At 72.3% G+C, this 42,276-nt stretch carries 42 protein-coding genes; 24 read left to right on the forward strand and 18 right to left on the reverse strand.

Annotated features, from left to right (window positions below; translation table 11 throughout):
- Positions 1 to 110: 110 nt before the first annotated feature.
- The 3 genes from ACIRVF_RS29545 to ACIRVF_RS29555 form a co-directional block, all read right to left on the reverse strand.
- Positions 111 to 491 carry a hypothetical protein gene (locus ACIRVF_RS29545; protein WP_402824289.1) on the reverse strand — a complete coding sequence of 127 codons (381 nt, stop codon included), beginning with the start codon at positions 489 to 491 and terminating at the stop codon, positions 111 to 113.
- Positions 492 to 639: 148 nt separating this feature from the next.
- Positions 640 to 909, reverse strand: a complete 270-nt coding sequence (locus tag ACIRVF_RS29550; protein ID WP_402824292.1) for a chaplin — start codon at positions 907 to 909, stop codon at positions 640 to 642.
- A gap of 110 nt (positions 910 to 1,019) precedes the next feature.
- Positions 1,020 to 1,262, reverse strand: a complete 243-nt coding sequence (locus ACIRVF_RS29555; RefSeq protein WP_402824295.1) for a chaplin — start codon at positions 1,260 to 1,262, stop codon at positions 1,020 to 1,022.
- Positions 1,263 to 1,829: 567 nt separating this feature from the next.
- Here ACIRVF_RS29555 and ACIRVF_RS29560 point away from each other — a divergent pair.
- Together ACIRVF_RS29560 and ACIRVF_RS29565 are read left to right on the forward strand one after the other, a co-directional pair.
- Positions 1,830 to 2,069 (forward strand): chaplin, encoded by a 240-nt coding sequence (locus ACIRVF_RS29560; protein WP_402824298.1) that lies wholly within the window; start codon positions 1,830 to 1,832, stop codon positions 2,067 to 2,069.
- Positions 2,070 to 2,311: 242 nt separating this feature from the next.
- The gene (locus ACIRVF_RS29565) at positions 2,312 to 3,982 is read left to right on the forward strand and encodes an RICIN domain-containing protein (RefSeq protein ID WP_402824301.1); all 1,671 of its coding nucleotides are present in this window, start codon (positions 2,312 to 2,314) and stop codon (positions 3,980 to 3,982) included.
- A 6-nt stretch (positions 3,983 to 3,988) separates the two neighbouring features.
- Here the strand turns inward: ACIRVF_RS29565 and ACIRVF_RS29570 are convergent, their stop codons facing one another.
- Positions 3,989 to 4,576 (reverse strand): DUF4291 domain-containing protein, encoded by a 588-nt coding sequence (locus ACIRVF_RS29570; protein ID WP_402824303.1) that lies wholly within the window; start codon positions 4,574 to 4,576, stop codon positions 3,989 to 3,991.
- Between the two features lie 156 nt (positions 4,577 to 4,732).
- On the opposite strand from ACIRVF_RS29570, the gene ACIRVF_RS29575 reads away from it, so the two are divergent.
- The 3 genes from ACIRVF_RS29575 (at position 4,733) to ACIRVF_RS29585 (ending at position 8,107) form a co-directional block, all read left to right on the forward strand.
- Positions 4,733 to 6,019: a glycosyltransferase family 39 protein gene (locus tag ACIRVF_RS29575; RefSeq protein ID WP_402824305.1), complete on the forward strand. Its 1,287-nt coding sequence runs from the start codon at positions 4,733 to 4,735 to the stop codon at positions 6,017 to 6,019.
- Between the two features lie 60 nt (positions 6,020 to 6,079).
- Positions 6,080 to 6,568 (forward strand): MarR family winged helix-turn-helix transcriptional regulator, encoded by a 489-nt coding sequence (locus ACIRVF_RS29580; RefSeq protein ID WP_402824308.1) that lies wholly within the window; start codon positions 6,080 to 6,082, stop codon positions 6,566 to 6,568.
- An 81-nt stretch (positions 6,569 to 6,649) separates the two neighbouring features.
- Positions 6,650 to 8,107, forward strand: coding sequence for an MFS transporter (locus ACIRVF_RS29585; RefSeq protein ID WP_402824311.1), 1,458 nt, complete (start codon positions 6,650 to 6,652; stop codon positions 8,105 to 8,107).
- 3 nt (positions 8,108 to 8,110) lie between these two features.
- Here ACIRVF_RS29585 and ACIRVF_RS29590 read toward each other — a convergent pair whose 3' ends face one another.
- A complete protein-coding gene (locus ACIRVF_RS29590) occupies positions 8,111 to 8,515 on the reverse strand; it encodes a hypothetical protein (protein WP_402824314.1) in 405 nt (134 codons plus the stop codon).
- Between the two features lie 25 nt (positions 8,516 to 8,540).
- Entirely contained in the window at positions 8,541 to 9,023 is a 483-nt protein-coding gene (locus ACIRVF_RS29595) for a hypothetical protein (RefSeq protein ID WP_072655062.1), read from the reverse strand.
- Between the two features lie 491 nt (positions 9,024 to 9,514).
- Between ACIRVF_RS29595 and hemL the strand changes: the two genes are divergently transcribed.
- The 7 genes from hemL to ACIRVF_RS29630 all read left to right on the forward strand — a co-directional run bounded on the left by hemL (position 9,515) and on the right by ACIRVF_RS29630 (position 16,550).
- The gene (gene hemL / locus ACIRVF_RS29600) at positions 9,515 to 10,843 is read left to right on the forward strand and encodes a glutamate-1-semialdehyde 2,1-aminomutase (protein ID WP_402824318.1); all 1,329 of its coding nucleotides are present in this window, start codon (positions 9,515 to 9,517) and stop codon (positions 10,841 to 10,843) included.
- A gap of 52 nt (positions 10,844 to 10,895) precedes the next feature.
- Positions 10,896 to 11,546, forward strand: a complete 651-nt coding sequence (locus tag ACIRVF_RS29605) for a histidine phosphatase family protein (protein WP_402824425.1) — start codon at positions 10,896 to 10,898, stop codon at positions 11,544 to 11,546.
- Positions 11,547 to 11,688: 142 nt separating this feature from the next.
- Positions 11,689 to 12,300 carry a TlpA family protein disulfide reductase gene (locus ACIRVF_RS29610; RefSeq protein WP_402824321.1) on the forward strand — a complete coding sequence of 204 codons (612 nt, stop codon included), beginning with the start codon at positions 11,689 to 11,691 and terminating at the stop codon, positions 12,298 to 12,300.
- Positions 12,297 to 13,085 carry a cytochrome c biogenesis CcdA family protein gene (locus ACIRVF_RS29615; protein ID WP_402824324.1) on the forward strand — a complete coding sequence of 263 codons (789 nt, stop codon included), beginning with the start codon at positions 12,297 to 12,299 and terminating at the stop codon, positions 13,083 to 13,085. The genes ACIRVF_RS29610 and ACIRVF_RS29615 overlap by 4 nt, the downstream gene beginning before the upstream one ends.
- 2 nt (positions 13,086 to 13,087) lie before the next feature.
- Positions 13,088 to 14,890, forward strand: a complete 1,803-nt coding sequence (locus ACIRVF_RS29620; RefSeq protein ID WP_402824327.1) for a cytochrome c biogenesis protein ResB — start codon at positions 13,088 to 13,090, stop codon at positions 14,888 to 14,890.
- 3 nt (positions 14,891 to 14,893) lie between these two features.
- On the forward strand, positions 14,894 to 16,024 hold the full coding sequence (ccsB, locus tag ACIRVF_RS29625) for a c-type cytochrome biogenesis protein CcsB (RefSeq protein WP_402824329.1): 1,131 nt from the start codon (positions 14,894 to 14,896) through the stop codon (positions 16,022 to 16,024).
- Between the two features lie 121 nt (positions 16,025 to 16,145).
- Positions 16,146 to 16,550 carry a hypothetical protein gene (locus ACIRVF_RS29630; protein ID WP_030284256.1) on the forward strand — a complete coding sequence of 135 codons (405 nt, stop codon included), beginning with the start codon at positions 16,146 to 16,148 and terminating at the stop codon, positions 16,548 to 16,550.
- 20 nt (positions 16,551 to 16,570) lie between these two features.
- Here the strand turns inward: ACIRVF_RS29630 and ACIRVF_RS29635 are convergent, their stop codons facing one another.
- Positions 16,571 to 17,635 (reverse strand): ScbA/BarX family gamma-butyrolactone biosynthesis protein, encoded by a 1,065-nt coding sequence (locus ACIRVF_RS29635; RefSeq protein WP_402824332.1) that lies wholly within the window; start codon positions 17,633 to 17,635, stop codon positions 16,571 to 16,573.
- Between the two features lie 348 nt (positions 17,636 to 17,983).
- Here ACIRVF_RS29635 and ACIRVF_RS29640 point away from each other — a divergent pair, with 348 nt between their 5' ends.
- Positions 17,984 to 18,601 (forward strand): ScbR family autoregulator-binding transcription factor, encoded by a 618-nt coding sequence (locus ACIRVF_RS29640; RefSeq protein ID WP_402824335.1) that lies wholly within the window; start codon positions 17,984 to 17,986, stop codon positions 18,599 to 18,601.
- Positions 18,602 to 18,614: 13 nt separating this feature from the next.
- Here the strand turns inward: ACIRVF_RS29640 and ACIRVF_RS29645 are convergent, their stop codons facing one another.
- From ACIRVF_RS29645 to ACIRVF_RS29660, 4 genes are all read right to left on the reverse strand, one after another.
- Positions 18,615 to 19,226 carry a ScbR family autoregulator-binding transcription factor gene (locus tag ACIRVF_RS29645; RefSeq protein ID WP_380412682.1) on the reverse strand — a complete coding sequence of 204 codons (612 nt, stop codon included), beginning with the start codon at positions 19,224 to 19,226 and terminating at the stop codon, positions 18,615 to 18,617.
- A gap of 226 nt (positions 19,227 to 19,452) precedes the next feature.
- On the reverse strand, positions 19,453 to 19,662 hold the full coding sequence (locus tag ACIRVF_RS29650; RefSeq protein WP_402824339.1) for an acyl-CoA carboxylase epsilon subunit: 210 nt from the start codon (positions 19,660 to 19,662) through the stop codon (positions 19,453 to 19,455).
- Between the two features lie 83 nt (positions 19,663 to 19,745).
- Positions 19,746 to 21,347, reverse strand: a complete 1,602-nt coding sequence (locus tag ACIRVF_RS29655; RefSeq protein ID WP_402824342.1) for an acyl-CoA carboxylase subunit beta — start codon at positions 21,345 to 21,347, stop codon at positions 19,746 to 19,748.
- A gap of 451 nt (positions 21,348 to 21,798) precedes the next feature.
- On the reverse strand, positions 21,799 to 22,239 hold the full coding sequence (locus tag ACIRVF_RS29660) for a PLD nuclease N-terminal domain-containing protein (RefSeq protein WP_402824345.1): 441 nt from the start codon (positions 22,237 to 22,239) through the stop codon (positions 21,799 to 21,801).
- 94 nt (positions 22,240 to 22,333) lie between these two features.
- Between ACIRVF_RS29660 and ACIRVF_RS29665 the strand changes: the two genes are divergently transcribed.
- On the forward strand, positions 22,334 to 23,791 hold the full coding sequence (locus ACIRVF_RS29665; RefSeq protein ID WP_402824348.1) for a menaquinone biosynthesis decarboxylase: 1,458 nt from the start codon (positions 22,334 to 22,336) through the stop codon (positions 23,789 to 23,791).
- The gene (mqnP, locus tag ACIRVF_RS29670) at positions 23,788 to 24,684 is read left to right on the forward strand and encodes a menaquinone biosynthesis prenyltransferase MqnP (protein WP_402824351.1); all 897 of its coding nucleotides are present in this window, start codon (positions 23,788 to 23,790) and stop codon (positions 24,682 to 24,684) included. The genes ACIRVF_RS29665 and mqnP overlap by 4 nt, the downstream gene beginning before the upstream one ends.
- Positions 24,685 to 24,738: 54 nt before the next feature.
- Here the strand turns inward: mqnP and gcvH are convergent, their stop codons facing one another.
- The 3 genes from gcvH to ACIRVF_RS29685 form a co-directional block, all read right to left on the reverse strand.
- Entirely contained in the window at positions 24,739 to 25,128 is a 390-nt protein-coding gene (gcvH, locus tag ACIRVF_RS29675; RefSeq protein WP_402824354.1) for a glycine cleavage system protein GcvH, read from the reverse strand.
- 102 nt (positions 25,129 to 25,230) lie between these two features.
- Positions 25,231 to 25,986, reverse strand: a complete 756-nt coding sequence (locus tag ACIRVF_RS29680; protein WP_402824357.1) for an alpha/beta fold hydrolase — start codon at positions 25,984 to 25,986, stop codon at positions 25,231 to 25,233.
- 65 nt (positions 25,987 to 26,051) lie between these two features.
- Entirely contained in the window at positions 26,052 to 27,278 is a 1,227-nt protein-coding gene (locus ACIRVF_RS29685; RefSeq protein ID WP_402824359.1) for an FAD-dependent oxidoreductase, read from the reverse strand.
- A 97-nt stretch (positions 27,279 to 27,375) separates the two neighbouring features.
- Between ACIRVF_RS29685 and ACIRVF_RS29690 the strand changes: the two genes are divergently transcribed.
- Together ACIRVF_RS29690 and ACIRVF_RS29695 are read left to right on the forward strand one after the other, a co-directional pair.
- Positions 27,376 to 28,182: a TetR/AcrR family transcriptional regulator gene (locus ACIRVF_RS29690; protein ID WP_402824362.1), complete on the forward strand. Its 807-nt coding sequence runs from the start codon at positions 27,376 to 27,378 to the stop codon at positions 28,180 to 28,182.
- The gene (locus tag ACIRVF_RS29695) at positions 28,179 to 28,547 is read left to right on the forward strand and encodes a VOC family protein (protein WP_402824365.1); all 369 of its coding nucleotides are present in this window, start codon (positions 28,179 to 28,181) and stop codon (positions 28,545 to 28,547) included. Before ACIRVF_RS29690 ends, ACIRVF_RS29695 begins: the two co-directional genes overlap by 4 nt.
- A 67-nt stretch (positions 28,548 to 28,614) precedes the next feature.
- On the opposite strand, the gene ACIRVF_RS29700 is transcribed toward ACIRVF_RS29695, so the two are convergent.
- From ACIRVF_RS29700 to ACIRVF_RS29710, 3 genes are all read right to left on the reverse strand, one after another.
- Positions 28,615 to 30,663 (reverse strand): LPXTG cell wall anchor domain-containing protein, encoded by a 2,049-nt coding sequence (locus ACIRVF_RS29700; RefSeq protein WP_402824368.1) that lies wholly within the window; start codon positions 30,661 to 30,663, stop codon positions 28,615 to 28,617.
- A gap of 256 nt (positions 30,664 to 30,919) precedes the next feature.
- Positions 30,920 to 31,636, reverse strand: coding sequence for an MOSC domain-containing protein (locus ACIRVF_RS29705; RefSeq protein WP_402824371.1), 717 nt, complete (start codon positions 31,634 to 31,636; stop codon positions 30,920 to 30,922).
- Between the two features lie 86 nt (positions 31,637 to 31,722).
- A complete protein-coding gene (locus ACIRVF_RS29710; RefSeq protein ID WP_402824374.1) occupies positions 31,723 to 32,472 on the reverse strand; it encodes a cyclase family protein in 750 nt (249 codons plus the stop codon).
- Between the two features lie 89 nt (positions 32,473 to 32,561).
- Here ACIRVF_RS29710 and ACIRVF_RS29715 point away from each other — a divergent pair, with 89 nt between their 5' ends.
- The 6 genes from ACIRVF_RS29715 (at position 32,562) to ACIRVF_RS29740 (ending at position 38,439) form a co-directional block, all read left to right on the forward strand.
- Positions 32,562 to 33,236, forward strand: coding sequence for a UbiX family flavin prenyltransferase (locus tag ACIRVF_RS29715; protein WP_402824377.1), 675 nt, complete (start codon positions 32,562 to 32,564; stop codon positions 33,234 to 33,236).
- 119 nt (positions 33,237 to 33,355) lie between these two features.
- Positions 33,356 to 33,814, forward strand: coding sequence for an Lrp/AsnC family transcriptional regulator (locus ACIRVF_RS29720; RefSeq protein ID WP_030055719.1), 459 nt, complete (start codon positions 33,356 to 33,358; stop codon positions 33,812 to 33,814).
- A 3-nt stretch (positions 33,815 to 33,817) separates the two neighbouring features.
- Positions 33,818 to 34,780: a threonine/serine dehydratase gene (locus ACIRVF_RS29725; protein ID WP_402824380.1), complete on the forward strand. Its 963-nt coding sequence runs from the start codon at positions 33,818 to 33,820 to the stop codon at positions 34,778 to 34,780.
- Positions 34,781 to 34,833: 53 nt separating this feature from the next.
- A complete protein-coding gene (gene mqnE, locus ACIRVF_RS29730; protein WP_402824382.1) occupies positions 34,834 to 35,997 on the forward strand; it encodes an aminofutalosine synthase MqnE in 1,164 nt (387 codons plus the stop codon).
- Between the two features lie 115 nt (positions 35,998 to 36,112).
- Positions 36,113 to 37,372, forward strand: a complete 1,260-nt coding sequence (locus tag ACIRVF_RS29735) for a L,D-transpeptidase family protein (protein WP_402824385.1) — start codon at positions 36,113 to 36,115, stop codon at positions 37,370 to 37,372.
- A 122-nt stretch (positions 37,373 to 37,494) separates the two neighbouring features.
- Positions 37,495 to 38,439 (forward strand): beta-ketoacyl-ACP synthase III, encoded by a 945-nt coding sequence (locus ACIRVF_RS29740; RefSeq protein ID WP_402824388.1) that lies wholly within the window; start codon positions 37,495 to 37,497, stop codon positions 38,437 to 38,439.
- A 235-nt stretch (positions 38,440 to 38,674) separates the two neighbouring features.
- Here ACIRVF_RS29740 and ACIRVF_RS29745 read toward each other — a convergent pair whose 3' ends face one another.
- Positions 38,675 to 39,322: a TetR family transcriptional regulator gene (locus ACIRVF_RS29745; RefSeq protein WP_030284205.1), complete on the reverse strand. Its 648-nt coding sequence runs from the start codon at positions 39,320 to 39,322 to the stop codon at positions 38,675 to 38,677.
- 416 nt (positions 39,323 to 39,738) lie between these two features.
- Between ACIRVF_RS29745 and ACIRVF_RS29750 the strand changes: the two genes are divergently transcribed.
- Positions 39,739 to 42,276 (forward strand): PQQ-binding-like beta-propeller repeat protein (locus ACIRVF_RS29750; protein WP_402824391.1); only part of this gene is annotated, 2,538 nt, incomplete at its 3' end.

A 42,276-nucleotide genomic window follows, 5' to 3' on the forward strand; every position in this document is an offset into this window, starting at 1 on the left:
CCCGGCCCGCGCCGCCCCCCGCCCCGCGCCCGGCCCCCGGCCGCGGCCGGGCGCCCCCCCCCCCCCCGGCCCCCCGGGGGGGGGGGCGGGCCCCCCCCGCGTCCGGGAGCTCAGCCCGGCAGGACGCCGGACAGCCCGCCGACCAGCGGGAGGTCCTTGACCCCGCCGCCCGCGCTCAGCGGACCGGTCAGCATGCCGGTGCCGACCGGTGCCAGTCCCTGGTCCGGCTGGATGGTCGCGCCGTTGTTGAGCACGTCGGCCGAGGAGTTGGCCCACGGGTCCAGACGCAGGCTCTTGAGCGGCGCGACGCCGTAGCCGAGCCCGGTCGTCGTGCCGTTCAGCGCCTGCCCGACGTCGGTCCTCGCCAGCGAGGCCGGGCCCGTCGCGGGCTGGTGGCCCGGGGCGGTGGCGGCCTGCGCCGAACCGGCGCCGAGCAGCACCACCGCGCCCGCGGCGGCGGCCAGTCCGGCCGCGCCCTTCTTCGAAACCATGCGGATCACCCTTCGGTGGAGTGGGGCCCGGTCCGGCCGAACCCGGAGGCGGGCCCTGAGGCCCCGGACGTCCGGTCCGGGGATGCCGAACTGCCCCCCGGCCGACTGGTCGGGGGGCAGGACGGCCGAGATGCGTGCCGATCGGGGATCAGCAGTCGTCCGCGGGCTTCGGGTGCGCCTCCACGTTGGCGCAGGTGTTGCCGAAGGCCGGGTTCAGCGCACCGATGATGTCGACGGTGTTGCCGCACAGGTTGACCGGGATGTGGATCGGCACCTGGATCTGGTTGCCGGAGACGACACCGGGGGAGCCGGCGGCCACGCCCTCGGCGCCCGCGCTCGCGGCGGCGGAGCCCGCCGCACCCAGCACCAGGCCGGCGGCGGCGGCGGAGAGGACGGCGACCTTCTTCACGTTCTGCATGGGGGTTGATCTCCTCGATCACACACGGGTGGAGCGTGCGGCGCCCCGACACTGCGGGGCGCCGCACGGGCTCGGGTGAATCAGCTGTCGCCGGTGCGGCGACAGCGGGTTCAGCCGGCGTTGACGCAGGTGTTGCCGAACGCCGGGTTCAGCAGGCCGATGATGTCGACGGTGTTGCCGCACAGGTTGATCGGGATGTGGATCGGGACCTGGAGCTGGTTGCCGGAGATGACACCGGGGGAGCCGGCGGCCACGCCCTCGGCGCCCGCGCTGGCGAACGCGCCGCCGGCGGCACCGAGCACCAGACCGGTGGCGGCCAGCGACAGGACTGCGGCCTTCTTGATGTTGCGCATGATTTCCTCCGATTTCTGCCCGACGGAATTGAGGTGTCGGGAGTCGGGCGAGCAGGAATGTTCACCCGAAGGGTTCAGGGATTGCCGTGAATGTCACTCCGACGGCGCACACCGGCGTGTCCGCCCATGGCTCGGGCGTCGACGCAGCCGTCGCGTTTTTCCGGCGCCCCGCGAAAGGCCCCCGCACGGCCGGGGACGGTTCGGTTGGAGGCGCGACCAGGAATTCCCGGTCAGGCGTTCAGGCGGTGCCGCCGAACGCCGGGTTCTGGGGGGCCCGCCACGTCGACCGACTTGCCGGTGGCCTCGGTGCCGACGAGGCCGTGGGCGAGCTGCGCATGGGCGGTACTCGATTCATGAGTAGGGCCGGGGTGGATCGTCTTCGTCAGGGAGAACGAGGCAGAGCGCGGGGGGAAACGGTCCGGCCGGCTGATCACCCGAATGCCGGTCACCCGGGCTGCGTTAGGCCGGACGAGTGACAGTGGAGGTGTCGTCGCAACCGGTCCGGACGGGTCTCGTTCTAGATGTCGCACTCCCCGTGCATCTCTGTTGAACAGTCAGGAGGCTCACATGAGCGTCAAGAAGACCGCCGCCGTCGGTGCGGCCGTGGTGGGCATCGTGGCCGCCGGCGCCGGCACCGCGATGGCCAGCGCCGGAGCCCAGGGTGTCGCCGCGGGTTCCCCCGGTGTCATCTCGGGCAACCAGATTCAGATCCCGGTGCACGTTCCGATCAACGCGTGCGGCAACTCGGTCAACGTCATCGGGCTGCTCAACCCGGCGTTCGGCAACCACTGCCTCAACGCGGGCTGATTCCCCACCCGGTTCGGCCGGTGAGAGCCGCCGTTCCGCGCTTCCCTCCTGGGGCGCGGAGCGGCGGCTTTTCCGCGCTCGCACGGTGGGCGCGGCGTCAGTTCCCGGTGTTGTCACGAGCCTTGTTGCACTACTTGTCAGTACCTAGAATGTGAGACCTGCTCACCTTTTGGCACCTCTCTTGCTCCGCACCGCCCGGCACCCCCGGCCCGGCGGTTCCCCGCCCCCGCAAGGAGTCGCGTGTGATCAGGTTCCGCACGTCCGCGGCGCGAAGGGCGCGAACGGGCTCGTCCCGGTCCGCCGCGCTGCTCGCCACCGGCGTCCTCGTCGCCACCCTCGGCCTGGCCGGTGCCCCCGCCGCCCTCGCCGACGGCGCCCCCGCACCGGCCGCCACCCGCCCGGCCGCGATCGTCGCCCTCGGCGACAGCGCCATCTCCGGGGAGGGCGCCGGCACCGACACCGGCGACGGCTACTTCCCCGAGACCGACACCCCCACCAACTACTGCCACCGGCACCCCAAGTCGGAGATCTTCGTCACCGACATCCCCGGGGTCACCCCGATCGACCTCGCCTGCTCCGGCGCCCAGACCGGCGACCTGGTCAGCGACCCCGAGCTGGCCAAGATCACCGGCCCCGGCAGCGGAGACTTCGGCGAACCCAAGCAGGACGTCAAACTCGCCGACACGGCGGGCAAGTACGACGTCAAGATGGTCGTCGTCACGATCGGCGCCAACGACGACTTCGACTTCAGCGGCATCATGATGCACTGCCTGGCGCAGTACTTCCCGATCCCGAAGGACCAGGGCTGCCGGGACACCATCGGCAGCGACGAGATCCGGCAGCGGGCCAAGCGGGTCCAGCCCAAGGTCGTCGCCGCGCTGCAGAACATCCGGCAGACCATGCGCAAGGCGGGCTACGCCGACTCCTCGTACCAGCTGGTCTACCAGTCGTACTTCAACCCGATCACCCCGGACATCCGGCGCAACGACTACCTCGGCAAGATCACCGACGGCTGCCCGGCCTTCCCCGAGGACCTCGCCTGGGGGCACAACTGGGTGGTCCCGACCTTCAGCGACGCGCTCCGCGGCGCGGCCGAACAGGTGCCCGGCGTGCGGTACCTGGACCAGCGGCGGGTCGCCTTCGGGCACGAGGTGTGCGCGGAGTGGACGACCTCCCCGTACGAGTACTCCAACGGGGACGTCATCAACCTCTCCGAGTGGGCCCGCAACGGCTGCGACTCCCAGATCGGCATCCCCGGGCTGTGCATGAACATGGTCCGCCAGTCGTACCACCTGCGGGTGGCCGGCTACCGCGGTGAGGGCGTCTGCCTCGGCCAGTTCTTCGCCAAGCCGGACCAGACCGAGGCGTACTGCACGCTCAACCAGCAGAACACCACGTCGATCCAGCCGCTCACGCCCGGCAAGCCCTTCGGGGACGTCCCCGAGGACGGCTCCTGGTACCAGCTCACCAACGCCGCCACCGGAAACGCGCTCGACCTCTCCGGCGGCGGCACCTACGGCGACTCCACCAACGGCCGGGCCGCCATCAGCTACCCGGCGGCCGGCGGGCTGAACCAGTCCTTCGTCCTGGAGGCCAAGTCCGGCGGCAGCTACGAGCTGGACTTCAGCGGCAACCGCGACATGTGCCTGGACGCCAACGCCGCCTCCACCGCCCCCGGCACCCGGATCCAGCAGTGGGGCTGCAACGGCGGCGCCAACCAGCACTGGGTGTTCAAGCCGGCCGGCAACGGCAACTACAAGATCGCCGACTCGGCGGACCCGACCAAGGTCCTGGCCACCGGCGCCACCCTCGACGCCAAGGGCAACCCCTACGTCGAACTCGCCACCGACACCGGCGCCCCCGCCCAGCTCTGGCAGCTCACCAAGCTCGGCATCGTCTACGTCCACGGCTGACGTGACTCAGGCCGTCGCCGCCCCCAACCGGGCGGCGACGGCCGCACTCATCGGGTACGGCGTCTCGACCGGCAGCAGCCCCGGATCCCGCTCCCGCCGGACCCGCTCGGCCAACCCGGTGACGTCCGTGATCCGCCGGATCCACTCGTCCGCGTAGCGCCGCACCGCCCCGCCGCGCAGCCCGACCTGGATCGCCCGCCACTCCAGCGCCCCGAGGTTCAGCCCGCGCTCCGGATCCCACTGCACCCGCACCGGGCTCTGCCGCAGCTCTCGCTTCCACGCCGCCTGCGACTCGTGCACCCGCCGGGTGTAGGCGCTCAGCACGGCCCGCTCCAGCGCCCAGTCGAAGCCCTCACGGCTGATCTCCAACGCGAGCACCCGCTCCTGTCCCGGGCTGCGGGCCCAGTCGCTGCGGTGCATCATCCAGAGGAACGAGGGCTTGATCCACGTCATCCGGTCCCGTTGGAACGCCTCCGGGAACCGCCCCTCGGCCGCGGCCGGTTCGGCGATCCGGGGCCCGAAGGCCTGGTAGACGGTGATGGTGTCGGCGGTGTGGAGCGCCCGGATCTGATGCTTCGGCGGGTGGAGCGGCATGGCCGCATCGTCGCTGCCGCCGGCTTCCGCCCGCCACGGGTTTTCCGGGCCGGGCGGGGGAGGGCGGGCCCGGAAGGGCCGTGCCGTAGGCTCTCGGGAACGTCGTTGCGCCGGAGCCGCGCGCACCATGAGCGGGGCGGGGAGTACCCAGAGCAGATGAGCACGGCATCGAGCACCGAGTCGTCCAGCACTGAGCCGTCCAGCACCGAGCCGGTGCCGGCGGACGGGGAGCGTCCCGAGGAGCGGACGGGCCGTGCGCCCGGGCGGTTCGGGGTGCTGGTGGACCGCTTCGCGCCCGCGCTCGGCGCGTACGCGGTGGTCAAGGCGATCGGGCTGACCGTCTTCCTGGTGCTGCTGGAGCACACCGGCGACTACCTGAAGAAGCAGGTCGGCCGCGGCGGCGGCGCCCACGCCTGGGACGTGCTGGGCACCTGGGACGGCATCTGGTACCAGCGGATCGCCGAGAACGGGTACGACCCGCAGCTGATCCCGCTGCACGGCTTCCCGCTCGCCACCTACTACGAGAACTCCGCCGCCTTCTTCCCGCTCTACCCCTGGCTGATGCGGCTGGTCGGCGCGGTGACCGGACTCGGTCCGTACGGCTCCGGGATCGTCGTCTCGGTGCTGGCCTCGCTGGTCGCCGCGGCCGGGATCTTCGCGATCGCCGAGCGGTTGGCCGGCTTCCGGGCGGGCGTGATCGCCGCGGTGGTCTGGGGCCTGTTCCCGGGCTCCGGTGTGGAGTGGGCGGTCTACTCGGACTCGCTGTTCGTCGCGCTGTCCGCCTGGGCCTGCTACTGCGTGATGACCCGCCGCTGGATCGCCGCGGGCCTGCTGGCGCTGGTCGCGGGCCTCAACCGGCCGACCGCCGCCGCGCTGATCGCCGCGGTCTCGATCGCCGCGCTGGTCGCGCTGGTCCGCCGCACCGACGGGGTGGCCCGCCCGCTGACCGCGATGCTGATCACCCCGTGGGGGCTGATCGGCTACGTGGCCTGGGTCGGCTGGCGGATGGGCGACTGGGGCGGCTACTTCAAGCTCCAGCGCGGTGCCTGGAACCGCTACTTCGACTTCGGCGCCTCCACGCTGCGCACGATCATGGACGTGATCACCGGCCACTGGGACTTCTGGCAGTCCAACCCCGTCCCGGACCTGATCGCCATCGCGCTGCTGATCGCCCTGCCCGGCCTGCTGGTGCTGCTCCGGCAGGCCGGCCCCCCGCTGGTGCTGTGGGTCTACACCGCACTGACCATCTTCACCGCGCTGAGCAGCAACCAGATCTTCGGCAACATCTCGCGCTACCTGCTGCCGGCCTTCCCGCTGTTCATCGGCCTGGCGGTGGCGCTGCGCCGGGTGCGGACCTCCTCGCTGGTCGGGATGTTCGCGATGCCGGTGATCGCGGCGGGCTGGTACGCCGGCTATGCGCTGTTCGAGCTGGGCATCCCCTAACCCGGTTGGTTGGGTACGGGATCATCCGGCAGCAGACGGGCCGTTGCTAACCTCGGACGCATGACGACGACCCCGCCCGTGCGCCAGATCTGCGACATCTCCGGCCTGCTGGACCACGCGAGCCACGTGCTGGCGACCCGGATGGCGGCGGCCTTCACCGAGCTCGGGATCACCCCGCGCGCCTACTGCGTGCTGTTCCACGCGCAGGAGGCCGAGCGCACCCAGATCCAGCTGGCCGAGCTGTCGGACCTGGACAAGACCACCATGGTGGTCACCGTCGACGAGCTGGAGAAGGCGGGTCTGGCCGAGCGCCGCCCGTCCGCCACCGACCGCCGGGCCCGGATCATCTCGGTCACCGAGGCGGGGGAGCGGGCCGTCGTGCAGGGCACCGCGATCGCCGACCGGGTCCACCGCGAACTGCTGGACTCGCTGCCGCAGCCGGAGCAGGAGGCCTTCGTCTCCGCCCTGACCCGCCTGGTGGACGGGCACCTGGCGGAGCCGGTCGAGAGCGAACGCACCGTCCGTCGTGCCCGACGTCCCCGGGCCTGACTTTTGTTCCCAGATAGATAGTCCCGAACAAAACAATCTGATAGCTTCCTTCCCGGTACTCGTCGAACCGGGAGAATCGCCATGACCACGCACGCCCCGGCCGCGCCGGACACAGCGCCCGCGGCCCCCGCCCGTCCCCGCGCCCTGGCCCTCGCGGTGCTCTGCGCCAGCATGCTGATGATCGTCCTGGACGGCTCGATCGTCACCGTGGCGCTGCCCGCCATCCAGGACGACCTGCACTTCTCGCCCGCCGACCTCACCTGGACGGTCAACGCCTACCTGATCGCCTTCGGCGGGCTGCTCCTGCTCGCCGGCCGGCTCGGCGACCTGATCGGCCGCAAGCGCGTCTTCGTCGCCGGACTCGCCCTCTTCACCGCCGCCTCGCTGCTCTGCGCCGTCGCCACCGAGCAGGGGATGCTGATCGCCGCCCGCTTCCTCCAGGGCGTCGGTGGTGCGATGGCCTCGGCGGTCAGCCTCGGCATGGTCGTCACGCTCTTCCCCGAGCCCGGCGAGCGCGGCCGCGCGATCGGCGCGTTCAGCTTCGTCGGCGCGGCCGGCGCCTCGATCGGGCAGGTCCTCGGCGGGGTCCTCACCCAGGCCCTCAGCTGGCACTGGATCTTCCTGATCAACCTGCCGCTCGGCCTCGCCGCCGTCCTGCTGGCCGTCCGGGTGCTGGCGCCCGACCACGGCCCGGGCCTGCGGGCCGGCGCCGACGCCCTGGGCGCCGCGCTGATCACCGCCGCCCTGATGCTCGGGATCTACACCATCGTCGGCACCGGCGCCCACGGCTGGACCTCGGCCCGCACCCTCGGTCTCGGCGCGCTCTCGCTCGGCCTGCTGGCCGCCTTCCTGCTCCGCCAGACCCGGGCCGCCCAACCCCTGCTGCCGCTGCGGATGTTCCGCTCCCGCAACGTCTCCGGCGCCAACGCCGTCCAGCTCCTGACCATCTCCGGGATGTTCGCCTTCCAGATCCTGGTCGCCCTCTACCTGCAGCAGGTCCTCGGCTACGGCGCCGCCGCCACCGGCCTGGCGATGCTGCCGGCCGCGGTCGCCATCGGCGCGGTGTCGCTGCTGCTCTCCGCCCGGCTGGGCGCCCGGTTCGGCGAGCGGGCGGTGCTGCTCGCGGGTCTCGCGATGCTGGTCGTCGCGCTCGGCCTGCTGGCCCGGTTGCCGGCCGACGCCGACTATCCCGTCCACCTGCTGCCGACCATGCTGCTGATCGGCGGCGGCGGGCTGGTGCTGTCCGCGCTCGCGGTGCTCGGGATGTCCGGCGCCGGGCCGGAGGACGCGGGCACCGCCTCGGGCCTGTTCAACACCACCCAGCAGGTCGGCGGCGCGCTCGGCGTCGCGGTGCTCACCACCCTCGCCGACGGCCGTACCGGAGCCCTGGCCGCCGCCGGGCACCCGGTGGCCGAGGCGCTCACCGGCGGCTTCCGGCTCGCCTTCACGGTGGCCGCCGGGCTGCTCGCGGTGGCGCTGGTGCTGGCGGCGGCGGTGCTCCGGCCGACCGTCAACTCAGCCGCAGACGGAGGTAATTGATCCTCAGCCGGAGCAGTAGTGGTGGCGGTGGCGGGTGTAGTCGCCGTCGTCCCGCGCGCTGACGGCCTGGAGCGCGACGGCGACCACCAGGACCGGCAGCAGGGCCACCAGCACACCGTGCAGGAAGCCCACGCGCAGCAACGACCGCCGCCGGAACGCGGCCACCACGATCCAGACGGCCCAACAGGTCGCGAGCGCGCCCAGTGCCACGCCCGTCCAGCCGAGCGGCAGGATGTACCCCGGGGCGCCGTCGCTGTCCTGGCACTTGCTCAACAACCGCTGGACGCCGCGGACTTCGTCGGCGGACCACCAGGTGCAGGCCAGCCCGACGCCCATGAGCAGCAGTGGACAGACGGCCTCGAACCGGCCGCGGGAGGGCGCTCCCGCGGCCGGTGCCGCGTACGTCATGAAGTTTCCCCCGTGGTGTGCCCTGTTACGGCCAGACGAGGCAGTACAGCTGGTGCCCGGCCTCGTGCAGCCGGTTCGCGAAGTCCTGCCATTCGTGCAGCATCGTATAGATCACGAAGGCGTCGCGCGGACCGCGGCGGTCGGGGACGGTGGACCAGATGAAGGCGGCGGCGCCGAGCTCGGTCTCGTCCGCCTTGCGGAGCGGCTCGACCACGTTGTGGGGGAGCTGGACGACGGCGTAGTCGGGGTGCAGCACGACGAGTTCCAGCGGCGGCACCTGGTGCAGCGGGACGCCCTGGATGCCGGTGAGGACCATGGCGCTCATGGTCTCCGGCTTGATCTTGGTGGAGAGGTGGCCGGTGGGGGAGCCGCTGGTCTCCATCAGGTCGCCGAGCCGCCCCAGCGCGCCGAGTTCGCCGGCGTCCAGGCCGAGCCCGCCCGGACCGAGGGCGGTGGGGACTCTGGCGGCGGTCGCGCGGTCCGGTGCGCCGAAGTACTTGTAAGTCACCCCCACGCGTCCCTCACCCCGCCTCTCACCGCCGCGACGACCACGACCCGTACCCGCTCCCGTACCCCCGCGTGCGGTTTCGGCGGGCCTGCGGGAGCCACCCGCCGCCTCGTCGAAGCCGTCCTGCGCCTCGGACACTCGGACCATCCTCACCGGAATTCGCCGGAATCGACAGACCCCCGCACGCCCGGCGCCCACCGGACGTGCTCCTTACCCGTCATGCGCCGCCGTGCCTACTCGCGGGCCGTACCCACTCGCGGCACACAGCAGTCCTCTCCACACCCCTGTACACAACCGGAGCGCTCGCGCACTCTGTGCACACAGTCTGACTGGTCCGTGCTGCGGAACAGTCAGCGGCCCCGCCGTGCACGACCGCCACGGACAACTGCCATGGACAAGCGTCACGGACAACCGTACAGACAACGGTGCCCGGATCATCGTTCCAGATGATCGGGCCGGACATGCAGAGCTCAAGGACACGATTTGAGACCATGTCTCCCGTGAGCTACCCCTACGAAGCCCCCCAGTCCCAGTCGCTGTTCGATCGCGCCTCCGTGGTCACGCCCGGCGGCGTCAACTCCCCGGTGCGCGCCTTCCGCGCGGTCGGCGGCACGCCGCGCTTCATGGTGTCCGGCACCGGCCCCTACCTCACCGACGCCGACGGCCGTGAGTACGTCGACCTGGTGTGCTCGTGGGGTCCGATGATCCTCGGCCACGCGAACCCCGCCGTGATCGACGCCGTCCAGCGGGCCGTCGCCCTCGGCACCTCCTTCGGCACGCCCGGCCAGGGCGAGGTCGAACTCGCCGAGGAGATCGTCGCCCGGGTCGCCCCGGTCGAGCAGGTCCGCCTGGTCTCCTCCGGCACCGAGGCCACCATGTCCGCGATCCGGCTCGCCCGCGGCTTCACCGGCCGGGCGAAGGTGGTCAAGTTCGCCGGCTGCTACCACGGTCACGTGGACGCGCTGCTGGCCGCCGCCGGTTCCGGCGTGGCCACCTTCGGCCTGCCGGACACCCCGGGCGTCACCGGCGCCCAGGCCGGCGACACCATCGTGCTGCCGTACAACGACCTGGCCGCCGTCGAGCAGGCCTTCGCCGCCCACCCGGGCGAGATCGCCTGCGTGATCACCGAGGCCTCGCCCGGCAACATGGGCGTCGTCCCGCCGCTGCCCGGCTTCAACGCGGGCCTGGCCCGGCTCTGCCGGGACAACGGCGCGCTGTTCATCTCCGACGAGGTGATGACCGGCTTCCGCGTCTCCAAGGCCGGCTGGTACGGCCTGGAGGCGGCGAACGAGGGCTGGGCGCCGGACCTGCTGACCTTCGGCAAGGTCATGGGCGGCGGCTTCCCGGCCGCGGCCTTCGGCGGCCGCGCCGACGTGATGGCCCACCTGGCCCCGGCCGGCCCGGTCTACCAGGCGGGCACCCTGTCCGGGAACCCGGTCGCCACCGCGGCCGGTCTGGCCCAGCTGCGCGGCTGCACCGACGAGGTGTACGCGACGGTGGACCGGGTCTCCGCCGAGATCTCCGGCCTGGTCTCCGAGGCGCTCACCAAGGAGGGCGTGGCGCACCGGCTGCAGACCGCCGGGAACATGTTCTCGGTGTTCTTCACCGAGGCCGCGGTCACCAACTACGACGAGGCCAGGACTCAGGAGGCGTACCGTTTCACCGCCTTCTTCCACGCGATGCTGGCCGAGGGCGTCTACCTGCCGCCGTCCGCCTTCGAGTCCTGGTTCGTCTCGGCGAGCCACGACGAGCGGGCGATCGAGCGGATCGCCGCCGCCCTGCCGGCCGCCGCCCGTGCCGCTGCCGCCGCAACGGCCTGAATCCAGGAGTAGTCGAGAAGTGAGCGCCAAAGAGATCACCGTCGTCCACGTGATGCGCCACGGTGAGGTGCACAACCCGGAGGGCGTCCTGTACGGGCGGCTGCCGGACTACCACCTGTCCGAACTGGGCCGGCAGATGGCGGACCGGGTCGCCGAGGACCTGGCCGACCGGGACATCACCCACGTGGTGGCCTCCCCGCTGGAGCGGGCCCAGGAGACCGCCGCGCCGATCGCCAAGGCGCACGGCCTGGACGTCGCGGTGGACGAGCGGCTGATCGAGGCGGAGAACGTCTTCGAGGGCAAGACCTTCGGCGTCGGCGACGGCTCGCTGCGGAACCCGGGTTACTGGAAGTACCTCACCAACCCGTTCAAGCCCTCCTGGGGGGAGCCGTACCTCGACCAGGCGGTGCGGATGATGGGCGCGCTCGGCGCCGCCCGGGACGCCGCCCGCGGGCACGAGGCGGTCTGCGTCAGCCACCAGCTGCCGATCTGGATCCTCCGCTCCTTCGTCGAGCGCCGCCGGCTCTGGCACGACCCGCGCAACCGGCAGTGCTCGCTGGCCTCGCTGACCAGCTTCACCTTCGAGGGCGACAAGATCGTCTCGGTCGGCTACCGCGAGCCGGCCCGCGACCTGCTGCCCGCGCACCTGATCGGCAAGGGCCGCAAGGGCGACAAGCCGGTGGGCAGGAGCTTCGGCGCCTGAGGTCCGTAAGCGGTGCGTAAGTATGACTTCGGGTCACCTGGCGAGCGCCGGGTGACCCGAAGTCTTCGCAGGTCAGAGCGGGTGTGCCGCGCAAGGGAGGACCCCCCCGAACCCGCCCGGAACTCCATGCGAAACTTTTCACATGTCTGCCATGACGCGCCCCCGTCCCCGTGTCGCCGCAGCCGCCGCCACAGTCGCCGCCGCTGCGCTCGTCCTCACCGGCTGTTCCTCCTCGGGCTCGTCGAGCAGCGAAGGCCAGGTCGGCTTCGTCACCGTCAAGGGGACCAACCTGTCCAAGGCCGAGGCGGGCAAGCGCGGGGACGCGCCGGACATCTCCGGGGAGACCCTGGAGGGCAACCAGGTCAAGCTCTCGGACTACCGGGGCAAGGTCGTGGTGCTGAACGTGTGGGGCTCCTGGTGCGGGCCGTGCCGGGCCGAGGCGAAGAACCTCCAGGCCGTCGCGGACGAGTACAAGGACAAGGGCGTCCAGTTCCTGGGCGTCAACACCCGGGACACCGACAAGACCAACGCCGTCCGCTTCGAGCAGGAGCAGGGCGTCGGCTTCCCGAGCATCTTCGACCCGGCGGGCACCCAGCTGCTCAAGTTCCCCAAGGGCAGCCTCAACCCGCAGTCCATCCCGACCACCCTGGTCATCGACCGCGACGGCAAGCTGGCCGCCCGAGCCGTCGGCGGGACGACCCAGGAGGCGCTGGAGTCGATCGTCCAGCCGGTGGTCACGGAGCAGCAGCAGTGAGTGCGCCGCTCCAGCCGGCCGGCCTCCCGCTGGCGGACACCTTCACCACCGTGCAGAGCGGTGCGCTGCTGGCCGCGGCGCCGATCGCGCTGGCGGCCGGGCTGGTCTCCTTCTTCTCGCCCTGCGTGCTGCCGCTGGTGCCCGGCTACCTGTCGTACGTGACCGGCTTCTCCGCCGCCGACCTCGCCGACGCCCGCGGTACCAGGCGCGGCCGGATGCTGCTCGGGGCGACGCTGTTCATCCTCGGCTTCACCGTGGTCTTCGTCTCCGGCGGGGCGCTGTTCGGCCAGTTCGGCAACACGCTCCAGGAGCACAAGCGGGTCATCTCGATCGTGCTCGGCTCCCTCACCGTCGTGATGGGCCTGGCCTTCATGGGCCTCGTCCCCGGCCTGAGCATGCGCGAGGTGCGCTCGCACCGCCGTCCGGCCGTCGGCCTGCTCGGCGCGCCGCTGCTGGGCATGGTGTTCGGCGTGGGCTGGACGCCCTGCATCGGCCCGACCCTGGCCGCCGTCCAGACCCTGTCCCTGAACCAGGCGGACGCGGCGCGCGGGGCCCTGCTGATGACCTTCTACTGCCTGGGCCTCGGCGTACCGTTCATCGTGGCCGCGCTGGCGTTCCGCCGGGCGCTGGGTGCCTTCGGGTGGGTCAAGCGGCACTACCCGCTCGTCATGCGGATCGGCGGCGGCATGCTCGTCGCGGTCGGTCTGCTGCTCGTCACCGGGATCTGGGATTCCTGGATGAGCGAACTGCAGTCCTGGACCGCCGACTCCCAGATCGGAATCTGACCGTGAGCAAGACCACGACCGATACCGAGCTGCCCCCGGCGCCCGACGACGACGGCGCCGCCGAGCGGCTCAGCACCGCGCCGGTCGAGTCCGAGGGGCCGACCGGCATAGGGCCGTTCGGCTGGGCGCGCTGGATGTGGCGCCAGCTGACCTCGATGCGCGTCGCCCTGATCCTGCTGTTCCTGCTGTCGCTGGCCGCCATCCCCGGCTCGCTGATCCCGCAGAACGGCCAGAACCAGTTCAAGGTGCAGACCTGGAAGGCGCAGCACACCGCGGTCGCGCCGATCTACGAGAAGCTCCAGCTGTTCGACGTCTACAGCTCGGTCTGGTTCTCCGCGATCTACATCCTGCTGTTCGTCTCGCTGGCCGGCTGCATCGTGCCGCGCACCTGGCAGTTCGTCGGCGTGCTGCGCTCCCAGCCGCCGACCGCGCCGCGCAACCTGACCCGGATGCCGGTGTACGCGGCCTGGCGCACCGGGGCGGACGCGGAGCAGGTGAACGCCGCCGCCCACCGGCTGCTGCGCAAGCGCGGCTTCCGCGCCAACCTGTCCGGCGGCTCGGTGGCCGCCGAGAAGGGCTACCTGCGCGAGGTCGGCAACCTGCTGTTCCACCTGTCGCTGTTCGCGCTGCTCGGCGGCTTCGCCTGGGCCAGCCTGGCCTCCGGCACCGGCGGCAAGCTGATGGTCGAGGGCCAGGGCTACTCCAACACCATCACCCAGCTCGACGACTTCACCGGCACCCGGTTCTACGGGAACCAGGACCTCGACCCCTTCTACCTGAAGCTCGACAACTTCACCTCGAAGTTCCAGAACACCGGTGACCAGATGGGCGCCGCCCGGCAGTTCACCGCGAACGTGGAGTACTACCAGGGCAGCGACGACTCGAAGCTGAAGAAGGGCACGATCGAGGTCAACCACCCGCTGGAGATCGGCGGCAGCAAGGTCTACCTGATCGGCCACGGCTACGCCCCGGTGATCACCGTGAAGAACGGCAAGGGCGACGTGGTCTACCACGACGTCGTGCCGTTCCTGCCGCAGGACGCCAACCTGACCTCGACCGGCGTGGTGAAGGTGTCCGACTACGGCGTCGGCCCGGACGGCAACAAGACCCAGCTGGGCTTCTCCGGCTTCTTCCTGCCGACCGCCCCGCTGAGCTTCGCCGGTACCGGCCCGATCTCGCTGTTCCCCGGCGACGCGGCCCCCGAGCTGGTGCTGAACGCCTTCTCCGGCGATCTCGGCACCGACTCCGGCCTGCCGCAGAACATCTACCAGCTGAACACCTCCAAGCTGACCCAGCTGCAGCAGGACGGCCAGCCGGCCAAGGCCCTGCTCAAGCCCGGCCAGGGCTGGGACCTGCCGAACGGCTACGGCAGCGTCACCTTCGAGGGCTACAAGCAGTGGGCGAGCTTCAACGTCTCGCACCGCCCCGGCAACGCGATCGCGCTGACCGGCGCCGTGCTGGCGATCCTCGGCCTGATCGGCTCGCTGTTCATCCAGCGCCGGCGGATCTGGGTGCGGGCGGTGGCCCTGCCGGGCGGCGGCACCCAGGTGGAGCTGGCCGGCCTGGCCCGCAGCGAGTCGGCGAAGATCGCCGAGGAGCTGGCCGAGCTCGCGGTGGACCTCCAGGACGACGCCCCGGCGTCGGAGGAGGACGAGGACGGAACCTCGGAAGCCGAAGCCGAAGCCGCAGCCGCAGCCGCAGCCGAAGCCGGGGCTGCGGCCGGGGCCGAGGAATCAGGACCCGACGACCCCGAGGCCGAGGCCTCAGACCCCGCAGTCCCCGCCGACCAGAACTCCAAGGAGTAGACGGTGCATCTCGCCTCGGGAGTCGACCCACAGCTGGCCGACCTCTCAAACAAGCTGATCTATTCGGCGATGGCGGTCTACACGATCGCCATGTTCGCCCACATGTTCGAGTGGACGTTCGGCAGCAAGGGCGCGGTCGCCGTCCGCTCCAAGGAGCAGTCGGGCAACCTGGCCGAGACCGTCGCCGCCGCCGAGATCAAGGCCGCCAAGAAGGTCACCGTCACGGTGGCCGGGGCGAAGGGCGGCACCACCACGCTCACCCGCACGGTCCTGGCGGGCGAGGGCGCGACCGTGGTCACCGGCGGCCGCGGCGAGGAGGACGTGGACGGTCCGGGCGCGGCCGGCACCAGTGAGAAGGCCGACCTGGCCGGTCGCATCGCGATCTCGCTCACCGTCCTGGCGCTGCTGCTGCACGGCGGCGGCATCGTCGCCCGCGGCCTCTCGGTCTCCCGCTGGCCGTGGGGCAACATGTACGAGTTCTCCTGCGCCTTCGCCTTCGCGATGACGGCCGCCTACGTGGCCCTGCTGGCCGCGCGCAAGAACGTCCGCTGGCTCGGCCTGCCGGTCACCGTCGCGGTGCTGCTCACGCTCGGCATCGCGACCCAGGTGCTGTACACCGACTCCGAGCAGCTCGTCCCCGCGCTGCACTCGTACTGGCTGGCGATCCACGTCTCCACCGCGATCTTCTGCGGCGGCGCCTTCTACGCGGCGTTCATCGCCACCCTGCTGTACCTCGGCAAGGACTCCTTCGACAAGCGGATGGCGGCCGGCCTGACCACCGGCCCGCTGGGCACCTCGCCGTCGATCTGGCGCCGGCTGCCCGCCGCGTCCACCTTCGACAAGCTGTCCTACCGGATCAACGCCCTGGTCTTCCCGCTGTGGACGTTCACCATCATCGCGGGCGCGATCTGGGCCGAGGCCGCCTGGGGCAAGTACTGGGAGTGGGACCCGAAGGAGACCTGGTCGTTCATCACCTGGGTCGCCTACGCCTGCTACCTGCACGCCCGCGCGACGGCCGGCTGGAAGGGCCGCAAGGCCGCGTACCTGGCGCTGGCGGCCTTCGCCTGCTGGCTCTTCAACTACTACGGCGTCAACATCTTCGTCACCGGCAAGCACTCCTACGCGGGGATCTGACCGGGGCGGCGCACCGACCGGCCCGGCTTTCCGCAGGAGGTGGCCGGGCCGAGGTGCAACAGGGGTAGTTCGTGCCGGCCGTCCGTGCCGGTACGGGGAGGAACGAGGAGGAAATCGCGCAATGGAGTGCGACGAGGTCATGCTGACCGTCCGAATCACCGCCGCCGAGCAGCTGCTGCTCCGACGGCTCGCCCAGGGACACCGGAGCGACGTGTCCGAAGTGGTGGCCGACGCTCTGCTGGACATCATCCCCACGCTCAGCGCACCGGGGGACGCCTACCGGCTGCTGAGCGCCCTCGCGACGCCGGCGCCGTGCGCGCTGACCGTCTGGCTGCCGACCGCGCTGGCCGACCTGCTGGTGCCCGGCGCGGCCCGGATCGCCCAGATCACCGACGTCCGGATCGAGTCGGCCAGCGCCGCCCTGGGCGCGGCGCTGCGGCTCTGGCTGGCCCAGGACCCGGTCCGGCTGGCGGCCAACCTCAGCGTGATGCACGCCGGCCGGCCGGCCACCCTGGTGGCCGCCTGACGGAGACCGTTCCGGTCGGCTCAGCTGGCCAGCGGCAGCAGGCCGGGAACGGCGGGGCGGCCCTCGAAGGCGTCCCGGCGGACCGGCACCCGCGGACCGTCGACCGGCTCGGTGAGCAGCCGGCACTCGGCCGCCGTCCGCCCGTCCTGGAGCAACCGCACCTGGACGGGGGTACGGCGGCCGTCCGGTGTCCGCTCGCGGACGGCCCGGACGAAGCAGGGCCGGTCCAGCTCGATGTAGCGGTCGAAGGAGGTGACCAGCTCGACCGGCACCACCGGCTCGGGGTGGTGCAGCCGCTGGGCGGCCTGCCGGGCGGCCTCCAGCACCAGCATCCCGGGCACGTGGTCCAGCTCGTGGTCGAACAGCACCGGGTGCCCGGCGTCGGCGCGCAGCAGCCAGGTGTCCGGCCGCAGGGTCGGGCCGAGCACCACGTCCGCGGGCTGCGCCCGGCCGACGAGTTCGGGCGCGGCGGGCTCCGGCGGCAGCGGCGGGGTGCCGACGCCCCGGCCGGGGCCGCGCAGCCGCTCGTACGAGGCGGGGGTGACCACCCGCAGCTGGCCGGAGCCGTGGCCGATGGGCAGGCCGTCCCGGGTGATCTCGGCGTGCACCCGCAGCGAGGCGAGCCGGCCGTGCCGCATCCGGACGTCCTGGCAGCCGACGGAGAGCATCAGCGAGGTCGGCCCGGTGGTGACGGCGAGCCCGGGCAGGCCCGCCTCGCCGAGCGCGTAGGCGAGGTCCTCCATGACGAAGTGGTGGTCGCGCGGCACCCCGAAGCCGGCGTGGCCGATCAGCAGCCCGGCCTGCCGGACGGTCTCGGCCATCAGCACCGGGTCGTGGTAGCGGTCGCCGGGCAGCCGGTAGAAGCCGTGCAGCCGGGGCCACTGGGCGCCGAGCAGGAAGTCGTACGGGCCGGTGGCCTGCCAGCCGGTGAGGAAGACCTCGGAGACCGAGGCGCGGTGCACCAGGTGCCGGGAGACGGTCCGGTCGTGGAAGTCGTAGCCGGTGCCCGGGGCCGCGTTCGGACGTACGCCGGAGCCGGGGTGGGCGTACGGGCCGTGAACGCCCGGCTCTACGATCAATGGCATGACTGGCCCCAGCTCCAGGGTCTCGGTCGAGCGGCCGCTACGGACGCCCCGCAGCAAAACATACATACCACCCGGTTTGTGTTCTGCGGCCGGGGTGGCTCCGCCGCAGTGCCCGGACCGGACACGCTACCGGGCCCCTGGTCTGCGAGGATGCCCGAAACGGTGAGGGCAGACCTTGGACGGGGGCCGGTCCCCGCTGGACGGCGGGGTCGACACAGGCGCTAGATTAGATACCAACCATGCGGTTTCGGCGGGTGCCGTCCGCATGCGAGGCGCCGCCACCGACCGAGGGCGCCGAGAGCAGCCGGGTGGGGCGGGGAGCGCGACCGGCGGAGTCCGGAGGGGTCAGTGGTCAAGCAGGAACGCGCGGGGCGGACCAGGCAGGCCGTGCTGCTCGCGGCCGCGGACACCTTCGCGCAGGTCGGGTTCGAGGCCGCCAGCCTGGTCGACATCAGTCGCCGGGCCGGGGTGAGCAAGGGCGCCCTCTACTTCCACTTCGTCTCCAAGCAGGCCCTGGCCGACGGAGTGCGGGCCGCCGCCGGGCGGGAGATCGGCGCGGCCGCGCTGCGCGCCCTGCGCGCCGAGGGCCGGGCCGTCCAGAGGCTGATCGACCTCACCCACGAGCTGGCCCGGCTGCTGCGCGAGGACGCGGTGGTGCGGGCGGGCGTCCGGCTCGGCCGCCAGGGGCCGCGACCGGACGGCGGCGGCCCCGGACCGGACACCACCTGGCGCGGCCTCACCGCCGTCGTCCACCGTCTGCTGGACCGCGCCGACCGGGCCGGCGAGCTGCGCCCGGGGGCGGACCGGCACGCCTGCGCCGAGCTGGTCACCACGGTGGTGGCGGGTCAGGTGCTGCTGGCCGCGGACCGGGCCGGGCACCCGGCCCCGGAGGCCGTCCGGCGGCTCTGGGCGGCCGCGCTGCCGGCCCTGGTGGGGCCGGAGGACCGCGCGCGTTACCGGGTCTGAGCGGTGGAGGCGGTCAGCGGCGCTCGGCGACGCTGAGCCGGGCGAGCGCATGGGGCTGGACCAGCCCCGGCAGCAGCAGGGTCCACAGGTCGGCCATCCGCTGGATCAGGTCCTGCCGGTCGGCCAGCACCTGGGAGCTCAGCTGGATCCCGGTCACCGCGCCGGTGATCACCCCGGAAGCCGCCACCAGGTCGACCCCCGGGTGGAGGTCCCCGGCCTCCCGGGCGCGCTCCAGCAGCTCGCGGACCAGGTCCATCCAGCCCTGGTAGGCGGCGATCTGCGGCTGGGTGAAGCTGCCGTGCTCGATCGTCAGCCGGATGCTGCCGCGCACCAGCGGGTCCTCCTGGAGCGCGCGGGCGAACGCGTAACCGAGGTCGATCAGGGTCTGCACCGGGCTGTCCGAGGACGGCACCCAGGAGGCGATCCAGGCGCCCTGGCCCTCGATCACGGCGAGCGCCAGCTCCTCCTTGGAGTGGAAGTGGAAGTACAGCGCGCCCTTGGTGACGCCGGCCCGGTCCAGGATCTCGGCCATCGTGGCGGCGGCGTAGCCCCGCTCGTCGAACACCTCGGCGGCCGCGAGGAGCACCGCCTGGCGGGTCGCCAGCGCGCGGGCCTGCCTGGCCATCGCAGCCTCCCTGGAAAGTTCTGTACCTCGGCAGCGGCCGATCCTATGGGGGCCGACGGGGCGACGGGAGCGAACCGTCCGGTAGGTATCCTACCGAGCCGCTCCGTGCCCGATCGGATGGGTGCGAACGGTGTGCGGCCGCCCGGGACCGGCGCCGGAGGCCGGAACGGCCCGACGGCCGGTCACCCGGATGGGGTGACCGGCCGTCGGGGGAGGCCCGCAACCGTCAGGCGGCCTGCTGCCAGCTGACCGGCGAGTAGTAGGCCGGGCGGCGCTCCAGCCGCTGCCAGTTGGCGATCGGCTCGATCTGCGTGGCGCCCGAGGTCTGCTGGGCGACGGCCGCGCGGGCCGCCAGAACGGCGGTCAGGGCGGCGAGTTCCTCGTCGGAGAGGCTGCCGCGGACGATGCGGACGAGGGGTTCGGCGGAAGCGGTCATGTCCTGGTTTCTCCCCCGGTTGGTGGTGCTGCGGTGTGTGGTGGTGCTCGGTACGGCCCGGCCTGCTGCTGCGAACCGCGCCGTTACATCGGCGGGTTGCCGTGCTTGCGGCTCGGCAGGTCGGCGTGCTTGGTGCGGAGCATGGCCAGCGCGGAGGCGATCACCTGGCGCGTCTCGGCCGGGTCGATGACGTCGTCCACGAGGCCGCGCTCGGCCGCGTAGTACGGGTGCATCAGCTCGTTCTTGTATTCCTTGATCTTCTGGGCCCGCATGGCGTCCGGGTCCTCGGCGGCGTTGATCTCGCGGCGGAAGATGACGTTGGCGGCGCCCTCGGCACCCATCACCGCGATCTCGTTGGTCGGCCAGGCGTAGGACAGGTCCGCGCCGATGGAGCGGGAGTCCATCACGATGTACGCGCCGCCGTAGGCCTTGCGCAGGATCAGCGAGATGCGCGGCACGGTGGCGTTGCAGTACGCGTACAGCAGCTTGGCGCCGTGGCGGATGATGCCGCCGTGCTCCTGGTCGACGCCGGGCAGGAAGCCGGGGACGTCCAGCAGGGTGACCAGCGGGATGTTGAAGGCGTCGCACATCTGGACGAAGCGCGCGGCCTTCTCGCTGGCGTTGATGTCCAGTACGCCGGCCAGCGACTGGGGCTGGTTGGCGATGATGCCGGTGACGTGGCCGTCGACCCGGGCCAGCACGCACAGCACGTTGGTCGCCCAGCGCTCGTGGACCTCCAGGTACTCGCCGTGGTCGACGATCTCCTCGATCACCTTGCGCATGTCGTACGGGCGGTTGCCGTCGGCGGGCACCAGGTCCAGCAGGCTGTCGTTGCGGCGCTCGACCGGGTCCTCGCTGACCACGGACGGCGGCATCTCGCGGTTGTTCTGCGGCAGCAGCGACAGGAGGTAGCGGACCTCCTCGATGCAGGACTGCTCGTCGTCGTAGACGAAGTGCGAGACGCCCGAGACGCCGGCGTGCACGTCGGCGCCGCCCAGGCCGTTCTGGCTGATCTTCTCGCCGGTCACCGCCTGGACCACGTCCGGGCCGGTGATGAACATCTGCGAGGTCTCGCGGACCATGAAGACGAAGTCGGTCAGCGCGGGGGAGTACGCGGCGCCGCCGGCACACGGGCCGAGCATCACCGAGATCTGCGGGATGACCCCGGAGGCCTTGGTGTTGCGCTGGAAGATGCCGCCGTAGCCGGCCAGGGCGGTGACGCCCTCCTGGATGCGGGCGCCGGCGCCGTCGTTCAGCGAGACCAGCGGGGCGCCGGCCGCGATGGCCATGTCCATGATCTTGTGGATCTTCTGCGCGTGGGCCTCGCCCAGGGCGCCGCCGAAGATCCGGAAGTCGTGCGCGTAGGTGAACACGGTGCGCCCGTGCACGGTGCCCCAGCCGACGATCACGCCGTCGGTGTGCGGCTTCTTGGCCTCCAGGCCGAAGCCCTGGGCGCGGTGCCGGCGCAGCGGCTCGACCTCGCGGAAGGAGCCCTCGTCCAGCAGCAGCTCGATGCGCTCGCGGGCGGTCAGCTTGCCCTTCGCGTGCTGGGCCTCCGTGGCCTTCTCGCTCGGGCCGCGACGCACCTTCTCGCGGAGCTCGTGGAGCTCGGCGACCCGCCCCTTGGCGTCGACCGGGACCTCGGGGACCTCGTCGCCGACCGGCGCCTCATGCACAACCGTCATCTCGAACCACTCCAAGGGTGAGGGAACTGTCCGACAGCCAACGTCTGCTCTGCCCCCAGCTGCGAATCAACTTCTTCACTTATGACTGTACGAGGGGCCGTGCGCTGGTTTCGGCGTCGATTCCGTACAAGGTCGAGTTCGTTTAGCTGTGAGGCCTGTACAGAAGCGGTCGGGTCGAGGTGGGCGCGCTCGGTGGTCGTTCGAATACTGCGAGTGGTCGGACGGATGATGGTCCGATGATCTGAGCATGAAGAAAAGCGCAGGTCAGGGCTGTCTCACCGCACTGTAGAACGGCAATCTGGAGTCCGGCTACAGTGCCGCTCGACCAGGACGCCGGGAACGGACCGATTCGTGCCGGAGGGTCCCCAGTCGTAGGGAAGCGCCAAAAACACCGCAGCCCACCCGCGGTCGGCCGGGTGGGTTGTCCGGGGGAGGGGGCCCACCGCTCCGATCAGCCCTTTCGCCCGTCCTCGGGCTCGTCCCCGCCGCGCAGCTCGCGCTCCCGGCGGCGCAGATCGGCCTCCCACTGCTTGAGCATGTCCTCGTGATCCTTGTCGTTCCCCTTCAACGACCCGTTCCCGAGGGACGCGAGGAACTCCGGATCGTCGTCCGGCGCGAGCGGACGGCCGCCCCGCGCGGCGCCGTACCCCGCCCGGCCCTCGGCGGCCGACTGCCCCGGCCGCCCGTCCGGCGCGCCGGACGGCAGGAAGCCGCGCCGCTTGCCGGCCACCAGCCAGGCGATCGGGCCGAGCGGCGGGAAGAGCAGCACCACGATCAGCCAGATCGGCTTCGGCAGGTGCTTCACCTCGGCCTCGGGCGTCACCAGGCAGTCGACGAACGCCCACACCCACAGCGCGAGAGGCAGGACGATGGTCAGAAGAATCCTCAGCACGGCTGCGATCTCCCCCCGTCGAGGGCGGTAGCGGCGGGCGCCTTCCCGGGCCCTTGACGCAAGCCAGGCTATCGGGTGGCGGATACTGACAGGCATGGCATACGACGATCTCCGCTCGTTTCTCCGGGCCCTCGACCGCGAGGGCGACCTCAAGCGCATCAAGGCGGAGGTGGACCCCCACCTGGAGATCGGCGAGATCGTCGATCGGGTGCAGAAGGCCAAGGGCCCGGCGCTGTTGTTCGAGAACGTCAAGGGCTCGTCGATGCCGCTCGCGATGAACGTCTTCGGCACCGAACGGCGCCTCGCCAAGTCGCTCGGCCTCAAGGGCCCGGAGGACATCTCCGAGAAGATCGCCGGCCTGCTCAAGCCGGAGCTGCCGCAGGGCTTCACCGGCTTCCGGGACGCCTTCGGCAAGCTCGCCTCGATGGCGCACGTCCCGCCCCGGCACGTGAAGTCCGGCGACGCCCCGGTCCAGGAGGTCGTGCTCACCGGCGACGACGTCAACCTGGACGAGCTGCCCGCCCTCTTCACCTGGCCGCTGGACGGCGGCTCCTTCTTCAACCTGGGCCTGACCCACACCAAGGACCCGGACACCGGCATCCGCAACCTCGGCCTCTACCGGCTCCAGCGGCACGACCGCCGCACCATCGGGATGCACTGGCAGATCCACAAGGACAGCCGCAACCACTACGCGGTCGCGGCGAAGCGCGGCGAGCGGCTCCCGGTCGCGATCGCCTTCGGCTGCCCGCCGGCCGTCACCTACGCGGCCACCGCGCCGCTGCCCGGCGACATCGACGAGTACCTGTTCGCCGGCTTCATCGCGGGCGAGCGGGTGCGGATGGTCGACTGCAAGACCGTCCCGCTGCAGGTCCCGGCCGACGCCGAGGTCGTCCTGGAGGGCTGGCTGGAGCCCGGCGAGATGCTCCCCGAGGGCCCGTTCGGCGACCACACCGGCTTCTACACCCCGCAGGAGCCCTTCCCTGCGCTGACGATCGACTGCGTGACGATGCGCCGCCGTCCGATCCTGCAGTCCATCGTGGTCGGCCGCCCGCCGACGGAGGACGGCCCGCTGGGCAAGTTCACCGAGCGGTTCTTCCTCCCGCTGCTGAAGATCATCATCCCGGACATCGTCGACTACGACCTGCCCGAGGCCGGCGGCTTCCACAACTGCGTGATCGTCTCGATCGACAAGAAGTACCCCAAGCACGCCCAGAAGACGATGCACGCGATCTGGGGCGCCCACATGATGTCGCTCACCAAGCTGATCATCGTGGTGGACTCCGACTGCGACGTCCACGACTACCAGGAGGTCGCCTGGCGGGCGTTCGGCAACGTCGACTACAGCCGCGACCTCACCGTGGTCGAGGGCCCGGTCGACCACCTCGACCACGCCTCCTACCAGCAGTTCTGGGGCGGCAAGGCGGGCATCGACGCGACCCGCAAGCTCCCCGAGGAGGGTTACACCCGGGACGGCGGCTGGCCGGAGATGGTGTCCTCGGACCCGGCCACGGCCGCCCTGGTCTCGCGTCGCTGGAAGGAGTACGGACTGTGAGCACGGCCGCGGTGGAAACCCCGGGGCGCACGAGGGCGTTCCTGCGCCTGGTGATGATCGAGCACTCGGTCTTCGCCCTGCCCTTCGCCTACATCGCCGCACTGACCGCCATGTTCCTGGCCGACCGGCGGGTGCACTGGGGCGAGCTGTTCATCGTCACCGTCTGCATGGTCGGCCTGCGCACCTTCGCGATGGCCGCCAACCGGATCATCGACCGCGAGCTCGACGCCCGGAACCCGCGTACGGCCGGGCGCGAACTGGTCACCGGCGCCGTGTCGTTGAAAACCGCGTACGTCGGGTCGGCGGTCGCCCTGGTCGTGTTCCTCGGCGCGGCGGCGATGCTCAACCCGCTCTGCCTGGCCCTCGCCCCGGTGGCAGTGGTGCCCATGGTCGTCTACCCGTACGGCAAGCGGTTCACCAACTTCCCGCAGGCCATCCTGGGCCTGGCCCAGGCCATGGGCCCGGTGGGCGCCTGGCTCGCGGTGACCGGCAGCTGGTCCTGGGAGGCCGTGGTGCTGGGCGTCGCGGTCGGCATCTGGATCGGCGGCTTCGACCTGATCTACGCCTGCCAGGACGTCGAGTCCGACCGGGAGACCGGTGTCGGCTCCCCGCCGGCCCGCTTCGGCGTCCCGGCCGCGATCCGGGGCGCCCGGGTCTGCCACGTCCTCACCACGCTGCTGCTCGGCTGGTTCGCGGTCCTCACCCACGCCGGCCCGGCGTTCTGGATCGGCCTGCTGGTCGTCGCCGGCGCCTTCGTCTACGAGCACACCATCGTCCGCCCCAACGACCTGTCCAGGCTCAACCGGGCCTTCTTCCAGACCAACAGCTTCGTCGGCATCTCGCTGTTCTTCTTCGCCCTGGTCGACCTGCTCGTCCGCGGTCTCGGCGTCTGACCCCGCGGCGCCCGCCGGAGGTCCGGCGGGCGCCGCGTCGCCTCCGGGGCCGGGTCACTCCTCCTTGAGGTAGGCCTCGTACTCGGCCGCGGTGAGCAGCTGCTTCGACTCGTCGGTGCCGGTGAGCGTCAGCTCGATCATCCACCCGTCGCCGTACGGGTCGCCGTTGACGTCCTCGGGTTCGTCGTTCAGGCCCTCGTTCACCTTGGCGACCGTTCCGGACAGCGGGGCGTAGAGCTCGCTCACCGACTTGACCGACTCCACCGAGCCGAACGGTCGGCCGAGTTCGAGCTTGTCCTTCTCCTTGGGGAGTTCGACGAAGACGATGTCGCCGAGCTGCCTCTGCGCGTAGTCGGTGATGCCCACGCGGGCGGTCTTGCCCTGCAGCAGGACCCACTCGTGGTCCCTGGTGTACTTGAGGTCCGTGGGGATGGCGGCGGACATGGCTTCCTCTTTCGCTCGGGCGGCTGACCGGTTACGGGGAGGAGCCTGCTACACATCCCCGCTCCCGAGCGTGAACTCACCCGAACGAGTGAAGCCTGCGCGTCAGTTGTGCAGGAAGGACTCCAGCGACGACGCCAGGGCGACCGGCGCCTCGTACATCGGATAGTGCCCGCTGCCGCCGAGCTCCTCCAGCTCCGCGTTGGGGTAGTGCTCCAGCCAGGTGCCCCGCATGACGTCGGCGGTCAGGGCGAGGTCGTGCTCGCCGACGATCACCTTGACCGGTACCGGGTTCCCGCTGATCCGGCGCTCCAGGTCGGCCGTGGCCCAGTCCCGGACGTACCCGCCGAAGGCCTCGGTGTTCGACAGCCGCAGCGACTGGTCGACCATCCGTTCCAGCCAGACCCGCCCGGCCCGCTGGCCGGTGACCAGGTCGAGGATCGCGTACCGCTTCTCCCGGTCCTCGGCGGCGCCGTAGAACAGCGCCTCCCCGGCCTCGTCCAGGGGGTAGGCCCCGGCCGGCACCGGAGCCAGGCCGACCAGCTTGCGCACCCGCAGCGGCGCCTCGGCGAGGACCTGCTGGGCCGCCTTGCCGCCCATCGAGTGGCCGACCAACGAGAAGCGGTCCCAGCCGAGCTGGTCGGCGAGGGCGAGGGCGTCGGCGGCGATCTCGGCGAGGGTGTACGCGCCGGCGACGTCCTTGCGCTCGCCGTAGCCGCGGTAGTCGAGGAAGGCGTAGCTGAAGGCCCTGCCGTCGAGGTAGTCGAGGAAGGGACCCCAGCCCGCGCTGGTGCCGAACCAGTCGTGCAGGACGAGGACGTGGTGGTCGCCGGTGCCGGTCACGCGGTGAGGGATCGTCATGCCGGTGGTCGTTCCCCGGAAACCGCCCGTCCGAACGGCCGGTCCGGGACGCGGCGTTCGCGGGTTCAGGCGGTGGGCCGCCGGGCGAAGGCCGGGGCGTGTTCGGGGCGCGGCCCGAGGGCGATGAGGCGGGAGAGGGCGAGCCGGACCGCGGGCACCCGGCGGGAGAGCACGGCGAAGCCGGTGGGCGGGCCGGAGCGGCGTCCGGACAGCACCGGGGCGAACATCACGCCGTGCAGGACCCGTTGGAGCCGCTGCATGACCACGGTGGGCCACCAGCGGCGCTGCTGGACCCGGGCCAGGGCGGCGACGGTCGGGCGGCCGCGCCGGAGCGGGTCGGCGAGCAGGGTGGCGGCGGCGACGGCGTCCTGGATGGCGAGGTTGATGCCGACGCCGCCGGCCGGGGACATCGCGTGGGCGGCGTCGCCGATCAGCAGCAGCCCGTCGACGTACCAGCGGTCCAGCCGGTTGAGCCTGACGTCGAGCAGGTGGACGTCGTCCAGGCTCGCCAACTGGTCGACCCGGTCGGCGTACTGGGGCAGGACGCGGGCGATCCGGGCGCGGAAGCGCTCGATGCCCTCGGCGCGCAGCCGGGCGTCGGAGCCCTTGGAGTTGAAGTACGCGATCTGGAAGAAGTCGGAGCGGGTGAGGCTGAGCGCCATCTCGCGGTCGCCGAAACCGGGGGCGAGGTTGGGCGGCGCGGCCTGCTCGTGGGCGTGCCGGGGGAGGCGGAACCACCAGACGTCGAAGGGCACCGGGTACTCCTCGGGGGCGAGGCCGGCCTCCCGGCGCAGGGCGGAGTGCCGACCGTCGGCGGCGACGGTGAGGTCGGCGCGGATCTCGCCCTCCTCGCCGTCCCGGGTGCGGTAGCGCACGCCGACCACCCGGCCGCCCTCCCGCAGCAGCCCGGTCGCCTCGGTGTTCATCCGCACGGTGAAGGTGGGCTCCTGCTTCGCCTCCTCGGCCAGGAAGTTGAGCAGGTCCCACTGCGGCATCATCGCGATGTAGTTGTACGGCGCGGGCAGCCTGTCGAAGGCGCTCAGCGCGACGGTGCCGACGCCGGGCAGCGGCAGCACCAGGTTGCCGAGCCGGCTCTGCGGCAGTGCGGCGAACTTCCGGCCGAGGCCGAGTTCGTCCATCAGCCGCACGGTGGAGGCGTGGACGGTGTCGCCGCGGAAGTCGCGCAGGAAGTCGGCGTGCTTCTCCAGCACGGTCACCTCGACGCCCGCCCGGGCGAGCATCAGGCCCAGCATCATTCCGGCCGGTCCGCCCCCGGAGACGACGACGCTCATGGCTTTCTCCCCTCGGTCCCCTTACCGGTTCCGCTTGGAACTCGTATATAGAGCATCTGTGGAACCGTCTCAGGTGTCAAGTAGTACGATGCTCCACATGGAGGATCTGGTGGCGGCCGCCCTCAGGGCGGCGAAGGAGCGGGGCCAGGACGTCGCGGACGTCCCGCTGACCGCGATCGCGACGGCGGCCGGCGTCTCGCGCAGCACGCTGCTGCGCCGGCTCGGCGGCTCCCGGGCCGCGCTGGACGAAGCGGTCCGGCGGGCCGGCGTCGACCCGGGCGGGCGACGGCCGGTGCGGGAGCGCGCGATCGAGGCGGCGGCCCACCTGGTGGCCGAACGCGGCCTCGGCGCGATCACCCTGGACGCGGTCGCCGATCGCGCGGAGTGCTCGCTGCCCAGCCTGCACACCGTCTTCGAGGGCCGGGACGGCCTGCTCGCCGCCGTCTTCCTGCAGTACGGCCCGCTGCCGGACCTGGAGGTGCTGGCGGCCGATCCGCCCGAGCACCTGGAGGACGCCGTCCGGGCGCTGCACCACACCTTCCTCGCCAGCCTCGCCGACGAGCCGCGGATCATCCCGGCGGTCTTCGCCGACCTGCTCAGCCGCCCCGACGGGCCCGCCGCCCGGATGATGGCGGTCCACATGCCGCGGATCGTCGACGGCCTCGGCAGGGTGCTGCTGCCCCACGTCGAGGCCGGCCGGGTGCGACCGCTGCCGCTCCCGGTGCTGGTGCAGCTGCTGCTGGGCCCGCTGCTCAGCCGGGTCCTGATGCGGCCGGTGCTCGAAGCCACCCTCGGCACCGGCCTGCCGTCGCTGGAGGAGACCATCGACCTCTTCACCGAGGCCTACCTGAGGGCGGTCGCCCCGTCCGGATCCGACGAGAGCGCCCCCGGAGGAGAGCTGTGATCGGCACACTGCAGTGCCTGGTGCTGGACTGCCCGGACCCGGCCGTGCTCGCCCGCTTCTACGCCGCCGTACTCGGCGGCGAGGTCGACCGCCCGGACCGGCGCTGGTCCCTCGGGCCCGGCTGGTCCACCCTGCACCTCGACGACGGCACGGTCTTCTGCTTCCAGGCCGTCGCCGACCACAGCCCGCCCAGCTGGCCCGGCCCGGAGCACCCCCAGCAGGCGCACCTGGACATCGACGTGGCGGACCTCGACGCCGCCGAGCCCGAAGTCCTCGCCCTCGGCGCCGTACGGCTCCACGACGCCGGCGGCTGGCGGGTCTACGCCGACCCGGCCGGGCATCCCTTCTGCCTCGTCCGGGGCTGAGACGCGCCGAGCCCCGGCCCCCGGACAGTGCCGGGGAGCCGGGGCTCGGCGCTCTTCGGAGCGGGGATCAGGCGTTGCGGCGGCGACGCGCGAAGAAGATCGCGCCGATGCCGCTGGCGAGCAGGCCGGCCGCGGCAGCGGCGGCCGCCAGCATGCCGTCCGAGCCGGTGTGGGCGAGCGAGCCGCCCGCCAGCTGGGTGTCGGTGGTGGTGTCGGTGGTGCCGGTGGTGGCTCCGGTGGCATCGGCGCCGTCACCGGAGGTGCTGGTGAGGCCGGTCTTGACGGCGTTGGTGCCGCCGTCGGCGGCGCCCTTGTCGGTGCCGGTGGCCGGGGTGGTGTTGAGGTCGACGGCGAAGCCCTGGGGGCCGACGGAGGCGGGGTGGTCGGTGCCCTCGCCGAGGACGGCCACGGCGTTGACGTACGTCCGGCCGAGCGGCACGCCGTCGGTGAAGCCGAGGCGGACGTGCTTGGTGACGGTGGTGTCGGCGGGCAGGTTCTTGTCCGCGGTGAGGTGGTAGACGACCTGGTCGGCGCCCGGCTGAGGGGTCGGGACGCCCGTGATGTTCTCCCAGCTGCCGTCGGCCTTCTGCACCTGGAGGGTGCTGCGCCGGTCGGTCTGGACGATGGGCGACACGTTGTCGTAGGCCGAGGCGCTGGCGTTGGTGAAGCTGATGTCGAACTCGGCCGGGGCCCCGCCGGGAACGGCGGTGGTGGGCGCGCCCTTGGTCCGCACGTCGAGGGCCTTGAGCGCGATGTCCTTGGTGCTGTCGGCGAGGACGTTCTGCCCGGCCTGGTCGAGAACGGCCGAGGAGAGCTTGACGGTGCCGCTCTGGCCGGCCCAGTCGTTGTTGAGCGGCGCGGCGATGCGCAGCTGAAGGGTCTTGGTGCCGTGGGCCGGGACGGTCACGCCGACGAGCGAGCCGACGAAGTGGAAGCCGTCGGGCTGCTGCTTGAAGGTGAGCCCGACCGGCTTCCAGGTGCCGTCGGCGTCGCGGGACTCCAGGGTGATGCGGCCGTCGCTGCGGGCGGCCGGGTTGCTCGCGTCGAGGTTCAGGTTGAACGGCGCGTCGGCGCCGCCCGAGTTGGTGACGGTCTCGGTGAACTCGACGGGCTTGCCGCCGTTGCCGATCGACGCCGGCTCCTGCACCGACAGGCCCAGCGGGGAGCCGGTGAGGTTGATCGCGATGTACTGGGGGCCGACCGCGACGGGCGAGTAGTTGCTGCCCTGGTCGAGCAGCGCCCGCGGGTGGACGTACGTCGTGCCGACCTTGGCGTCGCCGGTGAAGCCGAGGCGCAGGTGCCGGGTGAAGGTCTCGCCGGGCGCCAGGTTCTGGTCGTCCGCGAGCTGGTAGAGGAGGTCTCCGTCGGCGTGGAGGGAGGTGCCGGTGAGGGTCTGCCAGCTGCCGTCCGTCTTCTGCATCTGGAGCGTGCTGGACTTGTCGGCCTGCAGGACCTTGGAGACGTTGGTGAACCGGGAGGCGCTGGGGTTCTTGATGGTGACGTCGAACTCGACCGGCGCGCCGCCGATGACGGCGGTGGTCGGGGCGTTCCCGACCTCCAGGGTCACGTACTCGGCGGAGACGTTCTTGGTGCTCTCGGCGAGGACGGTGGTGCCGGCCGCGTCGAGGACGGCGGAGCTGAGCTTCACGGTGGACACCTGGTCGGTCCAGTAGGAGTTGAGCCCGGTGGTGAGGCGGAGCTGGACGGTCCTGGTGGCGCCGGCGGCGACGGTCAGGCCGGGCACCGTGTCGGTGACGGGCTTCCAGGTGCCGTCCGTGTCGCGGTAGTCGACCTTGATGGCCTGGTACGCGACGGGGCTGGCCTCGGTCGTGGCCTTGACCCGCAGCTTGAACGAGGCGTCGGCGGTGCCGGAGTTGGTGACGGTCTCGGTGAACTCGACCGGCTGCCCGCCGCGGCCGACCGACGCGGGCGCGTCGACCTGCAGCGACAGCTTGTCGGCCGTGGCCTTGGCGGTCGGCTCCGCGGTGGCGGTGGCGGTGGCGGCCGGGGCGTCGGCGGCGTAGGCGGCCGGGGAGGCCACGACGGCGCCGGTCGCCAGCAGGACGCCCAGGGTGGCGGCGGTGAGGACGGTGGAGCGGGAACGGCGTGCGCGCACGACGGACATTCTGAATACCCCCCAGGGTGTTGCACCGGCGGCATGCTGCCGCCGGTCGATCAGCGCGGTCATGGTCGGACCCGAGGTCCGGGGTGGTGCCCCGGTGTCGCCTGCGGGCCGCTCCGGCGGGTTCCCCCGCCGCTCACTGACATAGACGTGCGAGGGGCACGCGGGTTGCAGGTGGGTTCAAAGTTTTTTCGGAGAATCTCAGAAGCTGCTCTGACCTGCGGATTCGTACCGAAACTCACTCGGAGGCTCAGTCCAGCACCAGCCGGTCGCCCAGCCGCAGCCGCCCCGGAGCGGCGACCTCGGCGAGGGCGTCGAGCCGGCCGTCGTGGGCGTGCACGATCGCCTTGAGGATCTCGGGGGCGTGCGGCAGCCCGGGTTGCGCGGCGCCGGACATCGCGCAGCGCTCGCTGGAGGCGACGAAGGCGAAGCGGGCGCTGTCCCGGGCCTCGCCGCCGGCCCGGCGGCCGAACCAGGTGTCCTCGACGAAGGGCGGGGTGCCCGGCGGGGTGCGCAGCACGATGTTGGGGCGGAAGCGGCGTTCGTCCACCACGGCGAACGGGACGGCCTCGCGGACCCAGTCCAGGGTGGCGGTGGTGAGCAGGCTGACCGGCAGCCGGTCGAAGTGCGAGACGGCGTCCTCGCGGGCGAGTTCGACGTCCTCGCGCTGGAGGTAGGCGCGCAGGAAGGCGGTCGGCTGGTCGACGGGGCGGCCGAGCGGGTCGAACAGTTCTGGGCCGTCGATCCGGTGGCCGAGGCGGGCGGAGAGCCGGAGCAGACCGTCCATCCGGCGGAGGCGGCGGGTGTTCTTGCCCGAGCCGAGTCTGCCGGAGGCGCCGCGGACGGCGTAGAGGCGGTCGCCGGCCAGGCCGCGCAGGTCGACGTCCACGGCGTCCAGCCGTTCACCGCCGGTGGACTTCACGGGGTAGCGCCAGAGCCGCTCGACCACTCCGATGATCTCAGCCATGGCCGGACAGCCTAGTGGCGCCACCGGGGGATGGTCTAGACCAAGTCCCTTGCCGGGCGGGCTCCCGAGCGGGTCCGGACCCGCCCTCAGCCCAGCCGCGCCACCGCCCGTACCGGCGCCCCGTCCGCCGCCACCAGCCGCAACGGGAACAGCGACACCTCGACCGGCCGGCCGGCCTCCTGCGCCTCCAGCAGCGCCCGCAGGTCGGTCAGGTTCTCGGCGATCACCCCGCCGCCCTCCGCCCCCAGCAGCACCCGGTGGGCCGCCAGCGTCGGCTCCTCCAGGGCCGGGTCGGGCCCGTCGTGCTCGTCGGTGAGGTCGGCGAGCAGCGCGGCCACCGCCCGGTCGTCCGGCCCCGGGTCGGGGGTGGGATCCACGCTCAGCGCGTCCACGCCGACCGTCCGCACCCCGGCGGCCACGATCGCCTCGGCGGCGGCCGGGGTCAGGCTGGGGTGGGCCAGGTAGGCGTCGGTGCCCCAGTGCCGGACCCAGCCGGTGGCCAGCAGCAGGACGGAGCCCTCGCCGCAGCGCTCCAGCGCGGGCGCCAGCAGTTCGGGGGTGACGGCCGCACGGGGCTCCAGTCCGCGCAGGTCGGCCACCACGGCCGGGCCGGTGAACCGCTCCAGCGGCAGCCCGTCCAGGGTCGGCCAGGTGACGTCCACGTGGTACGGCGCGTCCACGTGCGTCCCGGACTGCGAGCCGAGGTGCAGGGCCAGCACGTTCACCCCGGCGGTGGCGGTGGTGAGCGCGGGCTCCAGCAGGACGGCCGGATCGCCGGGATAGACCGGCATCGCGGTGGTCACCTGATGGGTGAGGTCGACGAGGGTCGCTGCCATGCGCCCATCCTCCCAGGGGGCGCGCCGCCGCGGGGCCGCTCGGCCGTCCCCGCGCCGAAGTCGCAGGTGGGGCGGGACAGAATTGCCCCATGGGAACTGCGAAGCGTCAGCCGTGGGTGGTCGGGGTCTCTGGAGCGTCGGGGACGCCGTACGCGGCCTCGGTGATCCGGGCGCTGCTCGCCGCCGGTGAGGCGGTGGACCTGATCGTCAGCCGGGCCGCCCGGCTCACCATCCTGGACGAGACCGGCATCTCCTTCCGGGACGCCCACTGGCGCGCCGACCTCGCGCGCTGGCTCGGGACGGAGGACGGCCTGGACGACGTCCGCTACTGGCCGGCCGGGGACTTCGCGGCCGGCCCGTCCAGCGGCTCGTACCCCGCCAAGGGCATGCTGGTGGTCCCCGCGACCACCGGCGCGGTGGCCGGGATCGCGCTCGGCCTGAGCAAGGACCTGCTGCAGCGGGTGGCCAGCGTCACCCTCAAGGAGCGCCGTCCGCTGGTCGTGTGCGTGCGCGAGACACCACTCAACGGGGTGACGTTGAAGCACTTGGTGGAACTGGACGCGCAGGGCGCGGTCGTGCTGCCCGCGTCACCCGGTTTCTACGCCGGCGGCTCCACCGTGCGCGAACTCGTGGATTTCGTGGCCGGGCGGGTGCTGGACGCCGTCGACGTGCCGCATTCCCTGTACCTGCGCTGGGAGGGCGAGTTGGGCGCGGCCGCCCGCAAGCAGGACGGCGGGGGCGGCGATCGGGCTGAGGGGGAGTAAGGAGACCGAGGGCGGGAGAGTATCTTCTCTGCGATATCCGGGTCGGTCAGCGCACGGCGCCTTTGAATCCGGATAATGATCTGTGGGTCTGGTGAGGTTCGGAAGGACGCGGACGGTATATGGACACGGTGGACAGACAGCTCATCCAGGCGCTCCGGGAGAACGGCCGTGCGTCCTACGCCGAGCTGGGCCGACTGGTCGGACTCTCCGGCCCGAGCGTCACGGACCGCATCAACCGCCTGGAGCAGGCCGGTGTGATCACCGGCTACCGCGCGACGGTCAATCCGGCCTCGCTCGGCTTCGGCGTCACGGCCCTGATCGGCCTTCAGCTCACCGACGCGGCCGACCACGAGGACGTCGCGTTCCGGCTGAAGGACCTCAACGAGGTCGAGGACTGCTGGTTCATCGCGGGTGACGACTCCTACATGCTCAAGGTCCGGGTGGCCGACGTGGCCGGCCTGGAGTCGGTGGTGAAGCGGATCTCGGGCACGAAGGGCGTGGCCAGAACGCGCACCACCGTCGTACTCTCCACGAAGTGGGAGAACCGGGTGAGTGAGCTTCCTCCTGTAGGAGAGTGACGCATGGCACTGGTCGGTCTGGAGGAGCTGCGCGCTGCCCGGCAGCGGATCGCGGGGGTGGCGGTACGCACCCCGCTGGTTCCCGCGCCCTGGGCGTCCGAGGGCGAGCGGCGGCTCTGGCTCAAGCCCGAGAACCTCCAGCCGACCGGGGCCTTCAAGACCCGCGGCGCCTACAACCGGCTGGCCGCGCTGACCGCGGACGAGCGTTCCCGCGGCGTGGTCGCCCAGTCCAGCGGCAACCACGCGCAGGCGGTCGCGTACGCGGCTCAGCTGCTCGGCATCAAGGCCGTGATCGTGATGCCGGACACCTCGCCCGCGGTGAAGGTGGAGGCCACCCGCTCGTACGGTGCCGAGGTGATCCTGGTGCCGCCCGCGGAGCGGGACGACCTGCCCGGCGAGCTGGCCGACCGGCACGGCTACGTCTGGGTGCCGCCGTACGACGACCCGTTCATCGTCGCGGGCCAGGGCACCGTCGGTCTGGAGATCGCCGAGGACGCCCCGGCCGAGCTGGACACCGTCCTGGTGCCGGTCAGCGGCGGCGGACTGATCGGCGGAACGGCGGCCGCGCTCAAGCTCACCCGCCCGGGCGTCCGGGTGATCGGTGTGGAGCCGGAGCTGGCCGCCGACGCCCGGGCGAGCCTGCGCGCCGGGCGCCGGGTGGAGTGGCCGGTCGCGGACACCTACCGGACCATCGCGGACGGGCTGCGCACCCCCTCGGTCGGCGTCCTGCCGTACGAGCACATCACTGCCTACGTGGACGACATCGTCACGGTCACCGAGGACGAGATCCGCGCCACCGTCGCCCTGCTGGCCCGCCGCGGCCGGCTGGTCGCCGAGCCGTCCGGTGCGGTCGCCCCGGCCGCCTACTTCCACCGGGCCGCCGAGACCGGGGGCCAGACCGTGGCGGCCGTGGTCAGCGGCGGCAACATCGACCCGGGTCTGCTCGCGGAGCTGCTCTCCGCATAGGCGTAACCTCGTCTCCGGCAAGGAATCGAATGTCGGAGGAGGCGGGTCACCGCATGGACGCAGGGCTCAAGCGCGAGCTGGAGGCGAAGGTCTACGCGGGTGAGCGACTGACCCGCGAGGACGGGATCGCGCTCTACGAGAGCGACGACCTGGCCTGGCTGGGCGGACTGGCCCACCACGTGCGGACGCGGAAGAACGGCGACGTCGTCCACTTCAACGTCAACCGCCACCTCAACATGACCAACGTGTGCAGCGCGTCCTGCGCGTACTGCTCGTTCCAGCGCAAGCCGGGCGAGAAGGACGCCTACACGATGCGCATCGAGGAGGCCGTCCGCCTCGCCAAGGCGATGGAGAGCGAGTCCCTCACCGAGCTGCACATCGTCAACGGGCTGCACCCGACCCTGCCGTGGCGCTACTACCCGCGCTCGCTGCGGGAGCTGAAGGCGGCTCTGCCGAACGTCTCGCTGAAGGCCTTCACCGCCACCGAGATCCACTGGTTCGAGAAGATCAGCGGCCTGTCCGCGGACGAGATCCTCGACGAGCTGATCGACGCCGGCCTGGAGTCGCTGACCGGCGGCGGCGCGGAGATCTTCGACTGGGAGGTCCGCCGGCACATCGTCGACCACGACACCCACTGGGAGGACTGGTCGCGGATCCACCGCCTCGCCCACAGCAAGGGCCTCAAGACGCCCTGCACCATGCTGTACGGCCACATCGAGGAGCCCCGCCACCGGGTCGACCACGTCCTGCGGCTGCGCGAACTGCAGGACGAGACCGGCGGCTTCCAGGTCTTCATCCCGCTGCGCTACCAGCACGACTTCCACGACTCCAAGGACGGCGTCGTGCGCAACAAGCTGATGGCCCGTACCGAGATGGCGACCGGCGCCGAGGCGCTGAAGACCTTCGCGGTCTCCCGGCTGCTCTTCGACAACGTCCCGCACGTCAAGGTCTTCTGGGTGATGCACGGCGTGACCACCGCGCAGCTGGCGCTCAGCCACGGCGCGGACGACATGGACGGCTCGGTGGTCGAGTACAAGATCACCCACGACGCGGACAACTTCGGCACCCCGAACAAGCTCGGCCGCGAGGACCTGCTCGGCCTGATCCGGGACGCCGGCTTCCGCCCGGTGGAGCGCAACACCCGCTACGAGGTCATCCGCGAGTACGACGGCCCGGACCTGACGCGTCGCGAGACCCCGCAGGCGATGCGCCTCTGACCTGCGCACTCCCCGCCGCCCGGACCGCAGCCGCGGCCCGGGCGGCGGCGTCTTCACGGGCCCCGCACGCGACCCGGGTTTACCAACGGGTACGGCGTTTGGCAGGATCGACGGCATGTCCGGTTCTCATCGCGCCACCGAGTACCCGCCGTACGAGCCGATGCAGGAGCCGGTGTACGGGGTGCCGCAGCAGTCGAACGAGGCGCCGTACAGCGCGTACGAGCCGTACCAGCAGGGCTACCCCGGCGAGTACGGGCGGACCGCTGACGGGTACTTCGAGGCGTACGACGAGCCGTTCCAGGGGTACGCCGCCGAGCCCCAGCCGGCGTACCAGGCGTACCGGGAGCCGGTCCACGAGCCGTACCAGGAGTTCCGGGAGCCGGTCCACGAGCCGTACCAGGAGTTCCAGGAGCCGGTCCACGAGGAGTTCGCGCCCGTGGTACCGCCCGCCCCGGTGCCCCTCGCCTCGGTGACCCCTGCCGCGACCCCCGCGCCGGGTGGCCGGGCCGCCGCCCGGGGCCGGCGGCGCAAGGCCAAGCAGAAACGTCACGGCAAGGCGGTGATGGCCGGCACCGCTCTGCTGGTCGCGGCCGCCGCCGGCTGGTACACCGTCGGCCAGGACGGCGCCAAGTCCGTCGCCACCGCGGCCGACGGCCCCGGGCCGGAGGGCGTCAGCAAGCCCGACCACCCCGCACCGCCCGCCCCCGCCGCCGTCCAGGCCGCCACCGACCGGCAGTCCGCGGCCCCGGCCGCCGGCCGGGGCGAGACCCGCCCGGACGGCTCGCTGACCGCGATACCCGGCCTCGGTGCCGCCTTCACCGCGAAGATCCCCGCCGCCACCACCCAGGTCGTGGTCGCCAGCGGCCAGGGCAAGGACACCGACAAGAACAGCGTCACGCTGTGGACCCGCACCCCCGAGGGCCGCTGGCTCGCCGGGGAGACCTGGCAGGGCCACAACGGCAAGAACGGCTGGACCACCGACCACAACGAGGGCGACCTGCGAAGCCCGATCGGCGTCTTCGACCTCACCGACGCCGGCGGCCGCAACGACAACCCCGGCAGCAAGCTCCCGTACGACAAGGACCCGAGCTTCGTGGTCTCCGGGACGGGCTTCTTCGGCGACCAGCTGGCCGGCTCCTTCGACTACGTGGTCGCGATCAACTACAACCGGGTCGCCGGCAGCTCCCCGCTCGACATGCGCCGCCCGATGGGTGCCAAGAAGGGCGGCGGCATCTGGCTGCACGTCGACCACGACGGCCCCACCCACGGCTGCGTGTCGATACCCGAGGACAAGATGGCCCAGCTGATCCGTACCCTGGACCCGGCCGCCCACCCGGTGATCGTGATGGGCGACGCGGCCTCGCTGGCCGCCTGACCTCGGCGGACGCCTGACCCCAGGCGCCGCAAGGCCCTTGTGGAGCCCCTACAGATCGGCGGTGCGGATCCTGTAGCCGGTCATGCCCGGCTGACCAGCGGGTAACCCGGTTCCATGGCAGCATGAGCGGTTCGCGCATTGTGGCACTCGGCCACTACCAGCCCCCCAAGGTCCTCTCCAACGACGACCTGGCGGCACTCGTCGACACCGACGACGAGTGGATCCGCACCCGTGTCGGCATCCGCACCCGGCACATCGCCGAGAGCGAGACCCTGGTCGACCTCGCCACCGAAGCCGCCCAGAAGGCCCTGGCCAGGAGCGGCCGGACCGCGGCGGAGATCGACCTGGTCGTCGTCGCCACCTGCACCGCGATCGAGCGCAGCCCCAACACCGCCGCCGCGGTGGCCGCCCGGCTGGGAGTCCGCTCGCCCGCCGCGTACGACATCAACACGGTCTGCTCCGGCTTCTCCTACGCGCTCGCCACCGCCGACCACGCGATCCGGGCCGGCGCGGCCCGGCGCGCCCTCGTGATCGGCGCCGAGCGGATGTCCGACACGCTCGACTGGACCGACCGCTCCACCTGTGTGATCTTCGGCGACGGCGCGGGCGCCGCGGTGGTCGAGGCCCAGGAGGAGGGCGCCGAACCGGGCATCGGGCCGGTGGTCTGGGGCTCCGAGCCGGAACGGGGCGACGCCGTGGTGATCACCGGCTGGGACCCGGTGATCAGCCAGCAGGGCCAGTCGGTGTTCCGCTGGGCCACCACCCAGCTCGCCCCGCTGGCCCGTGAGGCCTGCGCGCGGGCCGGGCTGGACCCGTCGGAGCTGAAGGGCTTCGTCCCGCACCAGGCCAACCTGCGGATCATCGACGCGATCGCCGCCAAGCTGGGCCTCGGCGACGCGGTGGTGGCCCGGGACGTGGTCGACTCCGGCAACACCTCGGCCGCCTCCATCCCGCTCGCCTTCTCCAAGCTGGTCGAGCGCGGCGAGCTCTCCCCGGGCGACCCGGTCCTGCTCTTCGGCTTCGGCGGCGGCCTCGCCTACGCCGGCCAGGTCGTCCGCTGCCCGTGATTCGTCCGCTCGCCTCCGGGGAGCTCTGACCCGGCGGTTCGGGTCGGGTCCGCCCGCTGGGGCCGGACATGCCGGTGGGCGGGCACCCTGTGTGAGGGGGGCCCGCCCACCGGCATGTCTGGCGCGCGTGCGGTACGTCGGCGGACCTCCCCCGAGGACACGGCCGCCGTCCGTCGTTCCCCGGACAGGAGGCCGGGGCTGCGCGCGGAGCGGATGGTGGATCGAACGGACGGTGCTACTTGGGCGCCTTCTTGCCGGTGACGCCCAGGTACACCAGGGGAGCGAGGTTGGGCTTGAGGTCCTTGACCTTGACGCCCCACGAGGTGAAGGCCTTCTGGTGCTCGGCCGCCGAGGCGAGCAGCGAGACCAGGGCCCCGGAGACGGCGTTCGGGTCGAGCGACTTGTCGGCCTGACCCTTCGCCTGGAGTTCCTTGACGGCCTCGGCGAGCGGCTTGGCGACCGAGTTGAGGACGGTCATGCGGATCTTGAAGAACCGCTTGTCCCCTTCCGCGGCACCGAGCGTGACCACTCGGAGAATGGCGTCGTTCTTGCGCCAGAAGGCGAGGAATCCGTCGACCAGTTCTTCCGAAGTGGTCGGTCCGGACTTCCCTGCCCAGGACTTTCCGGCCACCAGCTCTTTGAGGGTGTCGGAGTCCTTGGCCATTTCCTCGGCGATTTCGAGGACTGCGCCCTCGACATCCGGGAAGTACTGGTAGAAGGTCGCGGGGGAGGTACCCGCCATACGGGCGACGTCGATGACCTTGACGTCCCGATAGGGCGACGTGCTGAGCATCTCGCGGAGGCAGTCGAGCAGCTTCTGCCGCGTCTCCTGTCCGCGTCGCCCGGCGACGCGACCGTCGACGGTGCGAACTTGTCCTGTCATGCCGTCAGCTTACCGTGGCAAGATCTTGGCGCGATTCGGTGATGCGACTATTACTCCGCACGGGGGGCTGCTATAGGGCTCCGAAGCACTTCGGACGGATATTCACCGGGCCTCGAAGCCGCTCTTGAAGCCCCCCCGTGTGCTTTTGACCCCATAGCGTGACGGCGAGTCCGCTGAGGGATGATCGGGTGACAGAGCGTGACCGGCTGCACGGGGTGACGAGTCGACGGTCCGGGCCCGGGCGCGCAAGCCGCGGCCGGAACGGGCGTCAGAATTTGGCCGTTCCGTCATCGCTGACCAGCGGGCCGTCCGGCGTCCGTCTCCCGGTGGGGGAGGTTGGAGTTGCGCCGGGCGGCATTGGAGAATCGGGTCCGGCACCACGCGGCGGGTGCGGACAACGGGGAGGTGGCTGCGGAGTGGACCAGCTGACGGCGCACGATCCGAGGCGGATCGGGCCCTTCGAGGTGCTGGGGCGGCTCGGCGCGGGTGGGATGGGGCTGGTCTACCTGGCGCGCTCCGCCTCCGGGCGCCGGGTGGCCATCAAGACCGTCCGGGGGGAGCTGGCCGAGGACGAGCTGTTCCGGGTCCGCTTCGCGCGCGAGATCGCGGCGGCCAAGACGGTCGGCGGCTTCTACACCGCGGCCGTGGTGGACGCCGACGCGGACGCCCGGGTGCCCTGGCTGGCCACCGCGTACATCCCGGCGCCCTCGCTGGAGGACCTGGTCGAGGAGTGCGGCCCGCTGCCGGTGGAGGCCACCCGCTGGCTGGTCGCCGGCATCGCCGAGGCGCTGCAGTCCATCCACGCGGCCGGGCTGATCCACCGCGACCTCAAGCCCTCCAACGTCCTGGTGGTCGAGGACGGCCCCAAGGTGATCGACTTCGGCATCGCGTCCGGGGTCTCCAGCACCCGGCTGACCATGACCAACGTCGCGGTCGGCACCCCCGCCTACATGTCCCCCGAGCAGGCCCGGGACAGCCGGACGGTCCGGGGCGCCAGCGACGTCTTCTCGCTCGGCTCGCTGATGGTCTTCTGCGCCACCGGGCACCCGCCGTACCGGGGCTCCAACCCGGTCGAGACGGTGTTCCAGCTGCTGCGGGAGGAGCCGGATCTGACCGGCATGGCGCCCGAGCTGATGGACCTGGTCCGCGCCTGCATGCAGCAGGCGCCCGAGCGCCGGCCCACCCCGGCGCAGATCCAGGCCGAACTGGCCCCGCACCTGTTCTCCCGGGACGACGCCTCCGGCGAGGCCGGCGACTGGCTGCCCGCCCACGCGCTGGAGCTGATCGAGCGCAAGCGCGGCCGCCGCCCGAGCGCGCCGGCGCCCCGCCCGTACTCCGGACCGGCCGAGCCGCCGCGGCAGCCGCCGCTCCAGGCCCCGCCGCAGCAGCCGCCCGCGCCGCCGCAGCCCGTCGGCGCGGACGATCCCCGCACCTACCCGGGCGCCGGTCACGCGCCGCCGGCCGGGCCGGTGCACGCCGGGTCGCACCCCGGAGCCGGGGACGGCGAGATCCCCACCGCGAAGATCCCCTCCAAGAACAAGCACCGGGCGCCCACCGGCGGCGTGGCCGTCGAGGTGCAGCTGTCCGGTGCCTCGGTGCGGATAGGCCCGGGGCCGCGGGCCGAGCACGAGCAGCCCGGTCCGAGCACCGCCCCGGCCGCGACCGACTGGGTCCGCCGGGCGGCGCCGACCCCGCCGCCGGCGCCCCCGCTGGCCCCGGCCCCGCAGCCCTCCCCGGCTCCGGCCGCCCGCTGGCGCCCGTGGCGGTTCCGGATGTCCAACGACGTCTGGGGCACGCCGGTGGTCGCCGACGGCACGCTCTTCGTCTCCAGCTTCGAGGTGCACGCGCTGGACATCGGCTCCGGCGAGCGCCGCTACAAGACCCGGGACGTCGCCTGGGCGCTCGCGGTGGACGCCGGCCGGGTGCACGCCGCCGACGGCCCGCACCTGTACACCGTGGACGTCGCGGACGGCACCGAGCGCTGGCGCACCTCGCTGGACGGCTGGGTCTACTCGCTGGCCGCCGCCGACGGCGTGCTCTGCTGCGGCGTGCGCGGCGGCGGCGTCCAGCTGCGCGCGGCCGCCACCGGCGCGGAGCTGTGGCGCGCGGACGACGCCCAGCAGGACTACGAGAACCCGCAGTCCGGCCCGGTCCTGGTGGGCGGCTCCGCCTACTACTACGGCGCCGGGCGGCTGCGCTGCGTGGACCCGCGCGGCACGGGCCTGCGCTGGTCCTTCCAGGTCGGCGAGGACGTGCCCTCGCACCCGGTCGAGCGCGGCGGCGTGCTGTACGTGACGGCGGGCACCCGGGTGTACGCGCTGGACGCGGCCAGCGGCGCCGAGCGCTGGCGCTTCGACGCGCCGGTGGTGCTGTTCACCCCGCCGGCGCTGGACGGCGACGCGGTCTACGTGGCCGACTACCTGGGCACCGTCTACGCGCTGGACGCGGCCACCGGTCTGGACCGCTGGCGCGGGGTCACCGGCAGCCGCCAGGGCGCCGAGCCTGTGGTGGTCGGGGACGGCATGGTGCTGGTGGGCAGCGGCGAGGTGCTGTACGCCTTCGAGGCGGCGACCGGCCGGGAGCGCTGGCGCTACACCGCGCGCGGCGAGATCGTGGGCTCCCCGGCGGTGGCCGACGGACTGGTGCACCTGGGCAGCCGGGACCACTCCCTGCACACCCTGGACCTGGCGACCGGTCAGCTGCGCTGGGAGCTCGGCACCAAGGGCGAGCTCACCGGCTCCCCGGTGGCGGTCGGCGGCCGGGTCTTCGTCGGCTCCAAGGACCGCTGCGTGTACGCGCTGGACGCCTACTACGGCACGGCGGTGCCCGCCCGCGGAGCGGGGCGGGCCCCGCCGTGGCGGTGGTGGTGGGGGGTCCGGCCGTGCGGGCCCCGGGGTGGCGGCGGCACCCGCCCGCCCCCGCGGAGGAGGCCCAGTAGGCGACCTCGGGGGGCG

The organism is Kitasatospora sp. NPDC101157 (genome assembly GCF_044768255.1).
Taxonomy (GTDB): domain Bacteria; phylum Actinomycetota; class Actinomycetes; order Streptomycetales; family Streptomycetaceae; genus Kitasatospora.

Excerpts from the sequence above, each read along its gene's own strand:
- ACIRVF_RS29545 (WP_402824289.1), bottom strand. The coding sequence starts at position 491 with ATGGTTTCGAAGAAGGGCGCGGCCGGACTGGCCGCCGCCGCGGGCGCG.
- ACIRVF_RS29550 (WP_402824292.1), bottom strand. The coding sequence starts at position 909 with ATGCAGAACGTGAAGAAGGTCGCCGTCCTCTCCGCCGCCGCCGCCGGC.
- ACIRVF_RS29555 (WP_402824295.1), bottom strand. The coding sequence starts at position 1,262 with ATGCGCAACATCAAGAAGGCCGCAGTCCTGTCGCTGGCCGCCACCGGT.
- ACIRVF_RS29560 (WP_402824298.1), top strand. The coding sequence starts at position 1,830 with ATGAGCGTCAAGAAGACCGCCGCCGTCGGTGCGGCCGTGGTGGGCATC.
- ACIRVF_RS29570 (WP_402824303.1), bottom strand. The coding sequence starts at position 4,576 with ATGCCGCTCCACCCGCCGAAGCATCAGATCCGGGCGCTCCACACCGCC.
- ACIRVF_RS29575 (WP_402824305.1), top strand. The coding sequence starts at position 4,733 with ATGAGCACGGCATCGAGCACCGAGTCGTCCAGCACTGAGCCGTCCAGC.
- ACIRVF_RS29580 (WP_402824308.1), top strand. The coding sequence starts at position 6,080 with ATGACGACGACCCCGCCCGTGCGCCAGATCTGCGACATCTCCGGCCTG.
- ACIRVF_RS29585 (WP_402824311.1), top strand. The coding sequence starts at position 6,650 with ATGACCACGCACGCCCCGGCCGCGCCGGACACAGCGCCCGCGGCCCCC.
- ACIRVF_RS29590 (WP_402824314.1), bottom strand. The coding sequence starts at position 8,515 with ATGACGTACGCGGCACCGGCCGCGGGAGCGCCCTCCCGCGGCCGGTTC.
- hemL (WP_402824318.1), top strand. The coding sequence starts at position 9,515 with ATGTCTCCCGTGAGCTACCCCTACGAAGCCCCCCAGTCCCAGTCGCTG.
- ACIRVF_RS29605 (WP_402824425.1), top strand. The coding sequence starts at position 10,896 with ATGCGCCACGGTGAGGTGCACAACCCGGAGGGCGTCCTGTACGGGCGG.
- ACIRVF_RS29610 (WP_402824321.1), top strand. The coding sequence starts at position 11,689 with ATGTCTGCCATGACGCGCCCCCGTCCCCGTGTCGCCGCAGCCGCCGCC.
- ACIRVF_RS29630 (WP_030284256.1), top strand. The coding sequence starts at position 16,146 with ATGGAGTGCGACGAGGTCATGCTGACCGTCCGAATCACCGCCGCCGAG.
- ACIRVF_RS29635 (WP_402824332.1), bottom strand. The coding sequence starts at position 17,635 with ATGCCATTGATCGTAGAGCCGGGCGTTCACGGCCCGTACGCCCACCCC.
- ACIRVF_RS29645 (WP_380412682.1), bottom strand. The coding sequence starts at position 19,226 with ATGGCCAGGCAGGCCCGCGCGCTGGCGACCCGCCAGGCGGTGCTCCTC.
- ACIRVF_RS29650 (WP_402824339.1), bottom strand. The coding sequence starts at position 19,662 with ATGACCGCTTCCGCCGAACCCCTCGTCCGCATCGTCCGCGGCAGCCTC.
- ACIRVF_RS29655 (WP_402824342.1), bottom strand. The coding sequence starts at position 21,347 with ATGACGGTTGTGCATGAGGCGCCGGTCGGCGACGAGGTCCCCGAGGTC.
- ACIRVF_RS29665 (WP_402824348.1), top strand. The coding sequence starts at position 22,334 with ATGGCATACGACGATCTCCGCTCGTTTCTCCGGGCCCTCGACCGCGAG.
- gcvH (WP_402824354.1), bottom strand. The coding sequence starts at position 25,128 with ATGTCCGCCGCCATCCCCACGGACCTCAAGTACACCAGGGACCACGAG.
- ACIRVF_RS29680 (WP_402824357.1), bottom strand. The coding sequence starts at position 25,986 with ATGACGATCCCTCACCGCGTGACCGGCACCGGCGACCACCACGTCCTC.
- ACIRVF_RS29685 (WP_402824359.1), bottom strand. The coding sequence starts at position 27,278 with ATGAGCGTCGTCGTCTCCGGGGGCGGACCGGCCGGAATGATGCTGGGC.
- ACIRVF_RS29690 (WP_402824362.1), top strand. The coding sequence starts at position 27,376 with ATGGAGGATCTGGTGGCGGCCGCCCTCAGGGCGGCGAAGGAGCGGGGC.
- ACIRVF_RS29705 (WP_402824371.1), bottom strand. The coding sequence starts at position 31,636 with ATGGCTGAGATCATCGGAGTGGTCGAGCGGCTCTGGCGCTACCCCGTG.
- ACIRVF_RS29710 (WP_402824374.1), bottom strand. The coding sequence starts at position 32,472 with ATGGCAGCGACCCTCGTCGACCTCACCCATCAGGTGACCACCGCGATG.
- ACIRVF_RS29715 (WP_402824377.1), top strand. The coding sequence starts at position 32,562 with ATGGGAACTGCGAAGCGTCAGCCGTGGGTGGTCGGGGTCTCTGGAGCG.
- ACIRVF_RS29720 (WP_030055719.1), top strand. The coding sequence starts at position 33,356 with ATGGACACGGTGGACAGACAGCTCATCCAGGCGCTCCGGGAGAACGGC.
- ACIRVF_RS29725 (WP_402824380.1), top strand. The coding sequence starts at position 33,818 with ATGGCACTGGTCGGTCTGGAGGAGCTGCGCGCTGCCCGGCAGCGGATC.
- mqnE (WP_402824382.1), top strand. The coding sequence starts at position 34,834 with ATGGACGCAGGGCTCAAGCGCGAGCTGGAGGCGAAGGTCTACGCGGGT.
- ACIRVF_RS29735 (WP_402824385.1), top strand. The coding sequence starts at position 36,113 with ATGTCCGGTTCTCATCGCGCCACCGAGTACCCGCCGTACGAGCCGATG.
- ACIRVF_RS29740 (WP_402824388.1), top strand. The coding sequence starts at position 37,495 with ATGAGCGGTTCGCGCATTGTGGCACTCGGCCACTACCAGCCCCCCAAG.
- ACIRVF_RS29745 (WP_030284205.1), bottom strand. The coding sequence starts at position 39,322 with ATGACAGGACAAGTTCGCACCGTCGACGGTCGCGTCGCCGGGCGACGC.